General features: G+C 65.8%; 47 protein-coding genes and 6 pseudogenes. 29 read left to right on the top strand and 24 right to left on the bottom strand.

Annotation, left to right across the window (positions count from 1 at the left end; translation table 11 throughout):
- The first annotated feature begins 38 nt into the window (after positions 1-38).
- Entirely contained in the window at positions 39-269 is a 231-nt protein-coding gene (locus J2S97_RS20615) for a zinc-ribbon domain-containing protein (RefSeq protein ID WP_307051803.1), read from the top strand.
- A 78-nt stretch (positions 270-347) separates the two neighbouring features.
- Here J2S97_RS20615 and J2S97_RS20610 read toward each other — a convergent pair whose 3' ends face one another.
- Both J2S97_RS20610 and J2S97_RS20605 read right to left on the bottom strand, forming a co-directional pair.
- The gene (locus J2S97_RS20610) at positions 348-635 is read right to left on the bottom strand and encodes a hypothetical protein (RefSeq protein ID WP_307051802.1); all 288 of its coding nucleotides are present in this window, start codon (positions 633-635) and stop codon (positions 348-350) included.
- Between the two features lie 4 nt (positions 636-639).
- On the bottom strand, positions 640-897 hold the full coding sequence (locus J2S97_RS20605; RefSeq protein WP_307051801.1) for a hypothetical protein: 258 nt from the start codon (positions 895-897) through the stop codon (positions 640-642).
- Between the two features lie 243 nt (positions 898-1,140).
- On the opposite strand from J2S97_RS20605, the gene J2S97_RS20600 reads away from it, so the two are divergent.
- Complete coding sequence (locus J2S97_RS20600) at positions 1,141-1,836, top strand: TetR/AcrR family transcriptional regulator C-terminal domain-containing protein (RefSeq protein ID WP_307051800.1); 696 nt, start codon at positions 1,141-1,143, stop codon at positions 1,834-1,836.
- Between the two features lie 42 nt (positions 1,837-1,878).
- On the opposite strand, the gene J2S97_RS20595 is transcribed toward J2S97_RS20600, so the two are convergent.
- Positions 1,879-2,616 carry a GAF and ANTAR domain-containing protein gene (locus J2S97_RS20595; RefSeq protein WP_307051799.1) on the bottom strand — a complete coding sequence of 246 codons (738 nt, stop codon included), beginning with the start codon at positions 2,614-2,616 and terminating at the stop codon, positions 1,879-1,881.
- A 282-nt stretch (positions 2,617-2,898) separates the two neighbouring features.
- Here J2S97_RS20595 and J2S97_RS20590 point away from each other — a divergent pair, with 282 nt between their 5' ends.
- Complete coding sequence (locus J2S97_RS20590; protein WP_373460606.1) at positions 2,899-4,146, top strand: MinD/ParA family ATP-binding protein; 1,248 nt, start codon at positions 2,899-2,901, stop codon at positions 4,144-4,146.
- A 76-nt stretch (positions 4,147-4,222) separates the two neighbouring features.
- Here the strand turns inward: J2S97_RS20590 and J2S97_RS20585 are convergent, their stop codons facing one another.
- Together J2S97_RS20585 and J2S97_RS20580 are read right to left on the bottom strand one after the other, a co-directional pair.
- Positions 4,223-4,981: an SDR family oxidoreductase gene (locus tag J2S97_RS20585; protein ID WP_307051797.1), complete on the bottom strand. Its 759-nt coding sequence runs from the start codon at positions 4,979-4,981 to the stop codon at positions 4,223-4,225.
- 60 nt (positions 4,982-5,041) lie between these two features.
- Positions 5,042-5,407 carry a hypothetical protein gene (locus J2S97_RS20580; RefSeq protein WP_307051796.1) on the bottom strand — a complete coding sequence of 122 codons (366 nt, stop codon included), beginning with the start codon at positions 5,405-5,407 and terminating at the stop codon, positions 5,042-5,044.
- Positions 5,408-5,544: 137 nt separating this feature from the next.
- On the opposite strand from J2S97_RS20580, the pseudogene J2S97_RS20575 reads away from it, so the two are divergent.
- Together J2S97_RS20575 and J2S97_RS20570 are read left to right on the top strand one after the other, a co-directional pair.
- Positions 5,545-5,700, top strand: a pseudogene (locus tag J2S97_RS20575) (MFS transporter); the annotation flags it as partial.
- A 1-nt stretch (position 5,701) separates the two neighbouring features.
- Positions 5,702-5,950 (top strand): annotated as a pseudogene (locus J2S97_RS20570) (carboxypeptidase regulatory-like domain-containing protein); the annotation flags it as partial.
- Between the two features lie 68 nt (positions 5,951-6,018).
- On the opposite strand, the pseudogene J2S97_RS24185 reads toward J2S97_RS20570, so the two are convergent.
- The 5 genes and pseudogenes from J2S97_RS24185 to J2S97_RS24090 all read right to left on the bottom strand — a co-directional run.
- Positions 6,019-6,618: pseudogene (locus tag J2S97_RS24185) on the bottom strand (S-layer homology domain-containing protein); the annotation flags it as partial.
- 48 nt (positions 6,619-6,666) lie between these two features.
- Positions 6,667-7,548: pseudogene (locus J2S97_RS24180) on the bottom strand (carboxypeptidase-like regulatory domain-containing protein); the annotation flags it as partial.
- A gap of 159 nt (positions 7,549-7,707) precedes the next feature.
- Positions 7,708-8,415, bottom strand: coding sequence for a hypothetical protein (locus J2S97_RS20560; RefSeq protein WP_307051794.1), 708 nt, complete (start codon positions 8,413-8,415; stop codon positions 7,708-7,710).
- Positions 8,416-8,512: 97 nt separating this feature from the next.
- Positions 8,513-9,103 (bottom strand): annotated as a pseudogene (locus J2S97_RS24095) (S-layer homology domain-containing protein); the annotation flags it as partial.
- Between the two features lie 741 nt (positions 9,104-9,844).
- A pseudogene (locus J2S97_RS24090) lies at positions 9,845-10,183 on the bottom strand (hypothetical protein); the annotation flags it as partial.
- Between the two features lie 257 nt (positions 10,184-10,440).
- On the opposite strand from J2S97_RS24090, the gene J2S97_RS20550 reads away from it, so the two are divergent.
- The gene (locus J2S97_RS20550; RefSeq protein WP_307051792.1) at positions 10,441-12,378 is read left to right on the top strand and encodes a chitobiase/beta-hexosaminidase C-terminal domain-containing protein; all 1,938 of its coding nucleotides are present in this window, start codon (positions 10,441-10,443) and stop codon (positions 12,376-12,378) included.
- Between the two features lie 95 nt (positions 12,379-12,473).
- Here the strand turns inward: J2S97_RS20550 and J2S97_RS24175 are convergent, their stop codons facing one another.
- Both J2S97_RS24175 and J2S97_RS20540 read right to left on the bottom strand, forming a co-directional pair.
- The gene (locus tag J2S97_RS24175; RefSeq protein ID WP_307051791.1) at positions 12,474-13,835 is read right to left on the bottom strand and encodes a CAP domain-containing protein; all 1,362 of its coding nucleotides are present in this window, start codon (positions 13,833-13,835) and stop codon (positions 12,474-12,476) included.
- Between the two features lie 69 nt (positions 13,836-13,904).
- Positions 13,905-15,710: a CAP domain-containing protein gene (locus J2S97_RS20540; protein WP_307051790.1), complete on the bottom strand. Its 1,806-nt coding sequence runs from the start codon at positions 15,708-15,710 to the stop codon at positions 13,905-13,907.
- Positions 15,711-15,808: 98 nt separating this feature from the next.
- On the opposite strand from J2S97_RS20540, the gene J2S97_RS20535 reads away from it, so the two are divergent.
- Complete coding sequence (locus tag J2S97_RS20535; protein WP_307051789.1) at positions 15,809-17,026, top strand: MFS transporter; 1,218 nt, start codon at positions 15,809-15,811, stop codon at positions 17,024-17,026.
- 58 nt (positions 17,027-17,084) lie between these two features.
- Positions 17,085-17,645 carry a DUF1579 domain-containing protein gene (locus J2S97_RS20530; protein ID WP_307051788.1) on the top strand — a complete coding sequence of 187 codons (561 nt, stop codon included), beginning with the start codon at positions 17,085-17,087 and terminating at the stop codon, positions 17,643-17,645.
- Positions 17,646-17,889: 244 nt separating this feature from the next.
- Here J2S97_RS20530 and J2S97_RS20525 read toward each other — a convergent pair whose 3' ends face one another.
- A complete protein-coding gene (locus J2S97_RS20525) occupies positions 17,890-18,501 on the bottom strand; it encodes a carboxymuconolactone decarboxylase family protein (RefSeq protein WP_307051787.1) in 612 nt (203 codons plus the stop codon).
- 277 nt (positions 18,502-18,778) lie between these two features.
- Here J2S97_RS20525 and J2S97_RS20520 point away from each other — a divergent pair, with 277 nt between their 5' ends.
- On the top strand, positions 18,779-20,131 hold the full coding sequence (locus J2S97_RS20520; protein WP_307051786.1) for a BTAD domain-containing putative transcriptional regulator: 1,353 nt from the start codon (positions 18,779-18,781) through the stop codon (positions 20,129-20,131).
- Between the two features lie 36 nt (positions 20,132-20,167).
- Here the strand turns inward: J2S97_RS20520 and J2S97_RS20515 are convergent, their stop codons facing one another.
- Entirely contained in the window at positions 20,168-21,385 is a 1,218-nt protein-coding gene (locus tag J2S97_RS20515; protein ID WP_307051785.1) for an aminotransferase class I/II-fold pyridoxal phosphate-dependent enzyme, read from the bottom strand.
- A gap of 223 nt (positions 21,386-21,608) precedes the next feature.
- Between J2S97_RS20515 and J2S97_RS20510 the strand changes: the two genes are divergently transcribed.
- Positions 21,609-22,241 carry a hypothetical protein gene (locus tag J2S97_RS20510; RefSeq protein ID WP_307051784.1) on the top strand — a complete coding sequence of 211 codons (633 nt, stop codon included), beginning with the start codon at positions 21,609-21,611 and terminating at the stop codon, positions 22,239-22,241.
- Positions 22,242-22,256: 15 nt separating this feature from the next.
- Here J2S97_RS20510 and J2S97_RS20505 read toward each other — a convergent pair whose 3' ends face one another.
- Positions 22,257-23,171 (bottom strand): phosphatase PAP2 family protein, encoded by a 915-nt coding sequence (locus J2S97_RS20505; RefSeq protein WP_307051783.1) that lies wholly within the window; start codon positions 23,169-23,171, stop codon positions 22,257-22,259.
- Positions 23,172-23,707: 536 nt separating this feature from the next.
- Here J2S97_RS20505 and J2S97_RS20500 point away from each other — a divergent pair.
- The 4 genes from J2S97_RS20500 to argS all read left to right on the top strand — a co-directional run bounded on the left by J2S97_RS20500 (position 23,708) and on the right by argS (position 30,024).
- The gene (locus tag J2S97_RS20500) at positions 23,708-24,352 is read left to right on the top strand and encodes a hypothetical protein (protein WP_307051782.1); all 645 of its coding nucleotides are present in this window, start codon (positions 23,708-23,710) and stop codon (positions 24,350-24,352) included.
- Positions 24,353-24,736: 384 nt separating this feature from the next.
- A complete protein-coding gene (locus tag J2S97_RS20495; protein WP_307051781.1) occupies positions 24,737-25,747 on the top strand; it encodes an o-succinylbenzoate synthase in 1,011 nt (336 codons plus the stop codon).
- 166 nt (positions 25,748-25,913) lie between these two features.
- Complete coding sequence (locus J2S97_RS20490; RefSeq protein ID WP_307051780.1) at positions 25,914-27,992, top strand: PhoX family protein; 2,079 nt, start codon at positions 25,914-25,916, stop codon at positions 27,990-27,992.
- A gap of 199 nt (positions 27,993-28,191) precedes the next feature.
- Positions 28,192-30,024 carry an arginine--tRNA ligase gene (gene argS, locus J2S97_RS20485; protein WP_307051779.1) on the top strand — a complete coding sequence of 611 codons (1,833 nt, stop codon included), beginning with the start codon at positions 28,192-28,194 and terminating at the stop codon, positions 30,022-30,024.
- Positions 30,025-30,314: 290 nt separating this feature from the next.
- Here argS and J2S97_RS20480 read toward each other — a convergent pair whose 3' ends face one another.
- Positions 30,315-30,779: a GNAT family N-acetyltransferase gene (locus J2S97_RS20480; RefSeq protein ID WP_307051778.1), complete on the bottom strand. Its 465-nt coding sequence runs from the start codon at positions 30,777-30,779 to the stop codon at positions 30,315-30,317.
- Between the two features lie 259 nt (positions 30,780-31,038).
- On the opposite strand from J2S97_RS20480, the gene J2S97_RS20475 reads away from it, so the two are divergent.
- Genes J2S97_RS20475 through J2S97_RS20460 form a run of 4 tightly spaced genes read left to right on the top strand, consistent with a single transcriptional unit; the run spans position 31,039 to position 35,868 of the window.
- Positions 31,039-32,460: an extracellular solute-binding protein gene (locus J2S97_RS20475; RefSeq protein WP_307051777.1), complete on the top strand. Its 1,422-nt coding sequence runs from the start codon at positions 31,039-31,041 to the stop codon at positions 32,458-32,460.
- Positions 32,457-33,455: a carbohydrate ABC transporter permease gene (locus J2S97_RS20470; protein WP_307051776.1), complete on the top strand. Its 999-nt coding sequence runs from the start codon at positions 32,457-32,459 to the stop codon at positions 33,453-33,455. The genes J2S97_RS20475 and J2S97_RS20470 overlap by 4 nt, the downstream gene beginning before the upstream one ends.
- Positions 33,456-33,463: 8 nt before the next feature.
- Positions 33,464-34,366 (top strand): carbohydrate ABC transporter permease, encoded by a 903-nt coding sequence (locus J2S97_RS20465; protein WP_307051775.1) that lies wholly within the window; start codon positions 33,464-33,466, stop codon positions 34,364-34,366.
- A 23-nt stretch (positions 34,367-34,389) separates the two neighbouring features.
- Positions 34,390-35,868, top strand: a complete 1,479-nt coding sequence (locus J2S97_RS20460; protein ID WP_307051774.1) for a glycoside hydrolase family 32 protein — start codon at positions 34,390-34,392, stop codon at positions 35,866-35,868.
- 139 nt (positions 35,869-36,007) lie between these two features.
- Here the strand turns inward: J2S97_RS20460 and J2S97_RS20455 are convergent, their stop codons facing one another.
- Positions 36,008-37,117 (bottom strand): LacI family DNA-binding transcriptional regulator, encoded by a 1,110-nt coding sequence (locus J2S97_RS20455; protein WP_307051773.1) that lies wholly within the window; start codon positions 37,115-37,117, stop codon positions 36,008-36,010.
- A gap of 265 nt (positions 37,118-37,382) precedes the next feature.
- On the opposite strand from J2S97_RS20455, the gene menD reads away from it, so the two are divergent.
- A complete protein-coding gene (menD, locus tag J2S97_RS20450; RefSeq protein WP_307051772.1) occupies positions 37,383-39,248 on the top strand; it encodes a 2-succinyl-5-enolpyruvyl-6-hydroxy-3-cyclohexene-1-carboxylic-acid synthase in 1,866 nt (621 codons plus the stop codon).
- Here the strand turns inward: menD and J2S97_RS20445 are convergent.
- Positions 39,245-39,712, bottom strand: a complete 468-nt coding sequence (locus J2S97_RS20445) for a MarR family winged helix-turn-helix transcriptional regulator (protein WP_307051771.1) — start codon at positions 39,710-39,712, stop codon at positions 39,245-39,247. The two genes, menD and J2S97_RS20445, sit on opposite strands and share 4 nt — an antisense overlap.
- Before the next feature lie 125 nt (positions 39,713-39,837).
- Here J2S97_RS20445 and J2S97_RS20440 point away from each other — a divergent pair, with 125 nt between their 5' ends.
- Positions 39,838-40,383 (top strand): YceI family protein, encoded by a 546-nt coding sequence (locus J2S97_RS20440; RefSeq protein WP_307051770.1) that lies wholly within the window; start codon positions 39,838-39,840, stop codon positions 40,381-40,383.
- Positions 40,384-40,472: 89 nt separating this feature from the next.
- Here the strand turns inward: J2S97_RS20440 and J2S97_RS20435 are convergent, their stop codons facing one another.
- From J2S97_RS20435 to J2S97_RS20420, 4 genes are all read right to left on the bottom strand, one after another.
- Entirely contained in the window at positions 40,473-41,270 is a 798-nt protein-coding gene (locus J2S97_RS20435; protein ID WP_307051769.1) for an amino acid ABC transporter ATP-binding protein, read from the bottom strand.
- Between the two features lie 11 nt (positions 41,271-41,281).
- The gene (locus tag J2S97_RS20430) at positions 41,282-42,073 is read right to left on the bottom strand and encodes an amino acid ABC transporter permease (RefSeq protein WP_104175820.1); all 792 of its coding nucleotides are present in this window, start codon (positions 42,071-42,073) and stop codon (positions 41,282-41,284) included.
- Between the two features lie 146 nt (positions 42,074-42,219).
- The gene (locus tag J2S97_RS20425; RefSeq protein WP_307051768.1) at positions 42,220-43,023 is read right to left on the bottom strand and encodes an ABC transporter substrate-binding protein; all 804 of its coding nucleotides are present in this window, start codon (positions 43,021-43,023) and stop codon (positions 42,220-42,222) included.
- 249 nt (positions 43,024-43,272) lie between these two features.
- Complete coding sequence (locus J2S97_RS20420) at positions 43,273-44,703, bottom strand: isochorismate synthase (protein WP_307051817.1); 1,431 nt, start codon at positions 44,701-44,703, stop codon at positions 43,273-43,275.
- A 109-nt stretch (positions 44,704-44,812) separates the two neighbouring features.
- Here J2S97_RS20420 and J2S97_RS20415 point away from each other — a divergent pair, with 109 nt between their 5' ends.
- The 4 genes from J2S97_RS20415 (at position 44,813) to J2S97_RS20400 (ending at position 49,269) form a co-directional block, all read left to right on the top strand.
- Positions 44,813-45,586 carry a demethylmenaquinone methyltransferase gene (locus tag J2S97_RS20415; RefSeq protein WP_307051816.1) on the top strand — a complete coding sequence of 258 codons (774 nt, stop codon included), beginning with the start codon at positions 44,813-44,815 and terminating at the stop codon, positions 45,584-45,586.
- 11 nt (positions 45,587-45,597) lie between these two features.
- Complete coding sequence (locus tag J2S97_RS20410; protein WP_307051767.1) at positions 45,598-46,932, top strand: geranylgeranyl reductase family protein; 1,335 nt, start codon at positions 45,598-45,600, stop codon at positions 46,930-46,932.
- 9 nt (positions 46,933-46,941) lie between these two features.
- Positions 46,942-48,045, top strand: coding sequence for a polyprenyl synthetase family protein (locus J2S97_RS20405; RefSeq protein ID WP_307051766.1), 1,104 nt, complete (start codon positions 46,942-46,944; stop codon positions 48,043-48,045).
- A gap of 381 nt (positions 48,046-48,426) precedes the next feature.
- A complete protein-coding gene (locus J2S97_RS20400) occupies positions 48,427-49,269 on the top strand; it encodes a DUF559 domain-containing protein (protein WP_307051765.1) in 843 nt (280 codons plus the stop codon).
- Between the two features lie 158 nt (positions 49,270-49,427).
- Here J2S97_RS20400 and J2S97_RS20395 read toward each other — a convergent pair whose 3' ends face one another.
- Both J2S97_RS20395 and J2S97_RS20390 read right to left on the bottom strand, forming a co-directional pair.
- Entirely contained in the window at positions 49,428-49,853 is a 426-nt protein-coding gene (locus tag J2S97_RS20395) for a hypothetical protein (RefSeq protein WP_307051764.1), read from the bottom strand.
- A 14-nt stretch (positions 49,854-49,867) separates the two neighbouring features.
- Positions 49,868-50,539: a trimeric intracellular cation channel family protein gene (locus J2S97_RS20390; protein WP_307051763.1), complete on the bottom strand. Its 672-nt coding sequence runs from the start codon at positions 50,537-50,539 to the stop codon at positions 49,868-49,870.
- Positions 50,540-50,599: 60 nt separating this feature from the next.
- Between J2S97_RS20390 and J2S97_RS20385 the strand changes: the two genes are divergently transcribed.
- From J2S97_RS20385 to J2S97_RS20365, 5 genes are all read left to right on the top strand, one after another.
- The gene (locus J2S97_RS20385; RefSeq protein WP_307051762.1) at positions 50,600-51,325 is read left to right on the top strand and encodes a sirohydrochlorin chelatase; all 726 of its coding nucleotides are present in this window, start codon (positions 50,600-50,602) and stop codon (positions 51,323-51,325) included.
- Between the two features lie 166 nt (positions 51,326-51,491).
- Positions 51,492-53,237: a nitrite/sulfite reductase gene (locus J2S97_RS20380; protein WP_307051761.1), complete on the top strand. Its 1,746-nt coding sequence runs from the start codon at positions 51,492-51,494 to the stop codon at positions 53,235-53,237.
- The gene (locus J2S97_RS20375) at positions 53,234-53,965 is read left to right on the top strand and encodes a phosphoadenylyl-sulfate reductase (RefSeq protein ID WP_307051760.1); all 732 of its coding nucleotides are present in this window, start codon (positions 53,234-53,236) and stop codon (positions 53,963-53,965) included. The genes J2S97_RS20380 and J2S97_RS20375 overlap by 4 nt, the downstream gene beginning before the upstream one ends.
- Positions 53,962-54,909 carry a sulfate adenylyltransferase subunit CysD gene (gene cysD, locus J2S97_RS20370; RefSeq protein ID WP_307051759.1) on the top strand — a complete coding sequence of 316 codons (948 nt, stop codon included), beginning with the start codon at positions 53,962-53,964 and terminating at the stop codon, positions 54,907-54,909. The genes J2S97_RS20375 and cysD overlap by 4 nt, the downstream gene beginning before the upstream one ends.
- Entirely contained in the window at positions 54,909-56,342 is a 1,434-nt protein-coding gene (locus tag J2S97_RS20365) for a sulfate adenylyltransferase subunit 1 (RefSeq protein WP_307051758.1), read from the top strand. Before cysD ends, J2S97_RS20365 begins: the two co-directional genes overlap by 1 nt.
- Positions 56,343-56,478: the final 136 nt, after the last annotated feature.

Here is a 56,478-nt window from a genome sequence, read left to right as displayed (position 1 = left end):
ACTACCTGGGGCTTCCAGCCACCACCTGAAAGGAAGAGATGCTGCTTCTCTTCGGAATTAAGACGGCAATAAAGCAACTGCCCGGCAGGCTTTCGACATGCCGGCACTGTGGGTCCACTGTTGAGCATTACCTCGAGGAGCGGGCTTCCAAGTTCACGGTGTTCTTCATCCCGCTCATCACGCTGTCGCGGAAGTACCGGATCACCTGTTCCGACTGCGGGCAGCAGTCTTCCCTGTCGCGTGGGGGACTGCGGGCGCTATCCCGGTAGGGGCATAAATGCGAGCATTGCGAATAAAAACCGGCTTGCCGACCAGCGCAAGGCTGGCCAGCAGGCCGGTTTCGACCGTTAGAGCTGGCTCAAGTCCGGAGATGGCTTGCGCGGTCCGGTGGCTGACTGTTGGCTCGGAAGCTCGATCTGGAAGCCGCAGGCGCACCGCCGGACGCGGGTCCGGAGGTATGCCCTCAGGGATGCCCCGGGGATTTGCCGTTCCGTGGAAGCGGTATCAAAAATGCCCTCCACCTCGGAATCCGGCGCTTTCATGGCTTCTCCGCAATGGATGTACTCGCCCGTTATGTTGTCGACCAGGACGTCTTCACCGAGCGCCAACGGACGGGGCTCGAAACTGATTGACATGTCGTTAGACCAGTACCGGATACGTGGACAGGATGTAGTCCGCGGCGGCGGGCCCGGTCATGCGGAGGCCGCTGTCTGAAGGCCGGATACGGTGACCCTTCATTGCGGACCAAAAGTCGGTTCCTGGTGCCGGGGTGGACTGGTTGATTAGGCACCAGCTGGTGTACAGCCCGTACAGCTGGTCTTTCCTCAGCGAGGCGTCGCCGTCCTGGTCCGGTGCGGTGGCTTCACGCAGGAAGCGGTCAAAATGTGAAACGGCCATGATTGGTCCTTTTTATGCTGTGCATCATGTGCCGCCATGTGGCTACAGCAGCTACGCTCCGGAGCCATGCACAAGGCCCGAAGCGGGTCACGCCCTGATCTAAGCGGCAGTGATGTGACATATCCATGTATCTTCGCGGAACATATCTACACCGTAGACTCTAGGCGTAGACTACGGGTAAAGCAATAGTGAACAGCCGGATGCGCCCGCATTCCCGGTCATTCCGAAGTAAGGATCACCACGATGACACCCCCGCAGGACACGGTTCCCAGAAGGCGGCTAAGTCGCGAGGCGGTCCTCCAGACGGCGCTCGAGTTGGTAGATGCCGAAGGCCTTGACGCCCTCACAATGCGAAGGCTGGGCCAGGCCCTGGACCGTGACCCCATGGGCCTGTACCGCTATGCGGCCAACCGCGCGGATCTGCTGGACGGGGTCACCGAACTGGTTTTCAATGAGCTGGCCATCTTCCCCGAGGACCCCGATTGGCAGGCCCAGCTGCGCAGGATCGCCCACGACCTGCGGCTCATTGCCCTCCGCCATCCCAACGTTGTGCCGCTGCTGGTGACGCGTCCGCTGTCCACCCCGCTGGGGCTGCGGCCGCTGGGGACGCTACGCCCGCTCGAGCAGATTCTGGGCCTGCTCATTGAGGCAGGCTTTGCGCCGAACGACGCGCTCCACGTGTACCGCGCGTACTACGGCTTCCTGTATGGCCACATCCTGAATGAACTTCAGGAGTTCGTTGTGGACCCGGACGAAAACGTGGCGCTGCTCCGGCTGGGCCTTCACAGGCTCCCGGCTCGCGATTTCACCCACCTCCGCGAGCTGGCGCCCGTGCTCGCGGACTACGATGGCGCGGCGGAGCTGGATCAGGGAATCGACATCCTTCTGTCCGGACTCGCCGAGCGGTTGAACCCACGGGCAGGCACGCCGGGAGTTTAGCCGCAAGGGACTATCGCCGCAGCGTTGGGTTGCCCTTGTGGATCAGGAGGGATCGAAGTGCGTCCGGATGTCTCCGCCCGCCAGGTTGCTGAGCATCTCTTCGGCCACCACGCGGAGCTTCTGGTTGCGGTTGCTGGACACCTTGGTGAGGATGGCCATCGCCTCGGCTTGGGAGCACCGGTTCTGGCCCATGATCACCCCGCAGGCCAGGTCGATGGACGTCCTGCTTTCCATGGCGGCGGTCAGATCCTCTGCCAGCGACTGCGCGGTGCCCAGCCGGACCGCCAGCCGCACGGCACCTTCGGCGATATCGGCAAACTCCGAAGCCTCCTGGATGATGTCCGGTGTGAAAATCCCCGTGGACGTTGCGAAGAAGTTCAGCGCGGCGGCCGCATTCTCGCCGATTTCCAGCGGTACGCCCAGGGTGCTCCGGCACCCCTCGGCCGCCAATGCTTCCCGATAGGCCGGCCAGCGGGGATCCGTGTCGACGTTGCCCAGCAGCACGGGAGCCTTGACGCGGAGCGCTTCGATGCAAGGGCCTTCCCCGATGCTTTGCTCAATCTCGTCCAGGTGGACCGCCCGGGGGCTGCTCCCGGCCACCGTGAACGTCCGCTTCCGGCGCTTCAGGGTGACGCCGCATTCGATCTTGCTCGACGACTCACGGCTCAGCGCCTCGGCCGCCATGATGGACAGCCGCTCCAGGAATTCGGCAACATTCTGGGTGCCGATAATGTGATCCTGGAGTTCCAGGACGCGTTCGTGCTCGGGCGAGTTGGTCATGCCCCAATCTAAAGCGCCCACCGGTGCGGAGCAACTGTGCGCCGCGTCTCTTCCTCCCCGGGCATGGCGGACTTTCGTCCCGCAGCACCTAGAATTGCTGATTGACCCACGCCCTAAAGAGCAGCTGCACGCTTTGCCGAACGTCCTGGGGGGACAAACATGCCCGAATCGGCCGATAAAAACGCACGAGCCTCTGCAAAAAATGCAGGGCAGTCCCAGACGCGCCGCCGCCGCGACCTCCGTCGCCCGGCCGGTGCATCTCCGGATGCCCGGACAGGAACCATGCCCGCCGCTGCAACTCCGAACAACAGCCGCACCGCTCCCACCCGACGGACTTCCTGGGCTGAAGCGGCCGCCGTCGCCGACGCGCAGGCGGAAGTGGAGGCCGGTCCGGAGGCTCCTGCCGAAGTGCCGTCCCCGGTGTCGGCGTCCGCACCCGCCCTCCCCACCTCACAGCCGGCCACCTCCCGCCGGGCCGTCCCCGCAGAACCCAGCACGCCGCCGTCGGCCGCTGCTCCTCAAGAGACGGCTCCTGCCGCTGTTCCCGCGCAGCGCGGAACCTCGCGCCAGGCCGCGAAACTGGCGGCAGCGGACGCGCCCGTGTCCGACTTCATCACCTCACCGGGTTCCTTTGTCCGCCAGCAGAAGCCGCGCCCCCGCGGCGGCTTCCGCGGCGCCCTCTTCGCCATGACCGGCGGGGCGATCAACCTGGGCCCCGGCCCGCGCCAGCGTGAAGAGGACGAACTGGGCCGGCGGATCTCCCGCCAGCTGCAGGGCAGCTACAACACCGCCGTGCTGAGCCTCAAGGGCGGCATCGGCAAGACCTCCACCACCGTGGGCGTGGGCCTGACCCTCGCCGAGTTCCGCGGCGACGCCCCGTGCGCCATCGACGCCAACCCGGACTCCGGCGACCTCGTGGAGCGCGCCCTGGGCGAAGGCATTTACCAGCAGGCCAGCCCCCGCACCATCACGGACCTGCTCAAGAACATCGAATCGGTCGATTCCCTCACGGCGCTGGCCCGCTACATGCATCACGCCGGGCGGCTGCACCTGATCGCGGGGGAGCAGGACCCGGAAGTCTCGGACTCGCTCACGGCCGAGGAATACCTCCGCATCCGCAAGCTCATTTCCGGCTACTACTCCGTGGCCCTGACCGACTGCGGCACCGGCGTCACGCACAACGCCATGAGCGGCATCCTGCAGTCCGCCGACAACCTGGTGATCGCCGCCGGGTACGCGGTGAGCGGCGCCAAGCGTGCCCGCAGCACCCTGCAGTGGCTCGCTCACCACGGCTACGAGGACCTGGCCCGCAACGCCATCGTGGTGATCACGGACAAGGACGAGGTCTCCTCCCGCGTGGACAAGGACGCCATCGAGGAACACCTCTCGGGCATCTGCCGGCAGCTGATCGCCGTCCCGCACGACCGCGGAGTGGCCGACGGAGACCTGGTCACCCTCGACGTGCTGCGCCCGGAAACCCGCCGCGCCTACAAGGAGATCGCGGCCGCGATTGTGGACGGGTACGTCTAAGCCTTCTCCTTTCGCTTCACCTGCCCAACTAGGTCGCAGTTAATGTCGTTATGAGCGCTCATAACGACATCTGCTGCTACCTAGTTGGGGAAGAGGCGTCCGTCTCCAGCCACTCCTGGAACGTCTGGCGTCCGACGGCGGCACCCGGCTTGGGGATGAGGTCGCCGCTGCGCATGGCTTTGCCCATGGAACCGGGGATGAACAGTTTCGCGATCTGCTTCCGCATGCGGAATTTCTGCAGGTAGGCGCGGACGAGGTCGTCCAGTTCTTCCGCGCGTGGCCCGCCGAGGTCTGCCATGGGGCCACTCGGCCCTGCCTCTGCGGCATCCACCAGCGCCTCCGCCACCTCCCGCGCCGCCACCGGCTGGGTCCGCATCTGCGGAACAAGCACCAGCGGGCCCAGTGAAGCGATGCCGACGGTCATCGGCACAAACTCGTGGAACTGGGTTGACCTCAGGAGCGTCCAGGGCACACCGCCGTGCCGGACCGCATCCTCCTGCACCAACTTTCCCGCGTATAGCCCCGACGTCGCCGTGTCGATGCCCACAATCGAGAGGGCAAGATGGTGGCGCACTCCGGCCTTCTTCTCGGCAGCCAGCAGATTCTGGGTGCTGTTCGTGAAAAAGTCCACGGCCTTCTTGGTCGACCTAGTCTGAATGCCGGAAACGTCGATGACCGTCTCCACACCCCGGAGTGCCTCGTCGAGGCCGCGGCCGGTGACCAGGTCCACGCCGTCTGCACGGCTCACGCTCACCACCTGATGCCCTCGGTCCCTGGCGATGCTGACCACCTGGTGACCGACAGTTCCGGTTCCCCCGGCAACGGCGATCTTCATAGCGTGCTTCCTTTCCTGGCAGGCAGCCAATCCCGGCACGATAAGGGAGCGCCGACTTTCTTACACGCGTGAACCTGCCGCAGCGTTGAAGCCGGCCTGGACACTACCATCCAGTTCCGCGCCGGCAATAACCTGCCACCGGTCCCGCTCCGGATCGTGCTCCACCACCGCGGACGCCCCCATCCGTCCTGCCTCGTCCAGGGCAAGCAGCAGGGCGTCCTCCAGGTTCCGGGCATACTCGAGCCGTTCGGTCAGCGAGCCCCGGAGCTCGCCGTCGTCGATCAGTACGTGGGCCTTGCCGTCCAGGATGACCTTCAGCGCGTAGCCCTGGTCCTCATGAAGGGACCCGCGGGTGGAAGCGATCTCGGTGACCATGCTGCCGCGGACCAGGCTGTTGTTGACCGTGCGTATCCACACTTCGCCCATGGGACGATCCTCCTTTTGGTGACGGGCACACGTGTAAGTACCCCACAAGGCAAACGGTAGTCCTCTCGAGGCCTTTTGTGACCCCCGCATGTGCGTCGGATTCCCCGCGGGGCCGACGTCGGAACCCGGGCCACAGGATGATCCCCAACGGACTGTGGCTGCTGGCCGTGGCGATGGTCGTCGTCGGGATGGCCGCGAGCGTCTTCAGCCTGGCCCGGCAGAAATACCTGACCGAGGCGGTGCCGGTGGCGTTCCGCGCCCGGGCTCTGTCCACGTTGGGGGGCGTGAGCAGGCCGCGGCGCGATGGCAGCATTCCTCTACCGGTTCGGCGGTAGTCCGGACTCCACCCAAGCACCGGGTTTCACTGACGTTGCCGTGAACAACCAGTTCGCCAAGGAGATTGGCTGGCTCGCGTCCCAGGAAATCAGCACCGGCTGGGACGAGGGGAACGGCGCCAAGAGCTACCGCCCTCTCCTCCCGGTAAACCGCGATGCGATGGCAGCCTTCATGTACCGATTCAACCTTAAGCACTCAGCCGCTTAACCTGCGCTTGAAGTCGGAGGCCCCGGACGTCATTGTGACAGTCCGGGGCCTCCAGTGTTTTGTAGCCGTTACACCGCGCTGAACTTGGAAGCGAAGCGGTACATGAACGCGGCCATGGCGTCGCGGTTCACTTCCTGCAGGGGGCGGAACGTCCTGGTGCCGCCCGCTTCGGCCCAGCCCGTGGAGATGTCCTGGGCCGCGAGCCAGGTGATCTCGTGATAGTAGATGTTGTCCTTGGTGACGTCCGCGAACGGGGACACTGCCGGGGGATTGAACGCGGGCTTGCCCGCCAGCCGGTACATGAACGCGGCCATGGCGTCGCGGTTGACCGGCTGGCTCGGGCGGAACGTCTTGATGCCGTTACCTTCATCCCAGCCGGTGGAGATGTAACGGGCAGACAGCCAAACGATCTCTTTGTAGAACATGTCACCCGGCGCAAGATCTGCGAACGGCGAGACGGGCGGCGGCGAGAAATCGGGCTTCCCCGCGAGCCGGTGCATGAAGGCCGCCATGGCATCACGGTTCACTGGCGCCAGCGGGCGGTAGGTCTTGGTGCCGTTGCCGTCAATCCAGCCGGTGCTGATGCCCTGGCCGGCCATCCAGTTGATCTCCGTCTCGAACTGAGTGCCCGGCGGAACGTCCGCGAACACCAGCGGTGACGCCGGCGCGGTGAGCTGGATGGTTTCGTGCAGCCCTGACACGGTCTGGCCAGCCGCCACCGTCAGCAGGGGCGAATCGTCGGCCGACTCAGTTTGGCCGTACCACTGCGGGTCAAGGCCCGCCGCCTCAAAGAGGAGTTTATACGTCCCGGGCGTGACATAGCCGATGTCAAACTTTCCGTCGGCACCTACCCGGGCGCTGGGAGTCCGGGTGGATCCGTGCTGCGGATAAGCGGTGACGTGGACGCCCGCTGGCGAGATGCCCTCGGGCACCGTGACCGTACCGGTGATGGCGCCGGCCGCTGTGAGCACCTGGTCCACATTGTTGATGCCGCCGAGGTGCGGGACGTCCAGGACCTTTGCTGCTGCCTCGGTGGATCCGCCGTGGTAAGCGCTGACAATGCCGCCGCCGGCGCGGTCCTGCGAGGAGAAGTACAGCTGGTACCGGCCCGGCGGGAGCCCCGAAAATGCGTAACTGCCGCCGGCCCGCGCATATACGGTGGCGGAATGCAGGTAGCTCGCATTGCCGGTCTCACTGGCGACGATCCTGACCTTCGAGGCGTCCACCCCGGAAGGCACCGTGAGCTTGCCGCTGATGAAAGCGCCGGCGTCGAGCGTTGCCGAAATACCGCTGAGGCTCTGGCCGGCGGCAACCGTGATGGGTGTGGCCTGGCTGAACGTGGCACCGCCCTTGAACCACTGCGGGGCCGGGCGTGGAGTGTCCGCGCTGGGCCAGGACTGGTAATCGAAACGCACCTTGTACGTTCCGGCGCCGAGCTCATCGAAGCGGTACGAACCGTCCGCCGAAACCCCGACCTGCCGCGAGTAGTTCGTGCCCAAAATTGCCACGTACGCATTCTTGATATCCGTCCCTTGAGGGACGGACACTGTGCCGCTGATGGTGGCGCCGCCAGCGGCTGTGGCCGGCACCGACGTCATAAACAGCAGTGACAGAATCACCGCAAGGATTACTGGACCCAAAGTTTTGGGCCGCTCCAGCATCTTCAATTGTTCCCCCAGATTATGAATGCAAACGGCACCCGGAAAAGTGCGAGTGAGCGAAGTCTATTCGGGCCGGATTACCAAGTCGAACAATGGCTATTTTCGCCGGCCTTTGGGCGGTTTTGCTTGCGGCGGTGCGCCGGTGGCTTTCCGGGCAAGTCCGACGGCGGTGGCGGACATTTCGTCCGACAGTTTCACGACGTCGTACAGCCCGCCGAGCGCACGGTCCACGCTGAACGCCGTGACCCTCGAACCGCCGTCGGCCGCTTGGACGAAGAACAGCAGGGACGGGCGGCGCTTCATGTGCGGGGCGGCATCGCGATGCCACCACTCGGCAGCCTGCCACTCCTTGCCCAGTTCGACCCAGAGGCTGGCGTCCATCACCTCGGTCCGCACACCGGTCTGTGTGAAAAGCTCCTGCAGCGCTGCGAAGGCCTCCTCCGGCGGGAGCGGCGACTCCCATTCCTCCTGGTTGGAGAACCGGCCCGGGGCGTCCTGGCGCATGATGTCCGCAGGCATCGGCACCGGTTTGATGAGCCCTGCACCGTGCGTGAACAGGACCCAGAGGATAGGGATGCCGGCGTAGAGGACGAAGTTCGGAATCAGCTCCAGGTACGGCCGGTCGTCGAGCAAGACCATCAGCAGGAACCACACGGCCACCAGGGCGGCACCCGCCCAGAACTTGCGGCGGGTGGTGTTGAAGTACAGGAGCGCCTGCTGGCGTTTGGTGAGCGTCTTCCGGTCACGGGCAGGTCCTTGCTGTCCGTCTGCTTTTGACCCGCCTGCTTCTGTTCCGTCCCCCATGGTGGCAGTCTGCCACGGTGCCCGATGCCCGGGCCAGTGAACGGCAGAAGCCGGCCACGGGGTTCCCATGACCGGCTTCTATTTCTTGTCTAGTCGGTCATTTTGCGCCGTGCTTGCTGTCGAAGCGGTACATAAAGGCGGCCATGGCGTCGCGGTTGACTGGCGTCAGCGGCCGGTAGCTTGCCTGGCCGTTTCCTTCGCCCCAGCCGGTGGAGATGCCCTGGTCGGCCAGCCAGGTGATTTCCTTGTAGAACTGGTTGCTGGTATCCACATCCATGAACGGCGAGGTGGCCGGGGGCGTGAATGCGGGCTCGCCGGCTAGCCGGTACATAAATGCGGCCATGGCGTCGCGGTTCACAGGCGTTACGGGACGGTATGTGCGTATGCCGTTTGCTTCCCAGCCGGTTGAGATTTCTTGGTCCGCCAGCCAGGTGATTTCCGCGTAGAACTGGGTGCTTGGGGCCATGTCCGCGAAGGGGGAGACGGCCGGAGCCGTGAAAGCGGGCTTGCCTGCGAGGCGGTACATGAAGGCTGCCATGGCATCACGGTTGACCGGAGTCAGGGGACGGTACGTCGCAGTGCCGTTGCCGTCCTCCCAGCCTGTACTGATGCCCCGGCTAGCCAGCCAGTTGATCTCGGCGGCGAACTTGGTACCGGCGGGCACATCGGCGAAGGCTGGGGCAAGGGGTACCGCGGTCACAGTGTTGCGGTCCGACATCGGCACGTAGAGGTTGCCACCGGAGGGGCTAACCGACATCCCGCCGCCGCGGCCGCTGAGGTTGGCAATGATCTTTGACGGGCCGCTGAGGGCCGTGCTTTGCTCCATGACAGTGGTGAACGTGTCGCGCTGCTCAAGTCGAAAACCCGAGTACTTGGTGTAGAGGCGTTTTCCGGTCGGATCCAAAGCCAGGCTTCCGTCCATCGGTGGACCGGACAGAGCTGTAGTGGATGAAACTTGGTTGGTGGCCGTATTGATAACAGTGACACTGTTCCAGCTCGGCTCGCCCACATACATGCGTCCCAGGTTGGCATCAATGACCATGGTTCCCGGCGTGCCCTTGGTGGGGATCGTTGCGACGACGGTCTTGCTGGCCGTGTCCAACGCCAGCACCGCACCGGCGTTGCCATTCTGGGTGGTCACGTAGAGCCGGGACCCGTCCGCGTTCAGCAGCAATTCCATCGGGTTCTGCGGCAGGGGAACGGTTGAGATAACGCTATTTGTCTGGGTGTCAACGACTTTGAGTTCGAATATCTTGCCGACATACAGGTACCGGCCATCGCGGCTGGTTTCCAGGTGACCGGGAAACGATCCTACGTCGATGGTAGTGGTCAGGGTGTTGGTGGAGGCATCGATGACGGCGACAGTGCCGCCACCGTTCGCGGTCGAGCCAGCTGCGTAGACGCGCGCGGCGTCACGGCTCACGGCAACTGAACCGGGGGAACTGCCAGTAGCTACCGTTGCCTGCACTGAGTTCGTCGCTGTGTCTATGACAGAGACGGTGCCTGAACCCTGGTTCGCCACATAGGCGCGGGTACCTGCGCGGTTGAACTTCAACGATCCCGGGCTTTGACCAACCGGGATGGCGACTGGCCCGCTCTCGACATTTGCGGGCCCGGTGGCTTGTGCCGAAGCAGCTGGCCCAGCGACCGCCGCTCCTGCGGCTAGAACCGAGGCGAGCACGGCACCGAGGGCCGCTCTCCCCCAGGTATTTTTCGTCCTGCCGCGAATCCGCTGTTTGGTTCCCGGTAATCCTTGAATCGCATCCATTGTTTCGACTGAAACCATGTGAAAATCTCCATTCCCATTGCGCACGAATGGGGCACGCCTAAAGCAGGCGATCTGTTTTCCCCCAAAAACAGACACCCACCTCTGGAAACCAAGGGCGTTTATTTGTGTCTTGAGCTGAAGGTAGCAGGCGTCATTCAATTCACCCAAAACTTGTCCCGGTTGAGTTATGATCCGTCCATAAGCCGTTGCGGCTTTCTTTGGGGGGTCTCTTTTTGCGTACAAGAATGTTTTTCGCTGTGCCTGCAGCGATTGTCTTGTCAGTGATGGGCATCATCGCGATCGGGGGAGACGTGCCGCCCGCACGTGCCGCTGAAGCTTGCTTCGTGGCACCAAATGGGTCTGCCGTTTGCTCCGACGACGGCACCGGCGGGGGCAACGGACTCTGCAATGTTCAGACGTCGGTTGCACCCTATGTGGAACTTGACGCACCGAGCGTCGGAGGCCGCTTCAACGTTGGCCGAACACTCGGAACGAACGCCTGTTCCCTCACCCCCGAAGCAACGGTCCACGTCCAGTGGAAGCGCGACGGGGCCGCTATACCCGGGGCCACGACGCGTTCGTATACGCTAACCGATGCTGACCAGGGCAAGGCGCTCGCAGTCACCGTGACTGGATCCAAACCCGGTTACGTCACCACGGCCAAAACCAGCGCCCCAACGGTTCCTATCGGATCAGTGCAGTCTTACGTCGATCCGCCCATTCCAGTCGTAGTACTCGACGATTCCAACCACGGAAACATGGCAGTAGGGCACATACTGGCCGCCAAGAGCACCTTCCTGACCTCCGGGGTATGGCAGTCTTGGGAAAACTCCGCCCTGAGCTTTTCGTATCAGTGGGCTCGCGACGGGGTACATATAGATGGCGCCACGGGGCGGCTGTATACGCTCACGACAGCAGACCTCGGCCACCGGATGACGGTAACCATGACAGGCTGGCGACCAGAGTGGGCCACAGTCTCAAAGACAAGCGCGCCGTCGGACATCATTGCAGCAGGGCCTCCGCCGGCGGCCCCTGCTCCAGTGGATGTCACGGCACCGCTAGTTACGGCGTCGGCCGCCGGAGGGGACTATGTCCAAGGCCAGAGCGTGAGGCTGACTGCAGACGAAACCGCCGCCGTCTTTTACAGCACTGACGGAAGCACCCCGACGACATCCAGCCCCAGATACAGCAAGCCCATCGCCCTGGCTGGGAACACTACACTTCGCTACATCGGCCGGGACCTCGCCGGCAACACCTCGCGTCCAGAGCAGCAGGTGTACGTTGTACCAGTGATACCCGTTCGGGACAGCACAGCACCCGGGGTTGAAGCCACACCGGCAACTGGTGCCTACACCGTGGGGCAGTCGGTTGCCCTGATCCCTGACGAGATTGCCGCCATCTACTTCACCACTGATGGCACCGTTCCCACCCAAAATTCCACGCCGTATACGGCACCAATCCGACTTACCACGAACACGACCATCCGCTATGTGGCGGTCGACGTCACGGGCAACGCATCCCGCCAAATCACGCAGACGTACACGGTCAGCCCGGTCTCGTTCATCGACGTCGGCAAGGGCAATCAGTTCTCCAACGAGATCACGTGGTTGGCCGAACACGGCGTGTCCACAGGATGGGAGGAAAGCAACGGGACCCGGTCCTATCGCCCCTACCAAGCCGTGAACCGCGACGCCATGGCCGCCTTCATGTACAGGCTCGCTGGAAGCCCTCTGTACACGCCGCCCGCCGTCTCCCCATTTGGCGATGTCACGCCGAACACCCAGTTCTACAAGGAAATCACCTGGCTCTCGGAGCGCAACATTTCCACCGGCTGGAAGGAGGCGAACGGCAGTAAGACTTACCGCCCCCTGCAACCAGTCAATCGGGATGCCATGGCGGCATTCATGTACCGCTTCGCCGGCGACAAGGCGTTCCCGCCACCTCCTCCGGCCCCGGGGCCGCACCCTCCCGGCTACTCACCCCATGGAACTTTCGCTGATGTTCCCGTTGACAGCCAGTTCTTCAAAGAGATCGAATGGCTCGCGAACAACGGAATCAGCACGGGATGGACCGTGGACAATTACCTTGTTTCCCCACCGACGTCGTCCCGGGTCTACCGTTCCCTCGAGCCGGTCAACCGTGATGCGATGGCGGCGTTTATGCATCGGTACAACAGCAAATTCGGCGGTCTCTAACTCCGGTCGATTTTGGCCATCTGCCTCACAACTGAAATGCAGAAGCCGGCCACGGGGGTTCCCGTGACCGGCTTCTGTTGCGCGCAGACCTAAGGTTAGCCGCTGTAGGCCATGGCCAGGCGGTACATGAATGCGGCCATGGCGTCCCGGTTGACCGAGTTCAGCGGACGGTAGCTCGCCTTGCCATTTCCTTCGTCCCAGCCGGTGGAGATCTCCATGGAGGCCAGCCAGGTGATCTCCTTGTAGAACTGGTTGCTGGTGGACACATCCACGAACGGCGACGTGGCCGGGGGAGTGAACGCAGGCTTGCCAGACAGCCGGTAAAGGAAAGCGGCCATGGCATCACGGTTCACCGGTGTCAGCGAGCGGTACGTGAACTGGCCGTTGCCTTCGTCCCAGCCGCCCGAGATGCCGTACGCTGCCAGCCAGTTGATCTCCTTGTAGAACTGCGTTCCGGGAGGAATGTCCGCGAACCAGGAGTATTGCGGCGCGTTGAACGGGGGTTCGCCCACAAACCGGTACATGAACGCTGCCATGGCATCACGGTTGACCGGTGTGACGGGCCGGTAGGTGGTTGTGCCGTTCCCTTCTTTCCACCCGTTGCTGATGCCCTGGCTGGCCAGCCAGTGGATCTCGTCCGCGAACTGCGTAGTGGACAGCACATCCGCGAACGGCACGCCGACTTCGGATCCACCGTTCAGGAAGGCCTGGGCCGTGGCGTAGGTTCCGGCCGGCGGCACTGCGAAGTCGAAGAAGTTGACCGTGCCCAGAAGGTATTCCGGGGAGGCGATCCGGGCGATGCCGATGCCGATGGTGGTGAAGTTGGGATCGCTCAGGATTGCGTTGTGGCCAGGCGATGCGATCCACTGGTCGACCAGCCCGGCTCCCGAGGAGTCCGGACGGCCCGCGATGATTTCGGCTGCCCAGTTCCAGCGGTCTGCCACGCGCGGGTCAGTATGGTAATTCGGGTTGTGCTCGAAAGTGCCGCTGCTGGCCATGTAGTCGGACCAGTCCTCTGCCATTTCCGACACCGTGGCATTGAACGTCACGGGCTGCAGGCTTTTCGAGGCGCGGAAGGCGTTGATGGCGTTGAAGACGTCGACGATCTGTTGGCTGTTCGCCCTGTCGATGGTCCCGCCGGCGACTGCCGCGCCTTCGGTGACAGGACCGCCGTCGGCCGTCAGCGGCGGAGCTGCCGGAAAGTTCGGCAGGCCCTCGGTTCCTGCGGCCGGTTGCTCGGCCGAGGCGGGCGCCGGCGCGATCGCCGGTGTCCCCACCTGCTCAACCTGGGCGGTGTCGGACGTTTCGGTGCCGGCGGCTCCGGGAGCGGCAGAAGCTGCTGTGCCGCCCACAAAGAAGGTGGCCGAAAGCAGCACGGTGCAGGTTAGGGCAGCCGCTGCCTTGCGTGCAGTCCATGGATTCTGCAGCGAACGCAGGCGCGCAGTGAATTGGTGCAATTGATTTCCCCTTAATGTTGGTGAGCATTCTCAGTAAGACCTGGCGATGACGCTTGTTGGTGTGCGGGCTTACGGCCGCCCGAATTTCGTGTTCCAGCGGTACATGAAAGCGGCCATGGCGTCGCGGTTGACGGCGGAGAGGGGGCGGAAGGTAATCCTGCCGTTTCCTTCGTCCCAGCCGGTGGAAATGCCCTGCGCGGCAAGCCAGGTGATTTCCTTGTAGAACTGATTGCTCGTATCCACGTCCACGAAAGGCGAGGCGAGCGGGGGAGTGAAGTCCGGCTCGCCGGCGAGCCGGTACAAAAAGGCAGCCATGGCATCCCGGTTGACGGGCGTTACCGGGCGGTACGTCCGCACGCCGTTGGCTTCCCAGCCTGCGGAAATGCGCTTATCCGCGAGCCAGGTGATTTCCTTGTAGAACTTGGTGCCCCCGGCCATGTCCGCAAACGGAGAGGTGGCAGGGGCATTGAAGGGCGGCTCGCCCAGCAGGCGATACATGAAGGCCGCCATGGCGTCGCGGTTGACCGGAGTAAGGGGCCGGTAGGTAGCATCGCCGTTGCCATCAACCCAGCCGGTGCTGATGCCGCGGCCGGCTAGCCAGTTGATCTCGGCGGCGAACTGGGTTCCCGCGGGGATGTCGGTAAAGCTGCCGGCCGGCTCCGTGGGTGTGACCGGGCCCGGGTCAGCGGGCTGGTCCGGTTTGGCAAAGTAGTACTGCCAGGATGTAGTGCCGCTCAGCTTGTAGCCACTGAGGGCTTCGGCCCGGATGTAGACGGTTGTGTCCCATTCGCTGCTGAAGGTTGATGAACCCCAGATCGAATCATTAACCCAATATTGGACACCTTCCATATAGGGAACGGTGAATTGGCCGGTTTCGCCGTTGAACGTCGGGGCGACGGGGACGATTTCCTTGGGCGGCGGGAGAAACACATGGTCCCAATACGCCGGCCCAAAAACGCGGTATCCCGACTTGGCCACATAGGTAACAACCATGCGACCTTCAGCCGCGTTGTGCGTTCCCGGCAGCGCAGAAACCCCGTTCAGGAGGTAATCCACGCCCTCCATTTCGGGAATAGTAACTGTGTTGAGCGTGTCGTCAAATACCGGGTCCTGTACGTCGACCGTGATTATCTGTGGCGTGTCGATGGAGGGCTTGCCGTCAAAGAAGTCCTGGGCGGTGGTGTACATCCCCACTGGCGGATTCCAAAAGGTAAAGAAATTCACCGTGCCGTATAAGCGGAGGCCACTCGGAGAGCCGTCCCTGATCGTAGAGATCCCCACGCCGATGGTGGTGAGGCCCGGATCGCTCATGATTGCGTTATGCCCCGGCGAGTAGATCCACTGGTCCACTAGGCCCTGACCCGAGAAATCTGACCGGGCCGCAATGATTTCGGCCGCTCCGTTCAGGCGTCCCGCAACCCGGGGGTCGGAGTAAAAATCTGGATTGTGGTAAAACTCGCCCGATGCTGCCAGGTGGTCAGACCAGTCTTCAGCCATTTCCGAAACAGTGGCATTGAAATTCACACGGTTCAGTCCAATTGAAGCCCTGAAGTCATTAATGCCGTTGAAGACGTCGACGATCTGCTCCTGGTTGCTTCTGTCGATCGTTTCTCCGCCGACCAGATCGGCGGCCTGCGCGGCAGGAGTGCCCACGAGCAACGTTGCCGACACCAGGGCAAGGCACGTCAAGGCGCCCACTGCCATTTTTGCGCATCTGGAAATACTTTGGCGCGCAAGGCGCAGGGCGCCGCTAAAGATATGCAATTGTTTCCCCCAAATAGACGTGAGCCGGGGGAAATAATGCAGCGACGAAACGTCCGGTAGCCCCCAGGATTCGCTGGCCCCGGAAGCGCAGCGACATCCAAAGAATGCCATAGTAATTGCGGTCCGACAATCAATACTCATGCCGCCGCGGAAACCGCGATGGTCCGGACCTGAAACACCCGTCCTGGCGGGATCATAGGATGAAGGGGATGACCTCCGCGCAAGCCACCAAAGCCTTCAGCCTTCGCAGCATTGCCGTTCCCGCATTCGGACCGGCGCTGCTGTTCTGCATCGGCGAAGGGGCGGTGCTCCCGGTGGTGGCACTCTCCGCCCGCGACCTCGGCGCGTCCGTCGCCGTGGCTGCCCTGATCGTCACGCTCATCGGCCTGGGCTCCTGGTTCTTCAACCTGCCAGCCTCCCTGATCACACTCAAATTCGGCGAACGCTGGTCCATCGTCGGGGCCGCCGCGGCCGGCGCGCTGGCGCTGACGGCGGCAGGGCTGTCCTCGGTGATTCCCAACGGACTGTGGCTGCTCGCCGTGGCGATGATCGTCGTCGGAATGGCCGCAAGCGTCTTCAGCCTGGCCCGGCAGAAATACCTGACCGAGGCGGTGCCGGTGGCCTTCCGCGCCCGGGCTCTGTCCACGTTGGGCGGCGTCAGCAGGGTCGGCATCTTCATCGGACCGTTCGTGGGCGCCGGCGTGATGCAGTTTGCCGGCATCAGCGGCGCGTACTGGGTGGGTGTCGCCGCCATGGCAGCCGCGGCCGTCCTGTCCATCACCATCCCCGACCTGCCTGCTGTTGCCGGTTCGGGCGGCGCGCACCACGGACCCGAGCCCACCATGCGCGGCATCGCCAGGTCCCACGCCGGCGTATTCCTCACCGTCGGCGCCGGCATCCTGCTGCTCAGCGCACTGCGCGCCTCCCGCCAGGTGGTCATCCCGCTGTGGGCGGACAACCTGGGCATGGACGCCACGCACGCCTCCCTGATCTACGGCCTGTCCGGGGCCATCGACATGCTGGTGTTCTACCCTGCGGGCAAGCTCATGGACCGCAAGGGCCGCCAATGGGTGGCCATCCCGTCCACGGTGATCATGGGCACCGCCCTGATGCTCATCCCGCTGACGGGCACCTTTGTGGGCCTGCTGCTCGCGGCGCTGCTGATCGGGTTCGGCAACGGCATCAGCTCCGGCCTGATCATGACCCTCGGGGCCGACTTCTCCCCGGACCGCGGCCGCGGCCAGTTCCTGGGACTCTGGCGCTTTATTGCCGACGCCGGCGCCACCGGCGGCCCCGTGCTGCTCTCCGGCGTCACCGCGGCAGTCTCACTGGGGGCGGGCGTGTGGGCCACCGGCGTGCTGGGGTTCGCCGCCGCCGTCGTCTTCGCCATCACGATTCCGCGGCTCAAGCACCGGCGGAACTACTAGCTGCAGAGTACGGCGTGCCGGGCTGGCGGCACCGCTGCTCACCCGCCAGACTGCCGGTATGACGATTATCGAAAGTTTGGCGCCGTTCACCGGAAGCTGGCAGGGCCATAACCGGATGCGGCTCATGCCCACCGACGAGTACGAGGAGTCGGTGTCAGCCGCGACCGTCAACGTGACTGCCGGCGCGTTCGTGACCATCGAATACACATGGCAACACGAGGACAAGCCGCAGAACGGCCTGCTGCTCCTGGGCTCCGGACCGGCGTCCGGCGGGGAAGAGGCGGCATTCGACGGGGACGACTCGGGAGACACGACGGCGGCGTCCGACTTAGGGGACGCGGCGGAGCCGGAAGCAGCCGCCGGGACTCAAGGGGCGACGGCGGTCTGGGTGGATTCGTACCACTCCGGTCCGGAATGGCTGACCCTCGACGGGTACATCGACGACGACGGCGTGATCCGGCTGACAGGCTGGTACCCCGCGCCGCCGGGACCGGACTGGGGCTGGCAGATCCACATCCACCCCGGCGACGGCAACGGCGGACGGATCACTATGCTCAACATGGTGCCCGGCCACGATCCGTACCAGGTGGTCGAGGCAACGTACCGCCGGCAGGCCTAGCGCTACCTGGTTGGGGAGGAAGGCGCCTAACCATGCCCTATCTCTGGTGACGCTCTCTCACTTCCTGCCCCTTTTTCTCAAATGCTCTCTCACTTGCACGTTTTTCTGCGACGCTGTCGCCCTATTCCGGCTTGGCGGCCGGCCGGCGGTGAGAGAGCGTTTGGTATTCGGCGGCAGGAAGTGAGAGAGCGTCGCCGAAAAACCGGCAGGAAGTGAGAGAGCGTTGCGGGGCGGGCGTGTGGGGTTAGGCGTCGCGGTGCCGGGGCTTCGCGGCCGCGCCGTACTGTGCCAGGGGAGACAGCAGGGCGCTGCGGAGCTGGGCTGAAAGCTTGGTGGGAACATCAACTTCCGCGGAGATGGCCTGCAGCGTGCGGCTCATATAGTTCCTGGCGGCAGCAGCCAGCGTAATGTCCAGGATTTCCCGGTCAGTGAAGCCGTGGTCCCGCAGCTCGAGCGTGTCCGCGTCGGTCATGGTCACCGCGTCGGTGCTGAGCCGCTCGGCGTACTCCATCATGGCCACCTCCGCCGGGGTCAGTCCCGCGTTGTGGTAGTCACGGGCGATCTGCACCAGCTCGTCCTCGGCGATGGCCCGCAGTGCCTTCAGCCCGTGGGCCAGACGGCAGTGTGCCGAACCGAGTGCCTGCGCGGCGGCCAGCGTGATCAGCTCGTAGCGCCGCACGTCCATGTTCTGCGTGATGGCGCTGATGAGCCCCTCGAACGCCACATACGCCTCCGGGTTCACGGCCAGGTCCTTCGTGTGCTTGGCGACGTAACCGTGGGACCGGAGGTCGTCGTCGTAAATCTTCGCCTTCAGGCCGAACGCCTGGCTTTCGGGAGTGGTGGCGAGTATGGACATGGGGGATCCTTCTTCCGGCTGGGGCCACCCGCGCTGCACGGCGGTGGAGTGCCCTGGCAGCGCCGATGCGGACAAGTGCGATATTCCTCCGCGGCCACCGGCGAGTCAACACACAGCCCGGCGTGTTCGGGAGACAGCTGTACTTGTGCGTAGCGGTCGGGCCACCATGCAGGAGTGGGCCATGAAGAACAGGTAGTGACTACTCGGGCGGTACATAGGCCTGCTGGGCAAGGATGGTCCCTAACCGTTGTCGGTGTGGAATTGGGGGTTTGCCCGCATGCTCGAACTGGACATTGCCTCGAAACCGCAACACCCGCCGTGGGGTCCGCGGCTCAGGGCGCCGTCCCGCAAGCTGGACGTCAGCATCCTGGGCCCGCTGACGATTCGACGGGGAACTGAGACGCTTGGCGCTCATGAACTGGGCGGACCCAAACCGCGCCAGATCCTGGAAATCCTCCTGCTCCACCTCGGCGCCCCCGTGTCCAAGGGCCGGCTGATCGATCTGCTGTGGGAGGGACAGGCCCCTGCCGTGGCGTTGCCGACCCTGGAAAGCCACGTCAGCGTGTTGCGCCGGCACCTCCAACCCGGCACTGGTAAGGCCGGCCCGCTGAAGACCGTGACGGGCGGCTACCTGATGGACCGCGCGCTGGTGAATCTTGACCTGGACCGGTTCGACGTCCTGTTCCGGCTGGCCGCGCAGACGGAACCGCGTCGTGCGCTCAGCTTCCTGACCGAGGCCCTCGCCCTGGCCCCTGCGCCGTTGCTGGGCGGAGAACTCCTTCCCGCATGGGCGGAGGAGGAACGGGCAATGCATGCATCACGCGTCGTGGAAGCCAAGGTCTTGGCTGCTCAGGCTGCATGCTCGCTGGGGGACTCCGAGACAGCCATCGCGTGGGCAACCGCCGCGCTAGAGGACGACGTCCTGGCCGAGCGCGCCTGGACGGTGTTGGTCCTGGGGCTGGAACGGGCTGGGCAGCTGACCGCGGCATTGCGGGCCTTCGACCGCTGCCGGCACGTGATGGACAAGGAAATGGGGTGTGCACCGGGGCCGCTCCTGCGAGCTGCCCACGCACGCCTCCTGAAGTGCACCGCCGCAGCCGACGTGGGAGCGCCTGCGAAGGTACCGGAGATGAAGGTGCTGGAGATTGCGGGGACTACACCCGCCGGACGGCCAGAGTCGGCGGCCGGCGGAAGGCCGGAGTCCGCGGCTGCCGAGCGGCTGGTCCTGACCGTTGGGCACGACGCCCAGTTCGTCGAGCTGCTCGCCGATGCCTTGGACCGCGAACCGGATCTGCGCAGCATCGGCGCAGCAATGACCGTTGAGTCCGGCGTCGCAATGAGGCGCGCCTTGAAGCCCGACGCCGTGATCATGACTTACCGGCTGCCTGACGGAACCGGGCTGGACGCGGCCCGGCAGATGCTCCTGGAATCCCCGGAGACGAGGATCGTGATGCTCACCGCCGAATGCACGCCTGCGGCCCTCTGCGAGGCATCGGCACTCGGAGTGTGCGCCTTCCTTCCCCGGGACGGGCCGCTGGCGCTCATGCTGGACACGCTCCGCAACGTGAAGACGGGAAACATGCTGGTACATCCGTCCATCGTCGCCAGGTTGGGGCAGGGCAGCGCGTAGGGTTTCGGCTGCGCCTCGCCCAACTTGACCGCCTACCTACCCAGCCCCCGCCAGCCGGATCGCCTCGGCAAACGCGGGCAGGCTGCGCTCCACCATCTCCTCGTTGGCGGTGAGCGAGATCCGGAAGAACCCCGGCGTCTCAAACAGGACACCCGGCAGCACAAAGACGTCGCGGATGGCCAGCGATTCAGTGAACGCTTCGTCGTCGGGCACCGGCGAGTTCACAAAGAGATAGAACGAGCCCTCGGGCCGGTGGAGCCGGTACCCCATCCCCGTCAGCTCCTCGTACAGCCGGTCCCGCTTCCGCTGCAGCTGCCCCACGTCGATGGAAAACGTCTCCAGCGCGGGCAGCGCATACTGCATCAGCGCGTTGGGGTAGATCCAGCCCATGGCAACCTGCAGGGCACTCAGGATTTCACGCAGGGCGTCCCGATCCGGCATGGTGGGCGGCAGGGCCAGGTAGCCTATGCGTTGCCCTGGTGCCAGGTGCGTCTTCCCGTAGGAGTAGGCCAGCAGGGTGTTCGGATAGTACTCGGCCGGGCTATGGAAGCGGACGCCGTCATACACAATCCGGTTGTACGCCTCATCGGACAGGAGATAGATCCGGCGTCCGTTCCGCTCCGAAGCCAGTTCCAGCATCGCCGCCAATTTCACCAGCAGCGCGGGCGGGTAGATCCGGCCGGTGGGGTTGTTGGGGCTGTTGACAATCACCACCCTGGTCCGGGGCGTGATGGCGGAGGCGATGGCCATGAGGTCTAGGTCAAACGTCTCCGTGTCGATCAGCACTTTGACCGGAACAAGGCCTGCTTCGGTGATGATCGGCTCATACAGGAACCACGGCGGCAGGCTGTAGATCACCTCGTCGCCAGGGTCGGCCACGGCCTTCAATGCCATAGCGATAGCGGTGAAGCCTCCCGTGGTGAGGTGGATGTCCGCCGGCTCGAACGGCATCTCCAACAGGCGCTGCAGCGACGCGGCCGCGGCCTGCTGAGCCTCCACGCCGTTGGATTTGTAGGCAAACCAGAGTTCGTTCCTGGGTTCCAGCTGGTTCCGCAGCGCCGCGACATATGCCTCTTGCGGCATTTGATGCGGATTGCCGAGGGTGAAGTCGCAGATTCCCGGTTCATGCTGGCGTTGAGCATGCATGCGCAGGAAGGCCTGGAGCCTCAACAACGAAGGAATAGAAGCAACAGCCCTGGCCCGGGCGGGGAAATCCACCCGCGTGGAAAGGTTGGATTCGTAGAGATTGGCCATCAGAGCAGCCCCCTGTTTTGAGCAGCATGGAAGTCAGCTCGCTGCTGAGCCAGTGGAGGCTGTTGTGCGATTTATTCTGGCCTTCGCGGGCGGCAATGTAAATGGGAGATGCCTTCGCGGCCCGGCCCCCCTTCACACGGCCTTGCCGCGCCATGCCTGCCCCATCCCCGCCGGGCCGGCCAGACCCAGGAGTATCGTTTGCTTCAGAGTCTAGGAGGCGAAGATGCAGCCCACCAAGCGCACCCCGCCCGTTTCAGGTTCTTCGGTGAAGGTTGTGGACACCACAGCTGCGATCACCGACCCCGCCTGGTTCACAAAGGCGTACGACGCCGGGATCCGGCTGTACGTGATGCACTCCACCGCCTGGGGTACTTGTGATCCCTGGTACCGGACCCAGGCCCAGCTCAAGATGGCGCTCGATGCCGGCCTGAAAATCGCCGTTTACACGCGGGACGCCTCCTGCTGGCAGGGAGGCATCAACGCGGCCGGACCGTACGCCTCGCAGCTGCAGTTCTTCGCCCTCGACGTTGAGCCGGGCAGCTCTCCGGTGACCCGGGAAATGGTGGACGGCGTCCGCAGCATGGGCGTGCGGCCCGTGATCTACAGCGGCAGCGGCATGTGGCCGGGACTCATGAGCAACAGCACCGCCTTCTCCGACGTCCCGCTCTGGGATACGAATACCAGCAACCTCAACTACTCCACCTGGACGGCCGACTACCTCGCGCCCGCCCCGGTCCAGTACGGCGGCTGGAACACATCCGCCACCATGCGGATCGGCATCCAGCAGAAGTTCGAGCACAGCCTCAACGGCGTGCCGGTGGACTTGAACTCCTTCAACGCCTCGTTCCTGAAGTAGGCGCCAGTCGGGCCGTCAGCGGGTGCCGGCCGCCCGCCGTCGTGCGGCAAAAGCGAACAGGGCGGTGGTTGCCACCGTCGCGAGGTATCCGGCCACCACGATCAGCGAGATGCCGCCCCAGAAATAGCTGTTGGCACTGCCGCCCTGGCCGGGAATGTACCGGGTGAGCAAATACGCGGCGGCCGCCGCGAACACCAGGCAGATCAGGGACGGCAGCCGGATCCACCAGCGTGAGGACGCCCAGTGTCCGCCGAAGCCGTCCCACACGTTCCATGAGTTGCCCGTGCGGATGATCATCCACCCGGCCGGGATGGCGAACGCGCCCACCAGCAGGAAGGCCGCCACGACGTCGGCCGGGCGGTGCCACTGGTTCACCACCGTGGAAATCCCGGACACGATGGCGAAGCTGCCGCCCACAAAGCCCGCGAACGGCCGCCAGCGCGGCGACGCCATAAGGAACACGGCGGCCGCAGCGGACGCTGCCAGCGTGGTGTGCCCGGACGGCAGTGAATTCAGCTCGAGCGTTTCCACTCCGCGGAACGGCCGGGCCGGCAGCAGTTCCTTCAATACCTGGGTGGCGATGTTCGCGCCGATGCACGCGGCCACGGCAATGCCTGCGGCCCGCCAGCGTTTCCGGATCACCGTGACAAAGAGGACGACGACGGCGGCCATCACCAGCGAGATGGTGGGCAGCCAGTCCAGGAACCTGGTGGCGGCCTTCCCGGCGGGTCCGTGGATGGCCACGGCCTCCACGAGCGCGGATTCGTCGATGTACTGTCCCGTGGTGGTCTGCACGAAGAAGTAGTACGTGGCGGTCAGCCCGGCTACACAGGCCAGTGTTGCGAGGAGGCACAGCGCAGCCAGGCGCTTTGCGCCACGCACCTGCCCGGCGGGCCGCCGTCGTCGGGAATCTTTAAGGTGAGAGCTCATCACCTTCAGCGTCCCACAAAATGCTGGGAGCCGTCTGAGGAGTGACCGCGCAGGGCCCTGCGCTGCGGCCTGCGGTGCCGACGCTGCGGGGCCAGGGACCCCGTATCGCCGGCAACCACTGGCTGCGATGGCGCGCCAAAACAGGTAGCAAATACTCGTGCTGGGCGTCGGCGATTTTCCTACGCTAGGCATACCGGCCGCCAGCCGATCAGCACTAAGCCGACGACCGCAGCGGATGCCAATGCCCGGAACGACGGTGACACGCAGGGCATTGGCATCCGCAAAACCACCGCATTTGCGTGCCCTATGTGCGTGCCCCAATTGGCGGCCCTAATCCGCGTGCCGCGGGTGTCCGATTACCCGTTGACACCCCCATGACGGCGGCGCTAGCTTGAACGTATTGCGGGCCTGAACACAGCGGCCGCAAGATCACCGCATCACAACTGGTCTCGTCGCCTAGCTGGCATTTGATGTTTACCAACATTGGCAGGTCAGGCCCGTATGCGACCCCTCCTGCCATCTTCAGGAGTGCTGCCATGAACCGAAAAATGAGGTATCTGTGTCTGCCCGCCACCCTTGCGCTGGCATTGCTTACGGGAATTTCCGCTCCGGCATCCGCCGGGTCTGACGGCGGCGGAGGGGCCGCAGGGCCGTGGCCCCCGCAGGACACCGACGGAAAGTACGTCTCCGTGCCTGACGCGTACTACGACCCCTACGAGTTCCAGGCCTGCGACACCACCATCAAGGTGGAGGCCGGCGACGAGCGCGAGGTGAAGTACAAGGGCGAGAAGAAGGACAACGGGACCCTGGTGATCAAGTTCCGCGGCGACGCCACCGTTGACCTGACCCGCGTCTCCGACGGTGCGACCATCGACGAGCTGGACGTATCCGGTCCGTTCACCCAGAGGCTCGCAGCAGACGGCCTGAGCGCCCACCTCTCGGCACGGGGTCCCAGCCTGGTGTTTGCCGTGGGAGCCGCTGACGAGAAGGCTTTTGAGGACGCAGGACTGCCGAAGGCTTTCTACTTCGAACGCGGACGGCTGGCTGGGAACGTTGTCTATGCCTCCGTTGACCAGATGGAGATCGTCTCCGGTGAGATCACGCACAACAGCATCCGGCACGCGAAGGACCTCTGCAAGCTGCTGGACCGCGCCAAGGATGACGACCACAAGCACCGGTAACTCCGTGTTTGGTTAGGGGTGCTTGCACCCTTCCAACCGGCGGCCATCACGCCCTTTTCGCGGCGCGTGATGGCCGCTTTCCTGAGTACATCTGCGCCGCCAAAACGAGTAGCGGGTACTCATGCGGCGGCGGCCCGGGATCCCTAGGATTTTATCAACGGTCCGGTTTTACACGGACCGCCCCGCAGCAGATCCGGCGGGTAACCGCAGGGAATGTGTACGCCCGGGGCTCCTTGAGCTGGGCCGGCGGCGACGAGTCTCATAAACGTGAAGCTCGCCCCCAGTCGCCGTCGGCCCTACCAAGGGACTCCTGGGCATTTCCCTTTCTGCAGCGGGGTTTTTTGTGCGGGCCCGTTGTCAGGGGTGGCCGGTAGAGTGAAAACCATGCCCGCCGACGCACCCAGCCACCCCCTTCCTTCCCTGGACCGGCTTTTGGCGTCCGCCCATGTGGTGAGCCTGCCCATGCGCGTGACGTTCCGCGGCATCACCCAGCGCGAGGCCCTGCTGTTGGAAGGGCCGCTGGGGTGGGGCGAGTTCTGCCCCTTCCCCGAATACGGCGACGCCGAAGCCTCCCGCTGGCTCGCCTCCGCCGTCGAGGCCGGCTGGCAGGGATTTCCCACGCCGCTGCGGTCCGTGATTCCGGTGAACGCCACCGTGCCGGCCGTCTCCGCGGACCGTGTGCCCGAGGTGCTGGCCCGCTTCGGCCGCGTGGACGCCGTCAAGATCAAGGTGGCGGAACGCGGCCAGACGCTCGACGACGACGCCGCCCGGGTCGCCGCCGTCCGCAGCGCCCTGCCGGACGCAGCCATCAGGGTGGATGCGAACGGAGGGTGGGACGTGCCCACGGCCGTTGCGGCACTGACCCGGCTGTCCGCCGTCGGGCTTGAATACGCCGAGCAGCCAGTGCCGTCGATTGAGGGACTCGCCGAGGTGCGCCGGCAGCTGCGGGCAGCCGGCATCCCCGTGCTGATCGCCGCGGACGAAAGCGTGCGCAAGGAGGAGGATCCCCTGCGTGTGGCTCGGGCGGGCGCGGCGGACCTCATTGTGGTCAAGGTGGCGCCGCTCGGGGGAGTGCGGCGCGCGTTGGACATCGTGGCGCAGGCCGGGCTGCCTGCCGTCGTGAGCTCTGCGCTGGACACCTCGGTGGGGATCCGCGCCGGGCTGGCCTTGGCGGCTTCCTTGCCGGAGCTGCCGTACGCGTGCGGGCTGGGAACGGTGTCCCTGCTCGCGGCCGACGTCACGCGGGATTCCCTCGTGGCCGACGACGGCGCCATCCGCCTCCGCGACGTCACGGCCGACGCCGGCCTGCTCGAGGAGTTCGCCGCCCCCGCCGACCGCCGGGACTGGTGGCTGGACCGCCTCCGCCGCGTGCACGCGTCGCTGGCCGCCCGCTAACCCAACAACCGAACGCTCTCTCACTTCCTGTGGGTTTTCCCGGGACGCTCTCTCACCTTTCGTAGGTCACTGCCGGTTCACCGGGTCTTCATCTGGTTGTCGGCTCCCGGTTGGAACCGACTGACAGGGTGGGCGGGACCTCATCGGATTCCTTGGAAGGCCCCCCATGTCTGAAACGACCGGACGCAAGTTTGCCCTGCTCCCCATGCTCGGCCACACCAAAGGCAAGCGCAGCCCCGTCACCTGCGCGCTGAAGTGCGACAACGCCTGCTCGGGCGAAGTCTGCAACACCAGCTCGAACAGCTACTTCCGCGACATCGCCTCGGCCACCATGTCCCGCCGCGCCGCCCTCGGCTTCGGCGCCGCCGGCGCCCTCGCCGTCGTGCTGGGCAGTGCCGCAACGTCCGCCGGAACGGCAGTGGCCGACGGCGGCACCGGCCTCGCCGCCGCAGCAAAGGACGGCTTCGGCAAGTCCAAGCTGCAGTTCACCGCGATCGCTCCGGTGGATGCCGCCGTCGACGCCGTCACAGTCCCTGAAGGTTTCACCTGGCAGCCGATCATCCGCTGGGGTGACCCGATGTTCAACGGAACCCCTGAGTTCGACCTCAACAACCAGACGGCCGCCGCGCAGGAAAAGCAGTTCGGCTACAACTGCGACTACACGGACATCCTGGAAATCCCCGGCACCAAGGGCCGCCGCGCCGTGCTGTTCGCGAACCACGAATACACCAACGACGCCATCATGTTCCCGTCCACCATGCCGGCAGCCGACGTGCGCGCTGTGGGGGCAGCCGCGCACGGCCTGTCCGTGGTGGAGCTTGAGCGCAAGAACAAGAACCAGCCCTGGACCTACGTTAAGGGCGCGGAACTGAACCGCCGCTACCTGAACAGCACGGTCTACGAGCTCACCGGCCCCGCGGCGGGCTCCCCCCTGGTCAAGACTAAGGACGATAGCGCCGGCCGTTGGATCAAGGGCACCCTCGGCAACTGCGCCGGCGGCACCACGCCGTGGGGCACCATCCTCTCCGGCGAGGAGAACTTCCAAGGCTACTTCGCGGCGCCCGGCACCACCGCCGAGGACAAGCGCTACGGCCTGACGTCGTCGGCCACGGCGCGCAAGTGGGAACTGGACGAGAAGCGCTGGGACACCCGCAACGCCGGTTACGCGAATGAGGCCAACCGCTTCGGCTGGATCGTGGAAGTGGACCCGTTCGACCCCACGTCCACGCCGAAGAAGCACTCCTCGCTGGGCCGTTTTAAGCACGAAGGCGCCAACGTGATCGTGGCCGAGTCCGGTCACGTGGTGGCCTACTCCGGCGACGATGAGCGCTTCGACTACCTCTACAAGTTTGTCTCCAAGGACAAGTACCGTGAGGGCGACCGCAAGCACAACATGACGCTGCTGTCCGCCGGCAACCTGTACGTGGCCAAATTCACCGGCAACTCGCCGGCGGCTGAGATCACCGGCACCGGCGCGGTACCGGCCGACGGCGCCTTCGACGGCACCGGCGAGTGGCTGCCACTGGTGGTAAACGGGGTCTCGGCCGTGGACGGCATGTCCGTCGAAGAGGTCCTGGTCTACACCCGGCTGGCCGCGGACAAGGTGGGCCCCACCAAGATGGACCGCGCCGAGGACGTCGAGCCAAGCCTGCACACCGGCAAGGTCTACGTCGCCTGCACCAACAACTCGGACCGCGGCAAGGCCGGCAAGGAAGGCGCCAACGAGGTTAACCCGCGCAATCAGAACCGTGACGGGCACATTGTGGAGATCACCGAGACCGGGGACCAGACGTCCACCCAGTTCACCTGGAACCTGCTGATGGTCTGCGGCGATCCTGCCCAGGGCGACGTCACCTACTTCTCCGGCTTCCCGGTTAACAAGGTCTCGCCGATCTCCTGCCCGGACAACCTCGCATTCGACTCCGTGGGCAACCTCTGGATCTCCACCGACGGCGCCCCCTCCGGCATCGGCAAGGCTGACGGCCTGTTCAAGGTCACCCTGGACGGCGCCGAGCGCGGCAAGGTGGAACAGTTCCTGGCCGTGCCGCGCGACGCCGAAACCTGCGGACCGATCATCCACGACGACGAGCGCACCGTGTTCGTGGCCGTGCAGCACCCGGGGGAGGAAGGCACGTTCGACGCGCCCAACTCGTACTTCCCGGACTACGTTCCGGCAGGCACGACGCCGGCGCGTGGCCAGGCCCGCGCCCCGCGCCCGTCGGTGGTCCAGGTCTTCCGCGGCTAAAGGCCCGACGCTCTCCCACTTTTCGTGGGCTTCTTGGTGACGCTCTCTCACTTTTCTGGCCGCGCGGCCGGGAGGTGAGAGAGCGTCGCCTTTTTGGCGGCAGGTAGTGAGAGAGCGTCCCGGATTTAACCGCGGGAAGTGAGAGAGCGTCGGAAGGGGCCCGGCCTGATAATTTGAGCATGTGAATAATCCGGCTGAGATGGTTGTCCCCAGAGTCCAGGCAGCTATTGCCCAAGCGTTCGGCGAGGAGTTCCGGGACACGGACCCGGTGGTCCGGCCGTCGCAGTTCGCGGACATCCAGGTCAACGCCGCCATGGCGCTGGCCAAAAAGGTCGGCCTGCCGCCCCGGGACGCTGCGACACGCATTGTTGAGGCACTGGAGCTCGACGGCATGTGCACCGGCGTCGAAATTTCCGGCCCCGGATTCATCAACCTAACCTTCGACGGCACCTGGATTGAGGAGCTACTCAACGCCCAGGCGTCCCGGCCGCAGGGCGGGCCGGCGGCGCACGCCCAGCGCGTCGTCGTCGACTATTCCTCCCCAAACGTTGCGAAGGAAATGCACGTGGGGCACCTCCGCACCACCGTGGTGGGGGACAGCCTGGTCCGCGTCCTCGAAGCGCTGGGCCACACGGTGATCCGGCAGAACCACATCGGCGACTGGGGCACGCCGTTCGGCATGCTGATTGAGCACTGGCTGGAGATCGGGGAGGATTCGCCCGAGGCGGCGCTGCTGGTGGAGGACCCCAGTGCGTTCTATCAGGCAGCGCGGGCAAAGTTCGACGCGTCCGATTCCGGCCCGGACAGCTTCGCGACGCGTGCCCGGCTCCGTGTGGTGTCACTCCAGTCGGCCCACGAGGAGACACTAGAGGTCTGGCAGCGGCTGGTGGACCACTCGAAGGTGTACTTCAACGCCATCTACTCCACGCTGGGAGTCAGCCTCCAGGACGACCACATCGCGGGTGAAAGCTCGTATGACGCCCATTTAGCACAGCTGTGCCAGGAACTGGAGGAGCGTGGCCTGGCCCGCGTCAGCGAGGGGGCGCTGTGCACCTTCCCGGCCGGGTTTACGGGCAGGGACGGCGAGCCGCTGCCGCTCATTATCCGCAAGTCCGACGGCGGGTACGGGTACGCAACGACGGACCTCGCCACCATCCGGTACCGGGTCCAGGAACTCCACGCCGACCGCATCCTCTACGTGGTGGGCGCGCCGCAGAACGTCCACCTGCGGATGGTCATGGAGACGGCGCGCGAGGCCGGCTGGCTGCCTAACGCGGTCGAGGCCACCCACGTGCAGATCGGCAACGTACTGGGCGAAGACGGCAAGATCCTGAAATCCCGTTCCGGCACCCCGGTGAAGCTCATGGCCCTGCTGGACGAAGCGGTGGACCGTGCCCGCGCCGTGGTGGACTCGAGCCGCCCGGATCTCTCGGAGGAGGTGCGTGCCGTGACCGCCCGGCAGGTGGGCATCGGAGCCGTGAAGTACGCCGACCTCTCCGTGGGTCACGATACCGAGTATGTATTCGACTTCGACCGCATGCTGGCACTCAGCGGCAATACCGGCCCCTACGTGCAGTACGCCGCCGCGCGGATCCGCTCCATCGTGCGAAAGGCCGGCGAGGCTGTGGCCGCGGGCGGGGCGGTGTCTGCCGGTGGGGCGGCTGGCGAGCCGACGGCGGGCGCGGGCGGGGCGGTGTCTGCCGGTGGGGCGGTGTCTGTCGGCGGGGCGGCCGGCGAGCCGACGGCGGCCGCGACGATCGCCGTCGTCGAACCCGCCGAGCGTGCCCTGGCCCTGCACCTGCTCGAATATGGGGCGACCCTCCGAAAGGTGGGGGAACTGCTCGAGCCGCACCGGCTGTGTGCGTACCTGTTCGAGCTCTCCCAGCTGTTCACGTCCTTCTACGACCAGTGCCCTGTGCTAAAGGCCGAAGAGTCCGTCTGTGAGTCGCGGCTTGCCCTGTGCGCACTGGTCCTCCACAGGCTCTCCGAGGGGCTCGACCTGCTGGGCATCGAAACCCCGGAGAGCATGTAGCCCTCAGGAACGCTCTCTCACTTACTGCCGGTTTTTCCCAAACGCTCTCTCACTTACTGCCGGAGCCCTCAGCCGATCTGCTCCGCAAGCATAACGATGATCCTTCCGGGCGGCGGACGTAGCAGAGTCGGTAACTGTCCTCGTAGCGCCCCCTCGCCAAGGAGCTCCTGCGGCGGCTTTCACCCCGGCGACGGCGGCGCCTGCGGATCGCCTCACGGGACTATGGGGGCATGGAAGTTCGCGTGCACCTCCGGGAGCGCCAACGGAGCGGTCCTTGGGTTGAACCGGCTCTAGAGCGGGTGCACCATCTTGTAGTTGGTCATCTTTACGCCCAGTGTGATGGGGCGCTGCTCGGCGACCACGACGAACCCGTGCTGCTCGAAGAATGGCCGTGCCGTGATGCTCGCGTTGGTGGACAGCTCGGATGCGCCGGCCCCCGCTGCGATGCTCTGGAGATGCGCCAGGAGGGCACCGGCCATACCGCGTCGACCGAACTTGGGAGCGACAAACATCATGTCGATGTAGCCATCGTCTCTGACGTCGGAGAAGCCGGCGACTTCGCCCCCGAGGGTTGCCACGTAGGTATTGAGCGCCTTCCTTGCGGAGTCCCATTGGTTGACATCGCGCACAGCCGGGCGCGCCCATGCGGCGATCTGAGCCGCTGAGTAGTGCAGCGAAGCCGTCTCCGTCACCGCCGCGAGGAACACGTTCAGGGTCGCTTCGGCATCGGTTTCGGCGTAGGGACGGATCTCCATCCCTTGATTCCATCACGCCAGGCCAACCGTCTCACCTGGGCCTCACCTGGGCCTCACCTGGGGAAGTGAGAGAGCGTCCGGGGTTGGGCGGCAGGATGTGAGAGAGCGTCCGGGATTGAGCAGCAGGAAGTGAGAGAGCGTCCGGGGTTGGGCGGCAGGATGTGAGAGAGCGTCGCATTGAAGGAGTCAGGTTGTGACGCTTGACACGTGTTAGGTCCGTCATCTACAGTTCCTAACACGTGTTAGGAAGGAAATTGACATGACCGGAGCCACAAACGGGCACCTGCGGGAAATCACCCGCCGTACCGCCCTCGGTGCCCTCGGCGCGGGAATTATCGGAGCTACCGTGGCATCGTGGCCGCGTCTCTCCGGGACGGACATTCCGGGCCGCGGGGACAACAGCCTCAGCATCGCCATCATGGGCACCGCCGCGGACGCCGCCGCCCGCCAGCGCGCCATTGACGCTTTCACCCGACTCCACCCGGAGATCAGGGTCAAGGTCCAGGCCATCCAGGCCGTGGACTGGAAAGACTTCTTCACCAAGATCCTCACCATGGTGGCTGCAGGCACGCCGCCGGACGTGGTCTACGTGGCCACCGAAGGCGCCCAGCTGTTCGCGGAGAAGCTCGCCCATCCGCTCGACGAGTATGTGCGCCGCGACGCCGCGGACATGGCCGAGTTCTTCGACGACGTCCACCCCAGCCTGGTGGAGGCCTTTATGTACAAGGGCAGCCTGTACCAGCTCCCGATGGACTGGAACGCGGCCAACATGTACTACAACACCACCGCGTTCGCGCAGGCAGGGCTGGAGCGCCCGGCGGACGACTGGACCCACCTGGACTTCCGCAACAGCCTCGCCGCCATGCGCAAGGCCCGCACCTCGGACTTCACCCCGTACTACTGGACCAACCGGCTCTTCGGCGGTGTGGTGCCGTGGCTCTACGCGAACGACACCAGCTTCCTGAAGGAGACCAGGTCCGCCGGCGGGGAGTGGCTCTGGGACGGCTTCTACGCCAACGATCCCTCCCGCAGCCTCCGTTCGGGCGGGTATCAGTGGCTGGAGCCCAACGCCAATGACGACCGCGTATTCGAGTCCTTCGACTACCTGCGCGGGCTGGTCAAGGACGGGCTCGGTGTCCGTCCGGAGGAAGGCGGCGGCAGCTCGCTCGTCGGCCTGTTCGCGTCCAACCGCATTGGGACGACGCCTGCCGGCGGCTACTGGGTGCAGGGGCTGCACGAGGCCGGGATGGGCGAAAGCGATTTCGACGTCCAGTTCTTCCCGCGCTGGAAGACCCAGCGCCACCAGTTCGGCACCGCCGGCTACGCAATCATGAAGACCGCCAAGGACAAGGACGCCGCCTGGGAGTGGATCAAGTTCAGCTCCAGCCGCGAGGCGATGGAACTGATCTTCCCCAACCCGGCCACGACGCCGGCGCGGCGCTCCATGGTCAACGAGCAGCTCTATTCCGGCAAGGGGCCCGCCAATTGGAAGGTCTTCTACGACACCCTGGACCGGTTCCCCGCCACCGGCCCCATCCCGGCGCCGCCGCAGCAGGCCGCCGTCGAAACGGCCCTGATGAAGAACGTATCGCTGGCTGTCAGCGGCGACGAGCGCCAGCTCAAGCAGGCCCTCGCTTCCATGCAGCGCGACCTTGAACTGGCCCTGAGGAGGCAGTCATGAGCACCATCACCCGCCGCATGGCAGGGGAGTCCGGCAAGAGGCAGTCCGGCAAAGGGGTAGCCGGCGAACCGACGACGCCTGACCCCAACGCCCCGCCCCAGCACCAACCCACCGCCAAGTCACGGCAGAGCCAGCGCTGGCTAGCCTGGATCTTCCTGGCCCCCACCATCCTCGGCATGGGGCTGTTCACCCTGATCCCGATTGTGGCCTCCATGGTCCTCGCCTTCTTCCGCTGGGACATCATCTCGGCGCCCACCTTCGTGGGCTTCGACAATTTTTCCGAAGTGGTCCAGGACCCCACAGTCCGGGTGTCCTTCCTGAACACCATCCTGTTCGTGGTGGTGGCCGTGGCCCTCCAGCTGGGGCTCGCCCTGGCGCTGGCCATCATGGTGCAGGAGAAGATGCCGGCGTGGCTGCGGGTCTTCTTCCGCTCGGCCTTCTTCTTCCCGCTGATACTGTCCGCGGCCTCCGTTTCCATCTTCATGCGGTACCTCTTCAACGAACAGTTCGGCGTGGTCAACTGGTTCCTGTCCCTCGTGGGCATCCCCGCGGTGCCGTGGCTGACCACGCCGGGCGGGTCCGCCGCCGTCGTGATCCTTGTGTACGTGTGGCAGAACTTCGGGTTCTCCTTCCTGCTGTTCATCGGCGGCCTGGCATCCATTCCCGTTGAGACATACGAAGCGGCATCGATCGACGGCGCCACCGGCTGGCGCAAGCACCTGTACGTGACGCTGCCCCTGCTGAGCCCCACCACCCTGGTGGCGTCGGTGATGGCGATCATCAACGCCCTGCAGGTGTTCGACCAGCCCTACGTGCTGACCCGCGGCGGCCCGGGTGACTCCACCCGCACCGCCGTCATGGTCATCTTCGAATCGGCCTTCCAGCGCCTCGAGTTCGGTCAGGCGTCCGCCGTCGGCGTGCTTCTCACCCTGATCATCATGGCCATCACGGCCGCGCAGTTCCGGCTCAGCAAACGATTCGTCTTCTACCAGTAAGGCCAGCCATGACAACCACAACAGACCACGGCCTGGCTGGGCATTCACCCCGGCTTTCCGAAGGCCTCCCGGAAACGTCCCCCAACCGGCGCAGGTTCAGCTGGAACTTCGCCATCCGCATCGTCCTGCTGCTGATCGCGGCCGCCCTGACGCTGGGCCCGGTGCTGTGGACCCTGTCCACGTCGCTGCGGTCGCCGTCGGAATCCTTCAAGCTGCCGCCGTCGTTCTTCCCGTGGAACCCGGACTTCACGTCCTACGGTGAAGTATTCCAGCAGCTGAATATCTTCTTGCTCGTCCTCAACAGCGCCTTGGTGACCGGGCTGATCGCGGTGGGCCAGATGGTGTCCGCGGCGATGGCAGGCTACGCCTTCGCGCACCTGAAGTTCCGCGGCCGCGGCGCACTCTTCTCGATCGTGCTGGCAACCATGATGGTGCCGATGCAGGTCACGATCGTGCCCGTCTTTATGCTGATCCGCGGCATGGGCCTCTCCGACACGCTGCTGGCGCTGATCCTGCCGGCCATTCCGACGGCGTTCGGCACCTTCCTGATGCGCCAGTACTTCATGGGGCTCCCCGCCGAGCTGGCCGAGGCCGCCTCGATCGACGGCGCCTCGCCCTGGCGGACGTTCCGTTCCGTATATGCTCCGCTGGCGATGCCCGGCATGGCGATCGTGGGAATCCTCGCATTCAACTTCCACTGGAACGAGTTCTTCCGCCCGCTCATCCTGACCATCTCCGAGCAAAACTTCACGCTCCCGCTGGGACTTGTCTCGCTCCAGGGCAACCTGGGGACCGGAAGCATTTCCGTGGTGCTCGCAGGCGTGGTCCTGTCCATGATTCCGGCGCTGGTGGTCTTTATGTTCGGCCAGCGCGTACTCCAGGACGGCCTCACGGCCGGCACCGGAAAATAACCTCTTCACCGAAAGGCCCTGCCATGCCCTCCCCGGACCTCGCCGCCATGCGCTTCGACGACGTCGCCGCCGCCCACACCGACCCCGCCTTCCCGCACTTCCACCCGCGTCCCGCGCAGGGCTGGATCAACGATCCCAACGGCATCAGCCACATCAACGGCCGGTACCACGTGTTCTTCCAGTACAACCCGGACTCCGCCCGGCACCACCGGATCGCGTGGGGCCATGTGAGCTCGGCCGACCTGGTGCGCTGGGAGGAACACCCGGTGGCGCTGCGCCCGCAGTACGGCGGACCGGATGAGTACGGCTGCTGGACCGGCGTGGTGACGGACGACGGCGGTGTTCCCACCGCGGCGTACTCGGGCGTCCGTGGCGACGGGGGCCACTCACAGGTGGTCATCGCCCGCGGCTCGGAAGACCTGGCCCATTGGGAGCAGACCGGCCACGTGGCCGCCTCGATGCCGGCTGACGGGCAGGTCACTGCGGTGCGCGACCCGTTCATCTTCCGGTTCAACGGCAAGCGGTACGCCATGCAGGGCGCCGGCCTCGCCGACGGGCACGCAGCGCTGCTGCTGTACACGGTGGAGGACATGTCCGACTGGAAGTACCAGGGCATCTGGCTGACCTCGGAGAACCCGGTGGCCGCCGAGTTCACGCCGGCCGAGATCTGGGAATGCCCGCAGCTGGTGCGGGTGCCTGATTCCTCCGGGGACTCTTCGGACTCACGCGAGTCCGGCGACTCCTCAGGCGATACCGGAACCTGGCTCATGATGTTCTCGCTCTGGCTCTCGGGTGACGCGCACGAACACGCCAACGGCGTGGGCCACCTGGTCGGTTCGCTGACGGAGGACCCGGAGTCCGGGTTGCCGGTCTTCTCGCCCCGCGGCGGCGGGAAGTCGGACCTCGGGCGCGACTTCTATGCGCCCCAGATCGTGGCATTGGAGGACCGGGCCTTGCTGTGGGGCTGGGCCAATGAGGGACCCGGCCGCGACGGACGCCGCGGCCGCAGCCAGGACGAAATTGACGTCGCCGGCTGGGCCGGTGTCCTGACTTTCCCGCGTGAACTCTCGGTGGTCGACGGCGCCCTTGCCGTCAGCCCGGCCCCCGAAATCGACGCCTACCGTGGAGCGCAGACGGCCAGCCAGGCGGGTGGAACCGTTGTGCTGCCTCCGTTTGCCGAAGCCTTGGTTACTGCGAGCGGAGCTGGCTCTGCTGGTGATGCCCGTGATGCCGGTGATGCCGGTGCTGGCGGCGGGGACACCGCCGTCGAGGTCCTGCTCGTGGGGAACGGCAGCCGCCAGACGGTCTTCAGCGGATCCATCGCACCGGGGGAGGAGTTGCGGATATTCGTGGACGCCTCATTGGTGGAGGTCTACCGGTCGGGTTCAGTCGCCACAACCCTGCGTGCTTACCCGGCAGCGGGGGAGGAATGGCAGCTGCACCTTCCGTCCGGGGCCACGGCTGACGTATGGGAACTGGAGCAGCCCGCAGCCCACGGCTGACTCTTCGTGTGCGGCCCAGGGTGCGCCTGCCTGTTTGGCGGGCGCACCCGGGGTCTTGGACCCGGCCCGCTGTTACAGTTCGGCTGCGTGTTACAGACGGGGCGGGTGTTACCGGACGGGTGTTTCGACCGGCCGGGTGTTACCGACCGGCCGGTACGGGGCCGGTGGAATCCCGGACCACGAGGCGGCAGGGAACCATCGTCTCGGCGCTAGCAGCCGGACTGGCGCTGGCCGCGGGGTCAGCGCCGGCACCCGAGCCGCCGTCGTCGTCGTTCTTCCCGTTTGGAGTGGTCGCCACCTCGGCGAGCAGCGCGGTCATGGCCGCGGCACCCATCTCCCGGAGCGGAAGGGCCATGGTGGTGAGCGCGGGGACCATGGCCTTGGCGACGCGGAATTCGTCGTCGTAGCCCATCACGGAAACATCCTGCGGGACGTTCAGCCCCAGCCGGTAGCAGGCCAGCACGACGCCTATGGCCAGACGGTCGTTGGCGCACAGGATCGCGGTGGGGCGGGTGGACGGTTCCATGCCGTCGAGGAGCTTCATGGCGCCGTGGAAGCCGGTGTCAATGTCCCAGCCCACCTGGATGACCCGGTCCTCGTTCACCGGCAGGCCCGCGGCCTTGAAGGCATCGCGGTAGCCTTCGATCCGGCGGGGCGCGGCGGGAGTCAGGGAATCACCGGCGAGGAAGGCGATGTCCCGGTGGCCGAGGGCCATCACGTGTTCAGCGGCTTCCCGCCCGCCCCGGACCTCGTCCGGGATGACGGCCGGAAGGCCTGCATCGGGGCGGTCATCGAAGCAGTTGGCCAGGATCGACGGGACCCGGGCCATGTTCGGCGGCACGTTCAGGGGACGCAGCCCCACCGTCACGTACATGAGCCCGTCCACCTGCCGGTCCAGCAGGGTTTCCACGGCACCTTCGTCCCGGGACTCGTCGTGCTCCGTATCCATCACCACGGTGACAAAGCCGTGCGACCGCGCCACGGCATCCGCGCCGGCGATGATGTTGCCGTCGAACGGGCTGGTGACCACCTCGTCCGACACGATCCCGATGATCCGCGACTGCTGGTTGCGCAGGCTCAGGGCAATTTTGTTGGGCGAATAATTGAGCGCTGCTGCTGCTTCCCGGATGCGCTGCTGGCTTTCTGCGGCCACGTTGCCGTCGCCCCGCCCGTTGAGCACGAGCGACACAGCGCTGCGCGAGACACCCGCCAGCTTGGCGACGTCCAGCGCGGTGGCCTTGCGGTTCATGGGCTGATCCTCCGGATGGGAAAACACTGCTTTGCTGCAGTTTACCTAACTCGTGTGAGCCGCGCCCTCCCCGCCACGCTCTCTCACTTGTTGGGGGTCTTTCTTGAGACGCTCTCTCACTATCTGTCGGCTTTCTTGCGTCCCTCTCTCACTGCGTTGAAGGAAGTGCGAGAGGGTTGGGGATTGGGCGGCAGGAAGTGAGAGAGCGTTGGGGTTTGGGGTGCAGGAAGTGAGAGAGCGTTGGGGTTGATGGGAGACTGGATTGGTGACTTCCGAGAACCCGCTGGACCCGCTCAATGCCTATGCCGCTGCCGACGACGCCCCTCTTTCCGAAGGTGACGCCACCGGCGCCCCGGCCGAAGCAGCACAGGACCCCGAAGCAGCACCGGACACCCGCGGCGATGCGGATACTGTCACGCGCACCGAGGCAGCGCAGGGCGCCCTGACCGCTATCCAGGCTTCCAGGGTTGCCGTGTCCGCCCTGCTCGACGGCGGCGTCCGGTACGTGGTGGTTTCGCCGGGATCGCGGTCCGCACCCATGGCCTATGCGCTTGCCGAAGCCGACGCCGCCGGCCGCTTGGAACTCCTGGTCCGGATCGATGAACGCTCCGCCGGGTTCACTGCCCTTGGCCTTGCCCTGTCCACGGGAGCGCCGGTCGCCGTGCTCACCACGTCCGGCACCGCCGTCGGAAACCTCATGCCCGCCGTGATGGAGGCCAACCACGCCGCCGTGCCGCTGGTGGTGCTGTCCGCCGACCGGCCCGATGAGCTTCGCGGCACCGGCGCCAACCAGACCACCGTCCAGCTTGACCTCTTCGGCGAGCACGTGCGGTTCGCCGCCGACGTCCCCGCGGGCACCGACCCGGAACGCGCGGTGGAGACCGCCCTCAGCGCTGCCACCGGCGTGTTCGAAGACGTCGCGCCCGGGCCCGTGCAGCTGAACCTGGCCTTCCGTGATCCGCTGGTCCCGGCCGCCGGCGACCACCTGCCGGAAGCAGCGGGCCGCAGGACGTGGCGGATCGGACGCGGCCCGGAGCCCATGGCCCTTGCGCCCGCGCCGGCCACCTTGGAAGAACGGCGCACCGTGGTGCTGGCAGGGCACGACGCCGGTCCGGTCGCCGAAGCCTTCGCCCGCGCCCACGGCCTGCCGCTGCTCGCCGAACCATCCTCCAACTCACGCTTCGGCCCGAATGCCGTGGGCCCGTACCGTCTCCTGCTTGAGCACTTCGGCCCGGATGCCGCCCAGCCGATCGAGCGCGTGGTCCTCTTCGGCCGGCCCACCCTGTCCCGCCCCGTCTCCGCACTCCTGGCCCGCGCCGACGTCCCCGCGGCCCTGTACCAGCCGGTTCCCGTGGCCTGGTACGAACCGGGCCGCCGGACCGAACTCCCGCTGGACAACCTCGCGGATCTCGCCGACTTCTCCGGCCGCGGCTCCTCGGCCTGGCTGGATACCTGGCTGTTGGCCGGTGCCGCCGCCCAGCACGCGCTCGACCAGGTCCTGTCCGGGGAAACAGCGGCAACCGGGCCCTCCGTCGGCGCGCTGGTGTGGAAGCACGCGCGCGGCCAGCTGATGCTGGGGTCCTCCAACGGCATCCGGGACGTGGACCTCGCCGGCCAGCCCCTGCCCGAACCGCATGCCACGGTCTTCGCCAACCGCGGCCTCGCCGGGATCGACGGCACCATCTCCACTGCCACGGGCATCGCGTGGGGCGGCCGGCAGGAAACCACCCTCCTGGCAGGCGACGTCACCTTCCTGCACGACGCCGGCGGCCTGCTCCTGGGCTTCGCGGAGAATGACCCCCTCCTGCGGATCGTGGTGCTGAACGACGCCGGCGGGGCCATCTTCAACCTCCTGGAGCACGGAGCCGTGCAGGAAGCCGGAACGTACGGGAACGCCGTCGAACGCCTCTTCGGCACCCCGCACACAGTGGACATCGCGGCGCTCGCCGCAGCGTACGGCGTCGGACATTGTGCGGTAAGTACGACGGCGGAACTCGCCGAGGCGCTCGCCGCACCGCGGTCGGGGCGGAGCATTATTGAGGTCCGCACCGACCGGCATGGCCTCCGGGAGCTGCACGGCCGCATCAAGGCCGCAGTGGCGGAAGCAGTCCGGGGCTTGCTGGCGGGTTAGCGGGGGCGCGACTCGGGCTCGAGCTTGGCCATGACGCGTTCGGAGAGCTCAACTAACATCCGCCGTTCAGCTGGAGTTATCAGCTCAAGAAAGTTCTCCCGGACCCATTCGATGTGCCCCGGCGATGCCGCGCGCAGTGCGGCCCGCCCGGCTTCCGTGAGGTGGACCACTATGCCGCGGGCGTCGTCTTCCGCCTGTTCGCGGGTGACAAGGCCGCGCTGCTCCATCCGTCGCAGCTGGTGCGCCAGTCGACTGCGGTCCCAGCCCGCGCTGTGTCCGAGGTCCCGGGGGCGCATGCCGGCTGCCCCGGCTTCGGCCAGGGGGGCAAGCATCTGGTAATCGGCGCCTGAGACGCCGCTCCCCGCCAACTGCCGCTCCATGCCCGCTGCCAGTTGGCGGCTAAAGAGGATGTAGGCGAACCAGACTTCCTCCTCGTCCTTGCTCAACCAGCGGGGCTTGGGCATTTGGTGTTCCTTTCACGGACGGCTGGTAAAAGTTGTTGACATGTCAGCATAGCAGGAGCAAAGTTGTTGATACATCAGCAATTGCCCGAGAGGGGATTCGGGCCAAAGCCAAGAGGAAAACCGCCATGACCACCCAGCCAGCCACAAAAACCCCCAGCATGCCCACCGCAGGCACCTACCGCATCGACGGTGTCCGTTCCAGGGTCACTTACACAAGCCGGCATATGTTCGGCCTGGGCAAGGTGCGAGCCGAATTTAGCATCGCGTCCGGGCGACTGGATATTGCGGAATCGCTCTCTGAGTGCCGGGCCATGGCGACCATCGATGCCGCCAGTTTCAAATCCGACAATGCGAAGCGCGACCGCGACGTCAAGGGTCCGGGACTGCTGGATGTGGCCGACTTTCCGCGCATCGAGTTCACTTCCACTGCCGTCAGGGAGGACAAACGCGGGATGGTGCTCGTCGGGACAGTGTCCATGCATGGGGTTGTCGCTCCCGTGCAATTGCCCGTCTCGTCCTGGGAAGCCCAAAATCCTGACCGCATCCAAGTGCTGGCCCGGGCGGGCCACCTGGACCGCTATTCGTTCGGTATCACGGGGGCCAAAGGATGGGTGGGCCGCTACTTCGACCTGGACTTTGAGGTGGTGGTCGTGCGCGCCGCGGGGAACTGAGGCGCCGGCGGCCTGAGTCCTGACGCGCAAATGCCCTGGAGCTGCGGGAATCCTGCAGCGCCAGGGCATTTGCCCGCCGGGAGCGTGTCTTACTCGGAGATGTCGATGTGGGTCGGGTCCAGGACGCGCTTCAGGAATTCCTTGGTGCGGGACTGCTTGGGGGCGCTGATGACCTGCTCGGCCACGCCTTCCTCCACCACCACGCCGCCGTCCATGAAGACCACGCGGTCGGCCACTTCGCGGGCGAAGCCCATCTCGTGGGTCACCACCAGCATGGTCATGCCCTCCTTGGCCAGGTTCCGCATGACAGACAGCACGTCGCCCACGGTTTCCGGGTCAAGGGCCGAGGTGGGCTCATCGAACAGCATGAGCTGGGGGTCCATGCTGAGCGCACGGGCAATGGCCACGCGCTGCTGCTGGCCGCCGGAGAGCTGGTCCGGGAAGCGGTCTGCCAGGTGGCCCAGGCCCACGCGTTCGAGGTTGGCGCGCGCCACCGTGTCGGCCTCGCCCTGGGAGCGCTTGAGCACCTTGGTCTGGGCGATGGTGCAGTTTTGCTGGGCGTTCAGGTGCGGGAACAGGTTGAACTGCTGGAACACCATGCCCACCTTGCGGCGCATCTTGTCGATGTCCACATCGGGGTCGGTCGCCTCGAAACCGCCCACGTGGATGGTTCCCTCGTTGGGCTGCTCGAGCAGGTTCACGCAGCGCAGCAGGGTGGACTTGCCGGAGCCGGACGGGCCGATCAGGCAGACAACCTCGCCAGGGGCCACGTCCAGGCTGATGCCCTTGAGGACTTCGTTGGAGCCGTAGGACTTGCGGAGGTCCTTGAGGGAAACCCCGGCGGCGTGCACGGCAGTGCCGCGTGCGTTGTTTTCGACGTCGTTCATGACTGTCCTGCCTATCGCTTCGTCCGCGCGGAGCGGCTTTCGAACTTCCGGGCCAAAAGGCTCAGCGGGATGGTGATCACCAGGTAGAAGGCACCCGCCACGAGGAGCGGGGTGAGCCCGGCTCCCAGGCTGGAAATGCCGTCGCGGCCGAACTTGGTTAGTTCGTACTGCGAGGCGGTCAGGCCCAGCACGTAGATCAGCGAGGAGTCCTTGGTCAGCAGGATGACCTCGTTGGTCAGCGGCGGCAGCACGATCCGGAAAGCCTGCGGGATCACGATGGACACCATGGCCCGCCACTGGGGCATGCCCAGCGACCGGGCGGCCTCCAGCTGTCCCTTGGGCACGGCCTGAAGGCCGGCGCGGAGCGTTTCTGCGATGTAGGCCGCAGCCACCATGCCCAGCGAGATCATCACCACAATGGTCACGTTCCACTGCACGCCAAACGCGAGCGGAACGCCGTAGCCGAACGCGATGAACACGAGCAGCGCTGGGATGCCGCGGAAGAATTCGATGTAGCCGGTGGCGATCCAGCGGTAGAGCGGGAAGCTGGAGAGCTTCATAAGGGCCAGCAGCAGACCGCCGGATAGGCCCACAATGAAGCCCAGGGCCGTGTAGATCAGGGTGTTCTTGAGGCCGATCAGGAAAATGTCCGGGAACATTGGGCCGATTTTGGCGAAATTGAAGACGCTGTTGCCGATGGTCTTCCAGTCCGTGGCCAGAATCAGCGCGGCCACAGCCACAACGAAGATTCCGGCCTGGACGTACAGGCTGACTTTGGCTCGTTGACGTGCGGTCATTGCCATGGTGTTCTCACATTCGTTTGCGCAGTTGAGGCCCCGTACAGGCTGTTTGTACAGCGGACTGCCATACAGCGGTACAGGGCCCCAACTTGGTAGGTCACAGGGCTGCCTGGGTTTCCCTGCCTAGAGGGCCCGGGCCGGAGTGTGTGCTACTTGGCGACCTCGCCGAACCAGGTGGTCTCGAACTTCTCGAGGGTTCCGTCGTCGGTCAGGCGCTTGAGCGTTCCGTTGACCTTTTCGGCCATGGCGGTGTTGCCCTTCTTGATGGAGATGCCCAGCTGCTCACCGGTGGCAAACTTCTCGACTGCCTTGAACTTGGGGTCGTCCTTGATGGCGTAGCCCAGGACGGACTGGTTGCCCAGGGCGGCGTCGATGGTGCCGGCCTGCAGGGCCTGGACCAGGAGGCCGGTGTCCTCGAACTGCTGGGCGTCGAGTCCCTTCTCGGTGGCGTAGTCGGCGCCCGTGGTGGCCTGCTGCACGCCGACCTTCTTGCCCTTGGCGTCGTCCAGGGACTTGATGCCGGAGCCCTCGCTGGCAACGAGAGCCAGGTCATCGTCCAGGTACGGGGTGGAGAAGTCCATGACGGCCTTGCGGGTGTCCGTGATGGAAATGGAGGAGATGGAGATGTCGCAGCCCGTAAGCGCAGTGCCGGTCTCGATGGCCTCGAAGGAGCTGTCCACAACGCTGAGCTCGGCGTTCATGTCCTTGGCAACCTCGGCTGCGATGTCCATGTCGAAGCCGACGATCTTGCCGTCCTTCTGGAATTCGAACGGCTCGTAGGGGACGTCGGAGCAAACGGTCAGCTTGCCGGCGTTGATGAGCTGGACCCCGCCCTCGGGGGTCGCTGCAGGGGTGGAGCTACCGCCGCAGGCCGTGAGGGAAAGGGCGCCGACGGCGAGGAAAGCGGCTGCCTTGGCGGCCAGCTTTGCCGTGGCGGAGGACATGGGCTGCATAGTTTCTTACCTTTTGTTGCAGGGGTATGCGTGACTAAAACGGTTTATAGTGTAGCGCCGAATAAGAGATGTGCATCACAGAAAACTTAGTTTCACTATTGGATAACCAAACTACCGCTGATTTCAAGCCTAGGCGAGGGGCTGGTGTCTGCGTCTCCGGACACTCCGCCCAACTGGGTCGCAGTTAACGCTCTGAAAACGCGGTTTCGCGACGTTAACTGCCAGTCAGTTGGGTGGGGGCGGCGAACTTTAGTTGCTGATGCCCAGCGACTCGAGCATCGGACGGAACTTGGCCCAGGTTTCCGCGAGTTCCGCCTCGGGGTGGGAGCCCTCCACGATGCCGCAACCTGCATAGAGGCGGACCGTGTCCGGCGCCTCGACGACGGCACCGCGGAGCGCGATTCCCCACTCGCCGTTCCCGGCCGCGTCCAGCCAGCCCACCGGGCCAGCGTACGGTCCGCGGTCCATGTGCTCGAGCTTGCGGATCAGCGCCCCGGCCACCGTGGTGGGGGTTCCGCAGACCGCGGCCGTGGGATGCAGCGCGTTGATCAGCGCGAGGCACGTGGGCACGTGGCCCTCCACCTCGGTCAGCTCAGCCTTCACGTCCGACGCCAGGTGCCACACGTTGGGCAGCTCCAAAATGAACGGCTCGCTGTGCGCGTTCATGGCCTCGGAAAACGGCGCCAGCTGGGTCGTGAGCGACTGGATGGCGATCTCGTGCTCATGCCGCTGCTTCTCGGACCCGGCCAGCACGCGTTCGGCGAATTCCAACGGCGAGCCGTCCATCCCCTCGGCGTCGCGCCGGTCCAGGGTTCCGGCCAGGACCCGCGCCTGGGCCGTGCGGCCCTCCACCTGGATCAGCATCTCCGGGGTCGAACCCACCAGCCCGTCCACGCCGTAGGTCCAGCATTCGCGGTACCGGACGGCCAGCTGGCGGAGGATCTCCGCGGCATTCACGCCTTCCGGAATCGTGGCCACAATGTCCCGGGCCAGCACCAGCTTTTCGAGCTTGCCGGTGCGGATTTCGGCGACCCCGGCGGCCACTGCCGCCATCCAGTCATGCTCGCTGAGGGAGCCGGTTTCGAGTTTAGGTACGACGTCGGCAGCCGGTTCGGCGGTCAAGCCGGCGCCGGGCCGGGCAGCCAGGGGAAGTCCGACGTCGGCACTTGGGGCTGCGGGCGCGCCGCCCCTAACGTCCAGCGGGTCAACGTCCAGCGGGTCAACGTCCAGCGGGTCCGCGTCCAGCCAGCGCTGCAGGGCGGCGAGGGCGCCCGCTTCGGTGAGTTCGCCGTCGTCGAACGTTAACTGGGTGAGCCAGGCCCGGCCGTCCCTGACCCCCACAACGATTTCAGGAACAATCAGCCGGGAGCGGTGCGTGGACACCTTGGAGAAGGCGAAGGAGCCGAAGGCCACCGGGCCGGTGCCGGGGCACTCCACGGAGTCGGTGATGTCCGCTTCGATGACCAGGTGCCGCCACCAGATGTCGGCCTCGAGGAAACGCTCGGGGCCGGTGGCAGTGAAGCGGGCGATCTCGCCAAAGCCCACCAGTCCGGCTTCGCGGCGGGTCCAGCAGAGGACATCGTCCCGGACCAGAAATGACGGCAGCCCCCCGGAGAATGATCTTCCATCCAGAGGGACTGTCAGTGTCTTAATAATGCCGGCGCGGAACGTACTCGTCATGATGAGATAACAGTACTCCGGAGTGCCGCCAGCACCTTCTTGGGCCCCGCCGCCGCGCTGGACCGGGCCGTGGTTCGTGGGTCCGCCCAACATTTGAGACAATGTCATGGTGAACCGAGCATCCTTGGATAAGCGTCCGGACGAAGTAGCCACGATGTTTGACGACGTCGCCCCCAAATACGACGTCGTGAATGATGTCCTGTCCATGGGACAGACGCGCCGCTGGCGCCGGGTAGTCGTCGAAGCCATGGATGTGAAGCCGGGCCAGCGCGTGCTCGACCTCGCCGCCGGAACAGGCACGTCCAGTGAGCCCTACGCGGATGCCGGGATCAACGTCATTGCCTGCGACTTCTCCCTCGGAATGCTCAAGGTTGGAAAACGCCGCCGTCCCGACATCGACTTCATCGCCGGCGACGCCACCCGTCTTCCGTTCGCGGACAACACCTTTGATGCCACCACCATTTCGTTCGGCCTGCGCAACGTCAACGAGCCCAAGAAGGCCCTGGCCGAGATGCTGCGCGTCACCAAGCCCGGCGGCAAGCTGGTGATCGCCGAGTTCTCCCAGCCCGTGGTCCCGCTGTGGCGCACCATGTACACCGAATACCTGATGCGCGCGCTGCCGGCCATCGCCGTGAAGGTCTCGTCCAACCCGGACGCCTACGTTTACCTCGCCGAGTCCATCCGCGCCTGGCCTGACCAGGACCACCTGGCCGGCTGGCTGCAGGAATCCGGCTGGGAGAAGGTCACCTACCGCAACCTCAGCGGCGGCATCGTCGCCGTCCACCGCGCGCACAAGCCCCTGTCCGGCAGCGCCGCCGCCATCGCCAACCACACCGGCCCCGTGGCGAAGCTCCGCCGCAACATCACCCGGCCGGCGAGCTAGCCGTACCTGCCGTGAACGTACTGATCGTCGGCGCAGGACCAGCAGGGTCCACTGCCGCCTACTACCTCGCCAAGGCCGGCATCGGCGTCACGGTGCTGGAAAAAACCACGTTCCCGCGTGAAAAGGTCTGCGGCGACGGCCTCACGCCGCGCGCCGTCCGCGAGATCCAGAAGCTCGGCCTGCCCCACCCCGAGGAAGGCGGCTGGCGGCGCAACAAAGGCCTTCGCCTGATCGCCGGCGGCCGCACCATTGAACTGCCCTGGCCGGAAGTTTCCGATTTCCCCACGTACGGCCTGATCCGCACCCGGCTCGGCTTCGACGAAGAACTGGCCCGGCACGCCGAGTCCGCCGGCGCCCGCGTCCTGGAAGGGCACAGCGTCACCGAAGCCCTGCGCTCACCGGACGGCCGCGTCATCGGGGTGCGCGCCGCGCTGCTTGACGAGTCGGGACGCAAGACGGGGGAGACGCGCGACTTCCTTGCCGACGTCGTCCTCGCAGCGGACGGCAACTCGTCCCGGACCGCGGTGTCCCTCGGCATCCAGAAGCGCGACGACCGCCCCCTCGGCGTGGCCGTGCGCACCTACTTCACCAGCCCCCGGCACGACGACGACTGGATGGAAGGCTGGCTGGAGCTCCCCGGCCGCGACGGCGAACTGCTCCCCGGCTACGGCTGGGTGTTCGGCGTGGGCGACGGCACCTCCAACGTGGGTCTTGGCATCCTGAACTCGTCCAAGGAATTCGGCCGGCTCGACTACAAGCAGGTCCTGCGCGAGTGGACCGCCGGCATGCCCGCCGAGTGGGGCTTCACGCCCGAAAACCAGGTGGGCGAGATCCGCGGCGCCGCGCTGCCCATGGGCTTCAACCGCACGCCGCACTACTACCCGGGCCTGCTGCTGCTGGGCGACGCCGGCGGGATGGTGTCCCCGTTCAACGGCGAGGGCATCTCCTACGCCATGGAATCCGCCCGCTTTGCGGCCGAATACATCATCGACGCCAACACCTGGCAGAGCCGCTACGCCAAGTGGACGCACGACGACGCCGACCTCCACTTCAAGGGGTACGCCGACTACGTGCGCGGCCAGTGGGGGAGCCACTTCACCCTGGGCCGTGCCTTCGCCTCGGTGATCGGCAAGCCGTCGGTGATGAAGCTCGCCTTGCGGACCGGCATGCCGCTGCCGGCGCTCATGAAGTTCGTAGTCCGGCTGATGGCCAACGTCACGGATGAATCAGCCAAGGGATTCGAGGACAGGGTGATCAGACTCCTGGAGGCGCTGGTGCCTGCCACGTCCAACACCTCCCTGTCCCCGTCCAGCTACACATCCGCGGTTTCCGCACCAAAAAGTTAGGGTTAACCCGTGACGAACTCTGCCAAGCACAGCTGGACCCATGCCGGACACGGCCTGCCGGACTCCAGGGAGCCCGAGCCCAACACCACCGCGATCGCCACAGGTCTCCAGCTGCCGGCTGGGTTCGCCGCCATCGCGGCAGACCCGGAGCTCGGCCCCGCCATCACCACCAACCTTGCCCGCGTGGAAAAGAAGCTCCGCGAGGCCATTGCCAACTCCGATCCGCTGGCTGATGCGACGTCGCGCCACCTGGTGGAAGCCGGCGGGAAGCGCATCCGGCCGCTGCTGGCCCTGCTCTGCGCCCACCTCGGCGACGCCTCGCGGCCGGCCGTGGTGCAGGCTGCCGTTGTTGTTGAGCTCACCCACCTGGCCACGCTGTACCACGACGACGTGATGGACTCGGCCCCGTTCCGCCGCGGCGCCCCCACCGCCCACGAGGTCTGGGGCAACTCCGTGGCCGTCCTCACCGGCGACCTGATCTTCGCCCGGGCCTCCATCCTGGTGTCCGAACTCGGCTCGCGTGCGCTGGGCATCCAGGCCCGCACCTTCGAACGGCTGTGCCTGGGCCAGCTGCACGAAACCGTGGGACCCCGGCCCGACGAGGACCCTGTGGAGCACTACCTGTCCGTCATCGCGGACAAGACCGGATCCCTGGTGGCTGCCTCCGGCCAGCTCGGCGCCATTTTCTCCGGTGCCGACGAAGCCTACGAACCGATGCTGGTGGAGTACGGTGAGAAGATCGGTGTGGCCTTCCAGCTGGCCGACGACGTCATCGATGTCACCGGCATCAAGGTCAAGTCCGGCAAATCCCCGGGCACGGATTTGCGCGAAGGGGTGCCCACCCTGCCCGTGCTGCTGCTCCGCAACGCTGCCGCCGAAGGTGACGCGTCCGCCGTCGAACTCCTGAAACTGATCGACGGCGACCTCTCCTCGGACGATGCACTCGCTGCCGCCGTGGCCGGCCTGCGAGACCACCGCGTCACCGCGGAATCGTGGGTTGTGGCCCGGGCCTGGGCCGATGAGGCCATCGCCGCACTGGCGCCGCTGCCCGAAGGCGTGGTCAAGGATTCACTCACCAGCTTCGCGCTGGCCGTGGTGGACCGCGCCAGCTAGGGGCGGTTGGCCCGTACTTAAACGGAATGGCCCCGGTCCTTTGCAGTGTTACGAGTCATACGCTGCATCGAACCGGGGCCATTTCTCCGTTCGCATCAGATCCACCGGAGGCATTTAGTGGATCCGTGAATTAGTCTATGACAGCTTTGTCACGAACGCGAATCGGGTGTTAATCGGCGTGTCACACGCCCTGGCTGGCGCCTTTGCTGCCGCGCTCCGCCGTCGTGACCTGCTATTGCTGATGAACGTTGATGACACGCCCGGGTCACGGCGCGTCGCGGGGCCCGTGGGTCGAAACAGGGTCGGCACGGCGCTTGCGGGTTGTCCACATATGGTGGCCGTGCCATTTTGCGGCCTGGATCTCGAATCCACCATGGCTCAATGGATCTCAACACATATTTACGGCATCGAGGCGGCGCTGCGAAGCGAAGTCAGCTGCTGGCCGCCGGATTCCAGCGACCGGAGCTTGAGGCTGCGCTGGCAAGCGGTCTGCTGTTCCGGCCGTTGAGGGGTGTCTACGCGATTTCAAGCGCGGACTACGGCGTCATGGCGGCTTTTCGTTCGAACGGCCAGCTCACGTGCATCTCCGCCGCCCCGTTCTACAACCTCTGGACTCTGTACGCGGCCAGGGCCGTGCACCTGAGCTGCGGGAACGGCATTCCGAAGCCCGGAGTGGTGGACCATTCACCCTGCGTCCACCCACGGCACCCGTCCCTACCTATGGCAGGCTTGGCCGACGTGCTCATTCACGCCTTGCGCTGCTTGCCGGAGCTGGAATCGCTGGTCATGGTGCAGTCCGCAGTATGTCGGGGGCTGATAACGGTCGAGTTCCTCAGGAGGAAGCTGCCGGGGAAACGGAACGGCAGGGCCCGCGCCGTGCTGGACCTACTGATTCCCAGGGCGGACTCGTTGCTGGAAGTACTGGCACACACGTATTTTGTCCGTGCAGGGCTCAGCGTACGCATGCATGTGGAACTGCCCGGGGTGGGCGAAGTCGACTTCCTTGTGGGCGACTGCCTGGTGGTGGAGCTGGACGGATCCACCCACTTTGAACCGCGGCAGATCAAGAAAGACCATCGCCGCAGCAGAGCCACCATGCTCGGAGGTCGGTTGACGCTCCGCTACTACTATGACGACGTGGTGCATCGTCCCCAAGCCATGGTGGAGGAGATCCGCGCCATACTGCGGCTGCATGCAGACGGCACGTTCGCCCCGGCTTGGTGAGCCCAGCACAACGGCGCGTTCCGCCGTCGTGACCCGATTTACCGCTGCCTGTGGCCAGACACGCCGGCCGCATGGCGCGTCGCCGGGTTTCGGGCTTGAAACAGGGTCACGACGGCAGAGTTAAGCCGCAGCGGGAGGAATCTAGGCAGCGGGGACCCCTAGTCCTCTTCGTCGTTGAACGCCCACTCGAACATGTCGAACACGAACTCGGAGAACGTGCCCTCTTCGCTCTTCCACTGGCCGCGGGCGTTGTTGCGGCGGTACACAATGGGGTCCGGAACGCCGAGGTCGCCCACGCGGAAACCCCAGGTGAACTGTTCTTCCTCGTCCTCGAGGAACATGAGGAAGCCTTCGTCATCAACTTCGAGTTCCTCGGGGTCCCAGAAGTAGTGGTAGGCCTCCATGAGGTCCTCGCAGCCGCCCACTGCCTGGTAAAACTCCTTCAGGACCAGCGGGATCTGGAACTGGTGGTCGGCAAGTGCGACTTTGAGTTCGTCTTCGGACAGTCCGTCCTCTTCCTGCCATTCGTCTTCGAGATACTTCGGAACAAGCGCGCGGAACTTCTCGAGGAACATGTCAGTCATGGTTCATATCCTAGCTAATCCCGGCCACCGTTTTCCGCCGTCCCCAGCCCGAGCCGGTGCCACCCCCGGACGGCCAGCGGAACGTACCAGGATCGGCGCCACGCAGTGACCCGGAAAGCGAATACGACGGCGGCAACGGCCCCGGCGGTGAACGCGTTGAACGACCCCGAAACCCAGAGGATCGTGGTCAGAGCCGCCCCTGTGAACGCGGGCAGCGCGTAGAGGTCCTTCGGGTCGAAGAGCTGCGGCACCTCGTTGGCTGTGATGTCGCGCAGGAGGCCGCCGCCCACCGCCGTCGTGACCCCCAGCAGCACGGCCGAAACGGGGTTCATTCCGAAACTCAGCGCCTTCAGTGTTCCGGTGATGCAGAACAGCGCCAGGCCGCCGGCGTCGAACAGGATGAGCAGCGACGTGAAGCGCTGGAGGCTGGAAAACAGGAAGTACACCAGCACGGTGGCGAGCAGCGGGGGAGCGAGGTAGGCGGGGTTGGTGAACGCCGCGGGCGGTCCGCTGTTGAGGATGATGTCGCGGATCACGCCGCCGCCTAGCGAAACGAGGGAGGCGAGGAGCAGTGAGCCAATGAGGTCGAACTGTTTCCGCGCCGCCAGGAGGGACCCGGACACTGCGAAGAAGAAGACGCCGGCCAGATCCAGCCATACCAGAACGGCGTTGAATGAGAGGGTCATGGGGCGTCCCGGTGAATTCCAAGGGGCGGATAGGGCGGCTCCAACGTTACGCTAGCCCCTATGAATAGCCCCATCATGATCGCCTGTGCCCACGGAACGTCCAGCCCGCTGGGCGCTGCCGAGGTCAACGGACTCCGTGCCGGGATCAGCGAACTGCGCCCCGGCCTGGACGTCCGCGAGGCTTATGTTGACGTCCAGGACCCGGACCTGGTGGATGTCATGGCAGGGTTGCCGAAAGGGGAGCCGGCCGTCATCGTGCCGCTGCTGCTCAGCGTGGGTTTCCACACCAAGGTGGACATCGCCAAGGCGGCGCGGGGCCGGGAAGGCAGCTCGGCGTCGGATCCCCTCGGGCCTGATCCCAGGCTGGCGGAGATCCTCGACCAGCGGCTGCGCGAGGCCGGAGCCACCGAGCACGACGCCGTGGTGCTCGCGGCTGCGGGATCCACCAACCCCAAAGCCTCGGTCAGCGTCGAAGAGCTCGCCGAACACCTGAGGGCGCTTCGGGGCAACAGGATCGTCCCCGCCTACGGTGCGGCCGCCAAGCCGTCCGTGCCCGACGCCGTCGCCTCACTGCGTGCTGAATACCCCGGCGGGGAGGGGCAGGGACGCGTGATCATTGCCTCGTACCTGCTGGCCCACGGGTTCTTTCATGACCAGCTGGCCAAGGCAAAAGCGGACGTGGTGACGGAACCGCTGCTGCCCTCCCGGCTGATGGCCGAGGTTGCCCTGGACCGCTACGACGCCGCCGTCGCGGCCGCGGCAGACGCCGCAGCAGCGACCTCCTGACAGCCCCGGGCTCACCGCCGAGGAGCCCCGCGGCTGGGCCCCGGACCATGCACAGCACCCACCCTTCTTCAAGGCTTCCCGGCGATTCATGACGAAATATTTCCCTAGGTGACCTCGCGTTTCTGACCCTTTGTGACGGCTTTCGGGTCGGACCTACAGTCGATGCATGACTGATACAGCTCTAGCCGGAGCGTCCGCGGACTCCGCTGCCGCCAAGCGACCTGCACGCGCCAACCGTCCGGCAGCGAAGCCGCACGGCCAGTGGAAGGTGGACGGCACCACCCCGCTCAATGCCAACGAAACCTGGAAGCAGGAAGACGACGGCCTCAACGTCCGCGAGCGTATCGAGTCCATCTATTCCAAGGACGGGTTCGACTCCATCCCGGGCCAGGACCTGCACGGACGCTTCCGCTGGTGGGGCCTCTACACGCAGCGCAAGCCCGGGATCGACGGCGGCAAGACCGCCACGCTTGAGCCGCACGAGCTCGAGGACAAGTACTTCATGCTCCGCGTCCGGATCGACGGCGGTGCGCTCACCACCGAGCAGCTGCGCGTGATCGGCAACATCTCGGTGGACTTCGCCCGGGATTCCGCGGACCTCACCGACCGCCAGAACATCCAGCTGCACTGGATCCGCGTGGAGGACATCCCCGAGATCTGGACCCGGCTGGAGGGCGTGGGCCTGTCCACCACCGAAGCCTGCGGCGACGTTCCCCGCGTCATCTTGGGCTCGCCCGTGGCCGGCATCGCCAAGGACGAGATCATCGACCCGACCCCGCTCATCGCCGAGCTGGGGGAGCGCTTCATCGGCAACCCGCTGCTGTCCAACCTGCCGCGCAAGTACAAGACCGCCATCACCGGCCACCCCAGCCAGGACGTGGTGCACGAGATCAACGACTTCGCCCTGGTCGGCGTCAAGCACCCCGAACTCGGCATCGGCTACGACCTCTGGGCCGGCGGCGCACTGTCCACCAACCCCATGCTGGGCAAGCGCCTCGGCGCCTTCGTTACGCCCGAGCAGGCAGCCGACGTGTGGCTCGGCGTCACCAGCATCTTCCGCGACTACGGTTACCGCCGCATGCGCACCAAGGCGCGCCTGAAGTTCCTGATGGCCGACTGGGGACCCGAGAAGTTCCGCCAGATCCTCGAGGACGAATACCTCGGCTACAAGCTGGCCGACGGCCCCGCCGCACCCAAGCCGACCACCCCGGGCGACCACGTGGGCGTGCACGAACAGAAGGACGGCAAGTTCTTCATCGGCGCCACCCCGCTGGCCGGCCGGCTCTCCGGCACGCAGCTGGTGAAGCTCGCGGACACCCTCGAGGCCCGCGGCTCGCACCGCCTGCGCACCACCCCGCACCAGAAGCTGGTTGTGCTGGACGTCCCCAAGGACGAGGTTGAACCGCTGGTCGCCGAGCTGGACGCCCTGGGCCTCTCCGCCCGTCCGTCCGTGTTCCGCCGCGGCACCATCGCCTGCACCGGCATCGAATACTGCAAGCTGGCCATCGTGGAAACCAAGATGACCGCCGCGACCGCCGTGGCCGAGCTGGAACGCCGCCTCGCGGACCTCGCGGAGAGCGGCCAGCTGCCCCACGCCCTGTCACTGCACATCAACGGCTGCCCCAACTCCTGCGCCCGCATCCAGACCGCGGACATCGGACTCAAGGGCATGATGCTGCCAACGCCCGACGGCGACCCCAGCCCCGGCTTCCAGGTCCACCTGGGCGGCGGGCTGGCTTCCAACAGCCGCGAAGAAGCCGGCCTCGGACGCACCGTCCGCGGCCTCAAGGTCTACGTTGACGACCTGCCGGACTACGTCGAGCGCGTCGTCCGGAAGTTCGTGGCCGACCACGCCGAAGGCCAGACCTTCGCCGAGTGGGCCCACGCAGCAGACGAGGAGGACCTGCAATGAGCAAGCACGCACTTGGAATTGACCCCGTACTCCGCACCCACGACGAGCTCAAGGCCCTGGCCGAGGCCGGCGCTGCCGAGCTCGGCTGGGACGCCCCGGCCCGGGACGTCATCGCCTGGGTGGCCCGGAACTTCGACCTGCCCGCCGTGGCCGTGGCCTGCTCCATGGCCGACGCCGTCCTGCCGGCGCTGGTTGCCGACCAGCTTCCCGGCGTCGACGTCCTGTTCCTGGAGACCGGCTACCACTTCCCGGAAACCTACGCCACGCGCGACGAAGTGGCCGCAAACCTCCGCGTCAACGTGGTGGACGTCCTCCCGGAGAACACCGTGGAGCAGCAGGACCGCCTGCTCGGCAAGGACCTCTTTGCCCGTGACGCCGCCCAGTGCTGTGCCCTCCGCAAGGTGGCTCCGCTGCGCCGCACCCTCGCCGGCTATGAACTCTGGTTCACCGGCGTGCGCCGCGACGAAGCCCCCACCCGCACCAACACCCCGCTGATCACCTGGGACGAAGTCAACGGCCTGGTCAAGGTCAACCCGGTGGCGGCCTGGAGCTTCGACCAGCTGGTGCAGTACTCCGACGACAACCTCCTTCCCGTCAACCCGCTGCTTTCACAGGGCTACCCGTCCATTGGCTGCCAGCCTTGCACCCGCAAGGTAGCGCCCGGCGATGACCCCCGCGCCGGCCGCTGGGCAGGAACCGACAAGACAGAATGCGGACTACACGTATGAGCACTTTCCTAACTGAGGAGCCCACCCAGGTGACTGAAGCTGCCGTTTCCACGCGCCTCTCCAGCCTGGACACCCTCGAATCAGAGGCCATCCACATCATCCGCGAGGTCGTCGCCGAGTTCGAGAAGCCCGCGCTGCTGTTCTCCGGCGGCAAGGATTCCGTGGTGATGCTGCACCTGGCCACCAAGGCGTTCTGGCCGGGCAAGGTTCCCTTCCCCGTGCTGCACGTGGACACCGGGCACAACTTCCCCGAGGTCATCGACTTCCGCGACCGCACCGTTGAGCGACTGGGCCTGAAGCTGGTTGTCGGCTCCGTCCAGGAGTTCATCGACCGCGGCGAACTGGCCGAGCGTGCCGACGGCACCCGCAACCCGCTGCAGACCGTCCCGCTGCTGGACGCGATCCAGTCCAACAAGTTCGACGCCGTCTTCGGCGGCGGCCGCCGTGACGAGGACAAGGCCCGCGCCAAGGAGCGCATCCTGAGCCTCCGCGACGAGTTCGGCCAGTGGGACCCGCGCAACCAGCGCCCCGAGCTGTGGAACCTGTACAACGGCCGCCACACCGTGGGCCAGCACGTCCGCGCATTCCCCATCAGCAACTGGACCGAGCTGGACGTGTGGCGCTACATTGAGCGCGAAAACATCGAGCTGCCCGGCCTGTACTACGCCCACGACCGCGAGGTCTTTGCCCGCGACGGCATGTGGCGCGCAGTGGGCGAGGTTTCCCAGCCCCGCCCCGATGAGGAAGTCATCACCAAGACCGTCCGCTACCGGACCGTCGGCGACATGTCCTGCACCGGCGCTGTTGAGTCGGCTGCCGCTACCGTGCGCGACGTCGTGATTGAAGTTGCCGCCTCCACCATCACCGAACGTGGCGCCACCCGTGCCGATGACCGCATCTCCGAGGCCGCCATGGAAGACCGCAAGAAGGATGGCTATTTCTAATGAGCACCGAAATCGATACAGCCCGCGCGGCTGCCCTTCTTGACGAGGCCCCGCTCGCGCACGCCTCCCTGTTCCGCTTCGCAACCGCCGGATCGGTCGACGACGGCAAGTCCACCCTGGTGGGCCGCCTGCTGCACGACTCCAAGGCGATCCTTGCCGACCAGCTGGACGCCGTTGCCCGCACGTCCGCGGACCGCGGATTTGGGGGACCGGGCGCAGCCGGTGTACAAGCGATCGACCTGGCACTGCTGACCGACGGCCTGCGTGCCGAGCGCGAGCAGGGCATCACCATCGACGTCGCCTACCGGTATTTCGCCACGGACCGCCGCAGCTTCATCCTCGCCGACTGCCCCGGGCACGTGCAGTACACCAAGAACACCGTGACCGGCGCGTCCACCGCGGACGCCGTCGTCGTACTCATTGACGCCCGCAAGGGTGTCCTGGAGCAGACCCGCCGGCACCTGTCCGTGCTGCAGCTGCTGCGCGTGGCGCACGTGATCGTGGCCGTGAACAAGATCGACCTGGTGGACTTCAGCGAGAGTGTATTCCGCGGGATCGAAGCCGACGTTCAGAAGGTGGGCCGCGAGCTCGGCCTCGGTTCCGATGGGATCACCGACCTGCTGGTGGTTCCGGTTTCCGCGCTCGACGGCGACAACGTGGTGGAGCGCTCGGAGCGCACCCCCTGGTACACCGGCCCGGCCCTCCTTGAGGTGCTCGAGACCCTGCCCGCCGCGGACGAACTGGAAAGCCACCTGGAGAGCTTCCGCTTCCCGGTGCAGCTGGTGGTCCGGCCGCAGGGCGCGCTGGCTCCCGACGCGGTTGCCGGCGGACTCGACGTCGAGAAGTACCGTGACTACCGCGCTTACGCCGGGCAGATCACGGAAGGATCGGTCAAGGTGGGGGACAAAGTCAGCGTGCTGACCCCGGGCCAGGCCCCGCGCACCACCACCGTCACGGGCATCGACTTCGCGGGCGCTGAGCTCACCGAAGCCGTGGCTCCGCAGTCCGTGGCCCTGCGCCTCGCTGACGAGTTCGACGTCGCCCGCGGTGACACGATCGCCGCTGCAGGCACCGTCCGCGAAGCCTCCGCCGACCTCTACGCCGCGTTGTGCTGGCTGTCGCCGAAGCCGCTCCGTGAAGGCGCCAAGGTGCTGGTTAAGCACGGCACCCGCACCGTGCAGGCGCTGGTCCGCAGCGTCAGCGGCAAGCTGGACCTCGCCACCTTCAAGCTTGAGGGCGCATCCAGCCTGGAGCTCAACGACATCGGCCACGCGCAGCTCCGGCTCGCCGCCCCGCTGCCGCTGGAGAACTACCTGCACCACCGCCGCACCGGAGCCTTCCTGGTGATCGATCCGCTGGACGGCAACACCCTTGCCGCCGGCCTGGTCAACGACCACCCGGGAGACCACGAGGACGAGCGCTACTCGATCTGATTGCACTGAGGTCGCCGGAAACGTGCGAGGTCGCCGGAACCTCGGAATGAATCAAGCTGTTTGTGACAGCTGGTTGGTTTTGTAGTTGATGCCGGCGTGGGCCGGGGCGGCTGGTGCGGTGGGTTTGTTTCGGTAG

The sequence above is a fragment of the Arthrobacter oryzae genome (assembly GCF_030812315.1).
Lineage (GTDB): Bacteria > Actinomycetota > Actinomycetes > Actinomycetales > Micrococcaceae > Arthrobacter > Arthrobacter oryzae_B.
This window is presented reverse-complemented; position numbering and strand designations above follow the sequence as displayed.

Bases quoted from the DNA above. Each gene is read 5' to 3' on its own strand.
- J2S97_RS20445 (WP_307051771.1), bottom strand. From the start codon at position 39,712: ATGCCCAAGCCCCGCTGGTTGAGCAAGGACGAGGAGGAAGTCTGGTTC.
- J2S97_RS20600 (WP_307051800.1), top strand. From the start codon at position 1,141: ATGACACCCCCGCAGGACACGGTTCCCAGAAGGCGGCTAAGTCGCGAG.
- J2S97_RS20380 (WP_307051761.1), top strand. From the start codon at position 51,492: ATGACTGATACAGCTCTAGCCGGAGCGTCCGCGGACTCCGCTGCCGCC.
- J2S97_RS20465 (WP_307051775.1), top strand. From the start codon at position 33,464: ATGACAACCACAACAGACCACGGCCTGGCTGGGCATTCACCCCGGCTT.
- J2S97_RS20390 (WP_307051763.1), bottom strand. From the start codon at position 50,539: ATGACCCTCTCATTCAACGCCGTTCTGGTATGGCTGGATCTGGCCGGC.
- J2S97_RS20585 (WP_307051797.1), bottom strand. From the start codon at position 4,981: ATGAAGATCGCCGTTGCCGGGGGAACCGGAACTGTCGGTCACCAGGTG.
- J2S97_RS20540 (WP_307051790.1), bottom strand. From the start codon at position 15,710: ATGGCATTCTTTGGATGTCGCTGCGCTTCCGGGGCCAGCGAATCCTGG.
- J2S97_RS20440 (WP_307051770.1), top strand. From the start codon at position 39,838: ATGACCACCCAGCCAGCCACAAAAACCCCCAGCATGCCCACCGCAGGC.
- J2S97_RS20580 (WP_307051796.1), bottom strand. From the start codon at position 5,407: ATGGGCGAAGTGTGGATACGCACGGTCAACAACAGCCTGGTCCGCGGC.
- argS (WP_307051779.1), top strand. From the start codon at position 28,192: ATGGTTGTCCCCAGAGTCCAGGCAGCTATTGCCCAAGCGTTCGGCGAG.
- cysD (WP_307051759.1), top strand. From the start codon at position 53,962: ATGAGCACTTTCCTAACTGAGGAGCCCACCCAGGTGACTGAAGCTGCC.
- J2S97_RS20595 (WP_307051799.1), bottom strand. From the start codon at position 2,616: ATGACCAACTCGCCCGAGCACGAACGCGTCCTGGAACTCCAGGATCAC.
- J2S97_RS20515 (WP_307051785.1), bottom strand. From the start codon at position 21,385: ATGGCCAATCTCTACGAATCCAACCTTTCCACGCGGGTGGATTTCCCC.
- J2S97_RS20605 (WP_307051801.1), bottom strand. From the start codon at position 897: ATGGCCGTTTCACATTTTGACCGCTTCCTGCGTGAAGCCACCGCACCG.
- J2S97_RS20495 (WP_307051781.1), top strand. From the start codon at position 24,737: ATGCCCGCCGACGCACCCAGCCACCCCCTTCCTTCCCTGGACCGGCTT.
- J2S97_RS20435 (WP_307051769.1), bottom strand. From the start codon at position 41,270: ATGAACGACGTCGAAAACAACGCACGCGGCACTGCCGTGCACGCCGCC.
- J2S97_RS20525 (WP_307051787.1), bottom strand. From the start codon at position 18,501: ATGTCCATACTCGCCACCACTCCCGAAAGCCAGGCGTTCGGCCTGAAG.
- J2S97_RS20375 (WP_307051760.1), top strand. From the start codon at position 53,234: ATGAGCAAGCACGCACTTGGAATTGACCCCGTACTCCGCACCCACGAC.
- J2S97_RS20470 (WP_307051776.1), top strand. From the start codon at position 32,457: ATGAGCACCATCACCCGCCGCATGGCAGGGGAGTCCGGCAAGAGGCAG.
- J2S97_RS20425 (WP_307051768.1), bottom strand. From the start codon at position 43,023: ATGCAGCCCATGTCCTCCGCCACGGCAAAGCTGGCCGCCAAGGCAGCC.
- J2S97_RS20500 (WP_307051782.1), top strand. From the start codon at position 23,708: ATGAACCGAAAAATGAGGTATCTGTGTCTGCCCGCCACCCTTGCGCTG.
- J2S97_RS20400 (WP_307051765.1), top strand. From the start codon at position 48,427: ATGGATCTCAACACATATTTACGGCATCGAGGCGGCGCTGCGAAGCGA.
- J2S97_RS20385 (WP_307051762.1), top strand. From the start codon at position 50,600: ATGAATAGCCCCATCATGATCGCCTGTGCCCACGGAACGTCCAGCCCG.
- J2S97_RS20560 (WP_307051794.1), bottom strand. From the start codon at position 8,415: ATGGGGGACGGAACAGAAGCAGGCGGGTCAAAAGCAGACGGACAGCAA.
- J2S97_RS20490 (WP_307051780.1), top strand. From the start codon at position 25,914: ATGTCTGAAACGACCGGACGCAAGTTTGCCCTGCTCCCCATGCTCGGC.
- J2S97_RS20535 (WP_307051789.1), top strand. From the start codon at position 15,809: ATGACCTCCGCGCAAGCCACCAAAGCCTTCAGCCTTCGCAGCATTGCC.
- J2S97_RS20365 (WP_307051758.1), top strand. From the start codon at position 54,909: ATGAGCACCGAAATCGATACAGCCCGCGCGGCTGCCCTTCTTGACGAG.
- J2S97_RS20590 (WP_373460606.1), top strand. From the start codon at position 2,899: ATGCCCGCCGCTGCAACTCCGAACAACAGCCGCACCGCTCCCACCCGA.
- J2S97_RS20520 (WP_307051786.1), top strand. From the start codon at position 18,779: ATGCTCGAACTGGACATTGCCTCGAAACCGCAACACCCGCCGTGGGGT.
- J2S97_RS20455 (WP_307051773.1), bottom strand. From the start codon at position 37,117: ATGAACCGCAAGGCCACCGCGCTGGACGTCGCCAAGCTGGCGGGTGTC.
- J2S97_RS20420 (WP_307051817.1), bottom strand. From the start codon at position 44,703: ATGACGAGTACGTTCCGCGCCGGCATTATTAAGACACTGACAGTCCCT.
- J2S97_RS20480 (WP_307051778.1), bottom strand. From the start codon at position 30,779: ATGGAGATCCGTCCCTACGCCGAAACCGATGCCGAAGCGACCCTGAAC.
- J2S97_RS20505 (WP_307051783.1), bottom strand. From the start codon at position 23,171: ATGAGCTCTCACCTTAAAGATTCCCGACGACGGCGGCCCGCCGGGCAG.
- J2S97_RS20395 (WP_307051764.1), bottom strand. From the start codon at position 49,853: ATGACTGACATGTTCCTCGAGAAGTTCCGCGCGCTTGTTCCGAAGTAT.
- J2S97_RS20510 (WP_307051784.1), top strand. From the start codon at position 21,609: ATGCAGCCCACCAAGCGCACCCCGCCCGTTTCAGGTTCTTCGGTGAAG.
- J2S97_RS20615 (WP_307051803.1), top strand. From the start codon at position 39: ATGCTGCTTCTCTTCGGAATTAAGACGGCAATAAAGCAACTGCCCGGC.
- J2S97_RS20430 (WP_104175820.1), bottom strand. From the start codon at position 42,073: ATGGCAATGACCGCACGTCAACGAGCCAAAGTCAGCCTGTACGTCCAG.
- J2S97_RS20460 (WP_307051774.1), top strand. From the start codon at position 34,390: ATGCCCTCCCCGGACCTCGCCGCCATGCGCTTCGACGACGTCGCCGCC.
- J2S97_RS20475 (WP_307051777.1), top strand. From the start codon at position 31,039: ATGACCGGAGCCACAAACGGGCACCTGCGGGAAATCACCCGCCGTACC.
- J2S97_RS20530 (WP_307051788.1), top strand. From the start codon at position 17,085: ATGACGATTATCGAAAGTTTGGCGCCGTTCACCGGAAGCTGGCAGGGC.
- J2S97_RS20610 (WP_307051802.1), bottom strand. From the start codon at position 635: ATGTCAATCAGTTTCGAGCCCCGTCCGTTGGCGCTCGGTGAAGACGTC.